Source organism: Deltaproteobacteria bacterium HGW-Deltaproteobacteria-2, assembly GCA_002840505.1.
Classification (GTDB): domain Bacteria; phylum Desulfobacterota; class Syntrophia; order Syntrophales; family Smithellaceae; genus Smithella.
On sequence record PHBC01000005.1, the window covers coordinates 230686 to 288356 of the forward strand.

General features: G+C 44.1%; 55 protein-coding genes and 1 pseudogene (2 of these 56 only partly in view). 33 read left to right on the top strand and 23 right to left on the bottom strand.

The window, feature by feature from the left end:
• From CVU62_11685 to CVU62_11755, 15 genes are all read right to left on the bottom strand, one after another.
• On the bottom strand, positions 1 to 127 hold the start of the coding sequence (locus tag CVU62_11685) for a 2-hydroxyacyl-CoA dehydratase (protein PKN37257.1). Its footprint begins 1394 nt before the window's first position; only the first 127 of its 1521 coding nucleotides appear in the window; the start codon lies at positions 125 to 127; its stop codon lies off the left edge, out of view.
• 21 nt (positions 128 to 148) lie between these two features.
• Positions 149 to 1285, bottom strand: a complete 1137-nt coding sequence (locus tag CVU62_11690; protein ID PKN37258.1) for a hypothetical protein — start codon at positions 1283 to 1285, stop codon at positions 149 to 151.
• A 34-nt stretch (positions 1286 to 1319) separates the two neighbouring features.
• Positions 1320 to 2153, bottom strand: coding sequence for a hypothetical protein (locus CVU62_11695; protein PKN37259.1), 834 nt, complete (start codon positions 2151 to 2153; stop codon positions 1320 to 1322).
• A 107-nt stretch (positions 2154 to 2260) separates the two neighbouring features.
• Positions 2261 to 3088 (bottom strand): cobyrinic acid a,c-diamide synthase, encoded by an 828-nt coding sequence (locus tag CVU62_11700; protein ID PKN37260.1) that lies wholly within the window; start codon positions 3086 to 3088, stop codon positions 2261 to 2263.
• On the bottom strand, positions 3075 to 3815 hold the full coding sequence (locus tag CVU62_11705; GenBank protein ID PKN37261.1) for a hypothetical protein: 741 nt from the start codon (positions 3813 to 3815) through the stop codon (positions 3075 to 3077). Before CVU62_11705 ends, CVU62_11700 begins: the two co-directional genes overlap by 14 nt.
• A 36-nt stretch (positions 3816 to 3851) precedes the next feature.
• Entirely contained in the window at positions 3852 to 4640 is a 789-nt protein-coding gene (locus tag CVU62_11710; GenBank protein ID PKN37262.1) for a 2-hydroxyglutaryl-CoA dehydratase, read from the bottom strand.
• Positions 4637 to 5428, bottom strand: a complete 792-nt coding sequence (locus CVU62_11715) for a 2-hydroxyglutaryl-CoA dehydratase (protein ID PKN37263.1) — start codon at positions 5426 to 5428, stop codon at positions 4637 to 4639. The genes CVU62_11710 and CVU62_11715 overlap by 4 nt, the downstream gene beginning before the upstream one ends.
• On the bottom strand, positions 5428 to 6834 hold the full coding sequence (locus CVU62_11720) for a 2-hydroxyacyl-CoA dehydratase (GenBank protein ID PKN37264.1): 1407 nt from the start codon (positions 6832 to 6834) through the stop codon (positions 5428 to 5430). The genes CVU62_11715 and CVU62_11720 overlap by 1 nt, the downstream gene beginning before the upstream one ends.
• Complete coding sequence (locus CVU62_11725; protein PKN37265.1) at positions 6831 to 7979, bottom strand: 2-hydroxyacyl-CoA dehydratase; 1149 nt, start codon at positions 7977 to 7979, stop codon at positions 6831 to 6833. The genes CVU62_11720 and CVU62_11725 overlap by 4 nt, the downstream gene beginning before the upstream one ends.
• Positions 7976 to 9208, bottom strand: a complete 1233-nt coding sequence (locus CVU62_11730) for a hypothetical protein (GenBank protein ID PKN37266.1) — start codon at positions 9206 to 9208, stop codon at positions 7976 to 7978. The genes CVU62_11725 and CVU62_11730 overlap by 4 nt, the downstream gene beginning before the upstream one ends.
• Positions 9209 to 9278: 70 nt before the next feature.
• The gene (locus tag CVU62_11735; protein ID PKN37267.1) at positions 9279 to 9920 is read right to left on the bottom strand and encodes a hypothetical protein; all 642 of its coding nucleotides are present in this window, start codon (positions 9918 to 9920) and stop codon (positions 9279 to 9281) included.
• A complete protein-coding gene (locus CVU62_11740; GenBank protein PKN37268.1) occupies positions 9910 to 10347 on the bottom strand; it encodes a hypothetical protein in 438 nt (145 codons plus the stop codon). Before CVU62_11740 ends, CVU62_11735 begins: the two co-directional genes overlap by 11 nt.
• Positions 10348 to 10357: 10 nt before the next feature.
• Positions 10358 to 11641 (bottom strand): hypothetical protein, encoded by a 1284-nt coding sequence (locus CVU62_11745; GenBank protein ID PKN37269.1) that lies wholly within the window; start codon positions 11639 to 11641, stop codon positions 10358 to 10360.
• Between the two features lie 11 nt (positions 11642 to 11652).
• Positions 11653 to 12894 (bottom strand): hypothetical protein, encoded by a 1242-nt coding sequence (locus tag CVU62_11750; GenBank protein ID PKN37270.1) that lies wholly within the window; start codon positions 12892 to 12894, stop codon positions 11653 to 11655.
• 32 nt (positions 12895 to 12926) lie between these two features.
• The gene (locus tag CVU62_11755) at positions 12927 to 13646 is read right to left on the bottom strand and encodes a hypothetical protein (GenBank protein PKN37271.1); all 720 of its coding nucleotides are present in this window, start codon (positions 13644 to 13646) and stop codon (positions 12927 to 12929) included.
• Between the two features lie 411 nt (positions 13647 to 14057).
• Here CVU62_11755 and mobB point away from each other — a divergent pair, with 411 nt between their 5' ends.
• The 6 genes from mobB to CVU62_11785 all read left to right on the top strand — a co-directional run bounded on the left by mobB (position 14058) and on the right by CVU62_11785 (position 19529).
• On the top strand, positions 14058 to 14552 hold the full coding sequence (gene mobB / locus CVU62_11760; GenBank protein ID PKN37272.1) for a molybdopterin-guanine dinucleotide biosynthesis protein B: 495 nt from the start codon (positions 14058 to 14060) through the stop codon (positions 14550 to 14552).
• A gap of 75 nt (positions 14553 to 14627) precedes the next feature.
• On the top strand, positions 14628 to 15524 hold the full coding sequence (locus CVU62_11765) for a Patatin (GenBank protein ID PKN37273.1): 897 nt from the start codon (positions 14628 to 14630) through the stop codon (positions 15522 to 15524).
• A gap of 68 nt (positions 15525 to 15592) precedes the next feature.
• Positions 15593 to 16339, top strand: a complete 747-nt coding sequence (locus CVU62_11770) for a hypothetical protein (protein ID PKN37274.1) — start codon at positions 15593 to 15595, stop codon at positions 16337 to 16339.
• Positions 16340 to 16455: 116 nt separating this feature from the next.
• Positions 16456 to 17931 carry a long-chain-fatty-acid--CoA ligase gene (locus CVU62_11775; GenBank protein ID PKN37275.1) on the top strand — a complete coding sequence of 492 codons (1476 nt, stop codon included), beginning with the start codon at positions 16456 to 16458 and terminating at the stop codon, positions 17929 to 17931.
• A 13-nt stretch (positions 17932 to 17944) separates the two neighbouring features.
• Positions 17945 to 18496 (top strand): hypothetical protein, encoded by a 552-nt coding sequence (locus CVU62_11780; GenBank protein PKN37276.1) that lies wholly within the window; start codon positions 17945 to 17947, stop codon positions 18494 to 18496.
• Positions 18497 to 18515: 19 nt separating this feature from the next.
• Positions 18516 to 19529: a fumarylacetoacetate hydrolase gene (locus CVU62_11785; protein ID PKN37277.1), complete on the top strand. Its 1014-nt coding sequence runs from the start codon at positions 18516 to 18518 to the stop codon at positions 19527 to 19529.
• A gap of 207 nt (positions 19530 to 19736) precedes the next feature.
• Here CVU62_11785 and CVU62_11790 read toward each other — a convergent pair whose 3' ends face one another.
• The gene (locus tag CVU62_11790) at positions 19737 to 21122 is read right to left on the bottom strand and encodes a threonine synthase (GenBank protein ID PKN37278.1); all 1386 of its coding nucleotides are present in this window, start codon (positions 21120 to 21122) and stop codon (positions 19737 to 19739) included.
• Positions 21123 to 21289: 167 nt separating this feature from the next.
• Here CVU62_11790 and CVU62_11795 point away from each other — a divergent pair, with 167 nt between their 5' ends.
• The 10 genes from CVU62_11795 (at position 21290) to CVU62_11840 (ending at position 32384) form a co-directional block, all read left to right on the top strand.
• The gene (locus CVU62_11795) at positions 21290 to 22333 is read left to right on the top strand and encodes a hypothetical protein (GenBank protein ID PKN37279.1); all 1044 of its coding nucleotides are present in this window, start codon (positions 21290 to 21292) and stop codon (positions 22331 to 22333) included.
• Between the two features lie 180 nt (positions 22334 to 22513).
• Positions 22514 to 23746 (top strand): MFS transporter, encoded by a 1233-nt coding sequence (locus CVU62_11800; GenBank protein ID PKN37280.1) that lies wholly within the window; start codon positions 22514 to 22516, stop codon positions 23744 to 23746.
• Between the two features lie 102 nt (positions 23747 to 23848).
• Positions 23849 to 24862 carry a hypothetical protein gene (locus CVU62_11805; GenBank protein ID PKN37281.1) on the top strand — a complete coding sequence of 338 codons (1014 nt, stop codon included), beginning with the start codon at positions 23849 to 23851 and terminating at the stop codon, positions 24860 to 24862.
• 272 nt (positions 24863 to 25134) lie between these two features.
• Complete coding sequence (locus CVU62_11810) at positions 25135 to 25344, top strand: transporter (GenBank protein PKN37282.1); 210 nt, start codon at positions 25135 to 25137, stop codon at positions 25342 to 25344.
• Between the two features lie 77 nt (positions 25345 to 25421).
• Positions 25422 to 26636, top strand: a complete 1215-nt coding sequence (locus CVU62_11815; protein ID PKN37283.1) for a 6-phosphofructokinase — start codon at positions 25422 to 25424, stop codon at positions 26634 to 26636.
• 285 nt (positions 26637 to 26921) lie between these two features.
• On the top strand, positions 26922 to 27569 hold the full coding sequence (locus tag CVU62_11820) for a hypothetical protein (protein ID PKN37284.1): 648 nt from the start codon (positions 26922 to 26924) through the stop codon (positions 27567 to 27569).
• Positions 27570 to 27942: 373 nt separating this feature from the next.
• Complete coding sequence (gene selD, locus CVU62_11825) at positions 27943 to 28995, top strand: selenide, water dikinase SelD (GenBank protein PKN37285.1); 1053 nt, start codon at positions 27943 to 27945, stop codon at positions 28993 to 28995.
• 36 nt (positions 28996 to 29031) lie between these two features.
• Positions 29032 to 30075: a hypothetical protein gene (locus tag CVU62_11830; GenBank protein PKN37286.1), complete on the top strand. Its 1044-nt coding sequence runs from the start codon at positions 29032 to 29034 to the stop codon at positions 30073 to 30075.
• Positions 30076 to 30114: 39 nt separating this feature from the next.
• Positions 30115 to 31155 (top strand): hypothetical protein, encoded by a 1041-nt coding sequence (locus CVU62_11835; GenBank protein ID PKN37287.1) that lies wholly within the window; start codon positions 30115 to 30117, stop codon positions 31153 to 31155.
• Positions 31156 to 31298: 143 nt separating this feature from the next.
• Positions 31299 to 32384 carry a GGDEF domain-containing protein gene (locus CVU62_11840; protein PKN37288.1) on the top strand — a complete coding sequence of 362 codons (1086 nt, stop codon included), beginning with the start codon at positions 31299 to 31301 and terminating at the stop codon, positions 32382 to 32384.
• A gap of 44 nt (positions 32385 to 32428) precedes the next feature.
• Here the strand turns inward: CVU62_11840 and CVU62_11845 are convergent, their stop codons facing one another.
• The 3 genes from CVU62_11845 to CVU62_11855 form a co-directional block, all read right to left on the bottom strand.
• A complete protein-coding gene (locus CVU62_11845; protein PKN37289.1) occupies positions 32429 to 32716 on the bottom strand; it encodes a hypothetical protein in 288 nt (95 codons plus the stop codon).
• 15 nt (positions 32717 to 32731) lie between these two features.
• Positions 32732 to 33268: a hypothetical protein gene (locus CVU62_11850; protein PKN37290.1), complete on the bottom strand. Its 537-nt coding sequence runs from the start codon at positions 33266 to 33268 to the stop codon at positions 32732 to 32734.
• Between the two features lie 90 nt (positions 33269 to 33358).
• Positions 33359 to 34129 (bottom strand): hypothetical protein, encoded by a 771-nt coding sequence (locus CVU62_11855; GenBank protein ID PKN37291.1) that lies wholly within the window; start codon positions 34127 to 34129, stop codon positions 33359 to 33361.
• A gap of 360 nt (positions 34130 to 34489) precedes the next feature.
• Here CVU62_11855 and CVU62_11860 point away from each other — a divergent pair, with 360 nt between their 5' ends.
• From CVU62_11860 to bioA, 9 genes are all read left to right on the top strand, one after another.
• Complete coding sequence (locus tag CVU62_11860; GenBank protein ID PKN37292.1) at positions 34490 to 35626, top strand: D-alanine--D-alanine ligase A; 1137 nt, start codon at positions 34490 to 34492, stop codon at positions 35624 to 35626.
• 264 nt (positions 35627 to 35890) lie between these two features.
• Positions 35891 to 36079, top strand: coding sequence for a hypothetical protein (locus CVU62_11865; GenBank protein ID PKN37293.1), 189 nt, complete (start codon positions 35891 to 35893; stop codon positions 36077 to 36079).
• Between the two features lie 608 nt (positions 36080 to 36687).
• Complete coding sequence (locus CVU62_11870) at positions 36688 to 39087, top strand: hypothetical protein (protein PKN37294.1); 2400 nt, start codon at positions 36688 to 36690, stop codon at positions 39085 to 39087.
• A 165-nt stretch (positions 39088 to 39252) separates the two neighbouring features.
• Positions 39253 to 40209 (top strand): glycyl-radical enzyme activating protein, encoded by a 957-nt coding sequence (locus CVU62_11875; GenBank protein PKN37295.1) that lies wholly within the window; start codon positions 39253 to 39255, stop codon positions 40207 to 40209.
• Between the two features lie 248 nt (positions 40210 to 40457).
• Positions 40458 to 42401 carry a sigma-54-dependent Fis family transcriptional regulator gene (locus CVU62_11880; GenBank protein PKN37296.1) on the top strand — a complete coding sequence of 648 codons (1944 nt, stop codon included), beginning with the start codon at positions 40458 to 40460 and terminating at the stop codon, positions 42399 to 42401.
• A 333-nt stretch (positions 42402 to 42734) separates the two neighbouring features.
• Entirely contained in the window at positions 42735 to 43652 is a 918-nt protein-coding gene (gene bioB, locus CVU62_11885; protein PKN37297.1) for a biotin synthase BioB, read from the top strand.
• The gene (gene bioF, locus CVU62_11890) at positions 43640 to 44836 is read left to right on the top strand and encodes an 8-amino-7-oxononanoate synthase (GenBank protein ID PKN37298.1); all 1197 of its coding nucleotides are present in this window, start codon (positions 43640 to 43642) and stop codon (positions 44834 to 44836) included. The genes bioB and bioF overlap by 13 nt, the downstream gene beginning before the upstream one ends.
• Positions 44793 to 45548: a dethiobiotin synthase gene (bioD, locus tag CVU62_11895; protein PKN37299.1), complete on the top strand. Its 756-nt coding sequence runs from the start codon at positions 44793 to 44795 to the stop codon at positions 45546 to 45548. Before bioF ends, bioD begins: the two co-directional genes overlap by 44 nt.
• The gene (bioA, locus tag CVU62_11900) at positions 45545 to 46876 is read left to right on the top strand and encodes an adenosylmethionine--8-amino-7-oxononanoate transaminase (protein ID PKN37300.1); all 1332 of its coding nucleotides are present in this window, start codon (positions 45545 to 45547) and stop codon (positions 46874 to 46876) included. The genes bioD and bioA overlap by 4 nt, the downstream gene beginning before the upstream one ends.
• 36 nt (positions 46877 to 46912) lie before the next feature.
• Here the strand turns inward: bioA and CVU62_11905 are convergent, their stop codons facing one another.
• Positions 46913 to 47359, bottom strand: coding sequence for a thioesterase (locus tag CVU62_11905; protein PKN37301.1), 447 nt, complete (start codon positions 47357 to 47359; stop codon positions 46913 to 46915).
• Positions 47360 to 47376: 17 nt separating this feature from the next.
• On the bottom strand, positions 47377 to 47832 hold the full coding sequence (locus CVU62_11910) for a YbhB/YbcL family Raf kinase inhibitor-like protein (GenBank protein PKN37318.1): 456 nt from the start codon (positions 47830 to 47832) through the stop codon (positions 47377 to 47379).
• A gap of 596 nt (positions 47833 to 48428) precedes the next feature.
• On the opposite strand from CVU62_11910, the pseudogene CVU62_11915 reads away from it, so the two are divergent.
• The 4 genes and pseudogenes from CVU62_11915 (at position 48429) to CVU62_11930 (ending at position 52434) form a co-directional block, all read left to right on the top strand.
• Positions 48429 to 49867 (top strand): annotated as a pseudogene (locus tag CVU62_11915) (fumarate hydratase).
• Positions 49868 to 49993: 126 nt separating this feature from the next.
• Positions 49994 to 50920, top strand: coding sequence for a hypothetical protein (locus tag CVU62_11920; GenBank protein ID PKN37302.1), 927 nt, complete (start codon positions 49994 to 49996; stop codon positions 50918 to 50920).
• 15 nt (positions 50921 to 50935) lie between these two features.
• Positions 50936 to 51856, top strand: coding sequence for a sugar dehydratase (locus CVU62_11925; GenBank protein ID PKN37303.1), 921 nt, complete (start codon positions 50936 to 50938; stop codon positions 51854 to 51856).
• Complete coding sequence (locus CVU62_11930; GenBank protein ID PKN37304.1) at positions 51853 to 52434, top strand: DUF4125 domain-containing protein; 582 nt, start codon at positions 51853 to 51855, stop codon at positions 52432 to 52434. The genes CVU62_11925 and CVU62_11930 overlap by 4 nt, the downstream gene beginning before the upstream one ends.
• Before the next feature lie 111 nt (positions 52435 to 52545).
• Here CVU62_11930 and CVU62_11935 read toward each other — a convergent pair whose 3' ends face one another.
• A complete protein-coding gene (locus tag CVU62_11935; protein PKN37305.1) occupies positions 52546 to 53223 on the bottom strand; it encodes a hypothetical protein in 678 nt (225 codons plus the stop codon).
• A 125-nt stretch (positions 53224 to 53348) separates the two neighbouring features.
• On the bottom strand, positions 53349 to 53555 hold the full coding sequence (locus CVU62_11940) for a hypothetical protein (GenBank protein ID PKN37306.1): 207 nt from the start codon (positions 53553 to 53555) through the stop codon (positions 53349 to 53351).
• 285 nt (positions 53556 to 53840) lie between these two features.
• Here CVU62_11940 and CVU62_11945 point away from each other — a divergent pair, with 285 nt between their 5' ends.
• From CVU62_11945 to CVU62_11960, 4 genes are all read left to right on the top strand, one after another.
• The gene (locus CVU62_11945; protein PKN37307.1) at positions 53841 to 54248 is read left to right on the top strand and encodes a methylmalonyl-CoA mutase; all 408 of its coding nucleotides are present in this window, start codon (positions 53841 to 53843) and stop codon (positions 54246 to 54248) included.
• Positions 54249 to 54267: 19 nt separating this feature from the next.
• Positions 54268 to 56019, top strand: a complete 1752-nt coding sequence (locus CVU62_11950) for a methylmalonyl-CoA mutase (protein ID PKN37308.1) — start codon at positions 54268 to 54270, stop codon at positions 56017 to 56019.
• Between the two features lie 122 nt (positions 56020 to 56141).
• Positions 56142 to 57125 (top strand): methylmalonyl Co-A mutase-associated GTPase MeaB, encoded by a 984-nt coding sequence (locus CVU62_11955; GenBank protein PKN37309.1) that lies wholly within the window; start codon positions 56142 to 56144, stop codon positions 57123 to 57125.
• Positions 57122 to 57671, top strand: partial view of a hypothetical protein gene (locus CVU62_11960; GenBank protein PKN37310.1) — the beginning only. The gene runs 794 nt beyond the window's last position; the window shows 550 of its 1344 coding nt (coding positions 1–550); the start codon lies at positions 57122 to 57124; its stop codon lies off the right edge, out of view. The genes CVU62_11955 and CVU62_11960 overlap by 4 nt, the downstream gene beginning before the upstream one ends.

The window sequence follows — 57671 nt, forward strand, 5'->3', positions numbered from 1 at the left end:
TAGCATCCCGGGGATGCGGCGCAGAGAAATAATATCCGATGAGAGATCTCTTTAGGAACCCTTTCGTTGCATCCGGCAGACGCATGATGGTATTTTTGGTATTGTCCAAGACAGTATTGAGTTTCACGTAAGCTTCCTTATGACACCGTTATTTACCCATGCTTTCGATGAAGGCCTGTACGCGTGTGCGCAGCTGACCTTCGCCGCTAAGGTGGTATTCCCGCTCCAGTTTGAGTACCGGTATTCCCTTATCACGCAACGCAGTTACGAGAGTCATGGAATCCACGCCCCAGAGATCACAGAATTTGATAATTTCGAGCACCACGCCATCTGCGTTGTATTCTTTCACGGTGTCGACAATTATATTCAGCCGGCGATCGAAATCTTCCATCATACGCGGACAGAGCGTCTTTTTAAAGGTGTATTCAGCCATTATTTTGTAGGGGCTATCATTATTGAGTTCTATGGTTTTGAATCCGGGAATTGTTCCGGTACAGAAACGGTCTGCTACAACCAGACATCCCTGCGATTCGATTATCTTTATAAATTCCGGGTTATGTAAATGACCGCCTACAACCACCAGGCGTGCCCGGGAATTCTTTATACCCTCACGTTGTTCAAGCTCTTTCTTGAAATCGAGGATATAAGGAAGGATCAAATCCTTGGGCGATGTCAGAGAAGCCATGACGATCTGGTGAAATTCGGTGCCGCTGATGGGTGGATTAGGTTTCTTGCGCAATTCACCGATAGATTGAATTGTACTGGCAAAATCGTTCCACTGGCGCATGGCCTTTCTGAGCGATTCATCGCTCATGTCCACGCCGAAATGACCGGCAAGTTTATCAGCGAGTGTCTTCAGTTCATCCGTCATCCAGACGAGCGTATCCTTGTTTACTTTACGCGGTACGTCCAGGATATGATTAAAGTCAGGCTTCTGGAGATATTCCAGGTTATCGTAGAGACGCTGCATATGGGCACACGAAGGAACAAATACCCACCCTTTCAGCAGATCAAAACGTCCATCCATGGCAAATTCTAACAGGCCGCGGACGTAGCTGCAGGTGAAACTCGAAAGATAATTATCCGCGATCTCGGTTCCGGCCAGGCCGGGCGCGTGCAGACGCACCGGGAAAAGTTTGTCTGCCATGAGCAAAGCCTCGGGCACGAACGAACAGGAATACGCAATAGGTATGCGCCCGCTTTGCTCCGCTTGTTCAACCAAACGATTTTGCGGACTCTCCAAAAGTTCTTCAAATACCTTCATGGTTTTGCTAGGTGGTGCCATACTAATATTCCTCCTTCATTCAACTTCTATTCCATCAGTAGATGCTTTCTCCCCGTTTTAGGTCTCCGAAGAGACGTGCAAAGATCGTATTATAGAGGGATGAAATCACCAAATTCCCGTACCACCAGGATTCGTTTAAGGCTTCTTTGGGACAAATGTTCTGACAGTGGTAACAGCGGATGCATCGGCCATCCAGGACCGGATATGGTGCAAGCTTAATACTCTGCACCGGACATTCCTTGGCGCAGAGCTCACACTGATTGCATCGGCTCTGTGTAAGTTTTGGCTTGGGCAGAATGATGCGCAGCAGAAAAGGCTTCGCTATGAGACCTACCAGTTGATAAAATCCCAAAGTTGGTTTAAGCGCGTCCGGACGGCTCTCCGGCATGGTGCCCGCATCGCAGGACTTAAGATGTTTTTCCACGGCCAAAGCAAAGGTACGAGCTTCGGCCAAATCTTTGGCGTTAGGACGGTTCGGCAGCCGGCCAATCAGACACGGTGCCGGGTGGTGTACCATACCCCGGCTCATGAAGCCGCCGATGACATTCGATCCTTTTTTGCGCAGCTCCCGGGTTAGCTCATAAAGAACACGACCGGGTGCTCCGCCCGCAGTGGCGAAAACAAAAGCCTGTTTATCTTGAATGGCTGGCCATGTACGCAACCAGGTTTTAACTGCTGAAGGGGCCTGGCTTTCGAAACATGGAGAGCCCACGCCCAGTAAATCACATTTTTTGATATCTTCCGGATCAACATCCTGTATAGTCGAGACGCGGACGGTGTGTTTTTTTTTGCGCAGGACGGTGGCCATGGCTTCCGCAACTTTGCGCGTCTGTCCTGTTTGCGAAAAATATACTATTGCAATATTCATAGAATACTCTCTTATAATCAATAAAAAAATCAGTGTAGCAGCTTCATCTTTTCCGGAATACCAGTGATGGTGATAGAAAACATCATGGAGAATATTCCTGAAAATTATTAATGACTATGACTATGCATAGAAGAACATGTGCAACCCGGATTAAAAATTTCCAGTGGAATAATTCGCATAGTCTCCAGACATTGGCGAACCGAATTGAGCGCGGTACAATCCGGGAGCATTAAAAAACTCTTCCCCTCGATGTCGCTGTTTCTTATGTTCTCGTCCTCGGGAATAAATCCCAGGAATTCTATATCTTCAGGTAACTGCATCTTGCCCAGTTCCTGTTTGTCGCGTATCCGGTTAATAATATATCCTACACGTTCGTAATGTACGGCATCAGCGGCCACCTTTTTAAGTGTAGAAATCACTCCGACACCTTTGGCCGATTGGTCGGACACAAGAATGAGGTGGGTAACGCTTTCCATGACGCGCCGGTTAATCTGTTCGACCCCGGCTTCGCCGTCAATCACCACGTAATCAAAATTACTGGAAAGCGATTTGATAATATCTTTCAGCATATCATTTACCTTGCAGTAGCATCCTTCCGTCTCCGGCCTGCCGATGGCCAGAAAAGCCAGGTTTCCCCGTTCCTCCAGGGCATTCGTAAGTTCATAATCGAGCAGCGAGATGATCTGTTTTTTATCGCCGCCCTCACGTTTCTCGATTTTATTTATCAGCAAATTGCGCACGTCATCTACGGTACAGCGCACGCTGATGTCCAGAGCGGACGCAAGGCCCACGGCAGGATCGGCGTCAATGGCCAGTACCCGTGCCCGGGGATCCTCTATGAGAATTTTCGTTACTGCCGCGGATATCGATGTTTTTCCCACTCCGCCCTTGCCGCAAATAGCTATAATTTTGGTCTTTCTCTTAGCGACGCACATTTGGTTCTTCCTTTTTTAAATTGTTCCTGATATTCCGGAGATCCTCCACCTCATCGCACACATCGACAAATTCGCAGGAATCGCATTCGAAGGACATTTCCGCGGCCATTTTGTTGAGGGCACCGATAAGTCGCGACGCTTTGTCACCTAACACACCCAACTCCCGAACATCCGCAGGCGACGATGTCACGAAAACGATTTCCACCGATTCCACGAAATCGACATTACGATACATCTGGGCAAGGGCGCTGCCAAGGGTTGCGAAATTCATCCCCTGGCTTATTGCTTTCTTACTTACCCGGCTCCACTCCCGCCCATACTGCGAGACGGATCTCATCATGTATCCGGAGAGGTTGAGATCGTACCGTGCCATTTCCAACTCCCGGTGTCGTTCGTAACAGTTGTCCTCCGTCATTCCCCGTACTCCCAGGAGTACCACTTTACCGAAGGGAAGATTCTTCTGTTTCGAGTCACCAATATCCGGACCAATAAGTGTTATCCGTCCATCGTTGATTTTTTTTGCATCGTTGGACCACAGCATGAAGGAAGCGGACTCATCCCGTGGATTGCCCAGCTCAATTGCAGTATCGGGCTCGAGCACTACATTTCCTTTACCGGCAATGGGCCAGCTCGACAATCGCGGAATTGCATATTCCCTGCTTCCTTCGGCATTTTTCTTTTGAAGGTAATCCCGCAAGTCGGCTATAACATTATCAAAGAGATTCATTTTCCTCTCATTTTGTAGCGGCGGTTCTCTCTGTTTTCACTTCTTTTTAGATGATTCCAGCGCGTCCATGGCAATGAGAGCTGCACCAAGGGCTCCATTAATCTGGGGATTTTCCACCCGATGCAATTTCACACCGAGGGCTCTCTCCAGAGCGGAAAACATTCCGGAGTTTTTTGCCACGCCACCGGTCATCACGGCATCCGGAACTACAAGAATGCTCTTGGCCAGTGAGGCTGCCCGGTTGGCAACGGCCTGGTGTAGCGCACTGATTATATCAGGAATCTCTTTCCCCTCATTTACGAGTGAAATAATTTCGGTTTCGGCAAAAATCACACACTGGTTGGACAGAGTAAGTTTTTCCTTGGCCTGCTCGGCTATAGCGCCCATATCATCCAATTTTATATCAAGGGAATCGGCGATAATTTCGAGAAATCGTCCTGTGCCTGAAGCGCACTTGTCGTTATATACATAACGTTCTACATTTCCTTTTTCATCAATCCTGATGGACTTCGCATCCTGCCCGCCGATATCAACTACCGTACGTGCTGACGGCACCTGCCAGACAGCTCCTCTGCCATGACAGACAATTTCAGATTCTGAAGAGTTCATAAAGGGGATATGCTTACGACCATAGCCGGTACCTACGCTGTACTCAATGTCCTCAATTTTTATGCCGGCCTTTTCAACGGTGCGTTTGATTACGTCAAGTGCCGACTTCTCCGGTTGCGCAGACGCTAGAATAACCTCCGAAGCCAGTATTTTCCCATCCTTTAAAATCACGGCCTTGGCCGTGAGAGATCCGATATCACAACCTGCAGTAATCATTTGGCACCTCCACTGACTTTTTCCATGGCGAAGAGCGCGGCTCCAATAGCTCCTGCAATCTGCGGGTCTTCGCGACGTATCCTTTTAATTCGTATTCCCAGATTCTTTTCCAGCGCGTTGACCACACCGTTGTTTTTGGCCACTCCACCCGTCATACACACATCACTTTCCAATCCAATGTTGTTGGCCAGAGTGGACATGCGGCTGGCCATGGCGTTATTGACTCCCGCGGCAATATCTTCAATAGGAACCTTGTCATTCAGATGCTGTATTACATCGGCCTGGGCCCAAACCGTGCATGCCGATGCAAAGGTGACGGGATGTCTGGAACGAAGCGACATCTCTCCCATCTCCTCGAGTTTCAGATTCATCACCTTGGCCATTACTTCGAGAAAACGGCCGGTTCCGGAAGCGCACTTGTCGTTGGTGATAAATTTCACCATGTCGCCTTTATCATCCAAACGGAGGGCCTTGCAATCCTGTCCGCCGATATCGATGACAGTTCTTACCGAAGGTACCAGCCAGCGGGCGCCTTTGCCGTGACAGGCAATCTCTGAAATGGCTTCATTAATAAAGGATATCTTGTCGCGGCCGTATCCGGTTCCCACGCATCTTTTTATATCTTTTATGGTCAGGCCTGCCTTAGACAAAGCCATACCCATTACTTCATCTGCCGATTCCCAGGGGCGAGCCTTTGATTTGATAATAACCGATTCAATAATTTTGCCGTTCTTCATGATGACGGCCTTGGACGTTAATGATCCTACATCGCATCCTGCTACAAACATTATACAAGCCTCCTTACCTTAAGAAATTCCATAAAACGCTCTTCCGTGGCTTCCCAGGACTGCACGCGCACGTCAAAGGCGTCGGCATACATGATATATGTCGGATATCCGGCTTTTTCTGTGTCTCGAGCCAGGAGCTTTACCATTCCCCAAGTATTGCGGCACCCCGGTGTTCCGTTGTAAACAATGAAGTCCGCGCTGTAAATCTTGGCCAGACCAAGAGTATCTTCCAACCACATATTGGGAGCATCATAAGGGCCGCGAATTGATTTGACCATGGGCATGCGCGAATTAATCATGCTTACGCTGTCAATCAAAGCATCCGGACTCTTCGTATCAATAATATAAGCTGCGTCTTCTTTGTGGTAGTGTGCCACGTGCGGTGCGTTGTGTGACCAGAAATGACTCAGAATATTGCCCTGATAACAGATGCCATTGCTGTCCAACATTTGCCAAAACTGCAAATTCTGAGCGTAATGATCGATATAACAGAAGAAAGCCCGCAGCTTTTCGACGCCTCCGCTTAATCCGGAAATATTTTTCGCGGCGTTTTCCCGTGCTATTTTCAGCATGGATTCGAGCACACCGGTACATTCCGGCATTCCCGCGAAAAGAAACCGTGAGGCATACACCATCAGATTGTAAGGGACAGGTAAAGGGCTGGGTATTAGCCGAGCCAGATCTTCCAATTCAGCAATGAGTTCATCCTGCTTCGCCACTTCCAGAAGATTCACTTTTAACCGATCATAATCGAGCTTTTTCCCCGTATGTTCTTCCAGAAATCGTATGAGCGCCTTGAAGTCATCCCGATGGTATTCATGGGAACGCTCACCGGTTAGATCCGGCGGGAAATCAAGCTGAAAGAAAGGTTTCTTAAGGTAGGCTGAGGCGAAGGAGAACGCATTGGCGTTAGTGTCGCAAACGCCCGGTGTATCCGTGACAAACATGTCAACATCCGCACCGATACCTGCCAGATATGCGCCTACGGCTCCTCGTTGAGAGGAACAGGATGTTTCGGTAAAGCCCACTTCGTTGCAGTAATCCAGAAACTCCGCAGTGCCTCTTTTATACGTGAAGGCCATCATAACGGAAAGAACTTCCAGACAGATAGGCATGATGTCCATGGCGTAAAAAATAGCCGGAGAAAAACAAAAAGTGGTGATGGCAGTCTTGTTGCCTTTTTCCTTGGCAAAAACCAGATTCTCCAGATATTTTGAACATATCCCGATAAACTTCTCCCCGGGCTCGCCAGTGCTCAATATTGCATTAACAACCCCTTTAAAATAAGGGATATATTTAAGTATTGTTTGGTATTCCTTTTCCGTTCCGCTTTTCAAGCGTGAAGCTGCCGAAAAGGCATTCCACATCATCCAATCAAAATTATATTCTCGCGTTTCTTTTCTCATGCGGCAGCCCTCCTCTGCTGTATTCTTTCGATAAAGGCGTCAACACGCATTTTCATTCTACCCGTTTCTACCAAGGGGCCGTACTCGCGCTCCAAACGCATGCAAGGTATGCCCTGTGCTTCCAAGTCCTTCTCGAACAGTCCGTTTTCGGCACCATGAAGATCGCAAAATCGGATGTTTTGCAGAATAACGCCTTCAATTTTCGCCTTTTCTACTTTTTGTGTGAGTATGTCTAATCTTCTACGATAATCTCCATACATGCGGGGACAATCATTGTGCCCCAGATATCGCTTGCAGAGTGCTGATACTGGATCACCATCTTCGTCCACTCTGTCGCTATAAAAGCGCGAACCGAAACAAAGATTGTCGGCAACTACTAAGGATTTTTCCCCTTCAATCACCTTGACCAGTTCCACATCATCATTGGCACTGCCCACGAGCATCAAACGCACGCGTCCTTTAATCCCCGGTGATTTTTCGGCATTAGAAATAAACTGCTCCAGTAATTTATTGTATTCTTCCCGGGGCATGGTGGTGCCGGAAAGTATAACCGCCAAAGCTTCTTCTCCTGTGAAGGGAGGAGCATCCAGAGTGCGCAGCGCTTCGAAACGATCAAGGAGAACTCTGCTTTGATTATACAGTTTGATAGACTTTTTCAGATCGGCTTCGGCAATCTTCACCTTAAAGTGTTCTTCTACTGCCGCAATTAGGCGTCGGGTTTCATCAGTCAGCCACTTAATAGTGTAGTCCGAGTATTTATGAGGGACGCCGTAATGAAAAAAGAAAGGGGGGATGACGCCCTCTACGTCGCTGCCGGCCTTGCGCCAGCACTCATCGAGCCTTCGCATCGAATCGCAACCCGGGGTGATAATTGCGCCGTCTAAAAAATTAAACTTACCCTCTCCGGCCAACTGCAGCATGCATTTGGGAAGGCTGCAAATAAAAGGTCCGAAATAGGTATCACCGATTGTAGTGTCGGTGGAGCCAAAGCCTCGTATTCTAAAGGGAAGTATTCCCGCAGCATGAAAGATTTCATCGGGCACATACGAACAAGTATAGCCGACCACTTTTTTCCCGCTTTCTTTCCACTGCTTTACATATTTATTGTTGAGTACGGTGGAAGTCTCAAAAAATTCTTTCATCATACGACGGCCTCCTTGCTGTTAATGGCGCTTTTCAAATATGCCAGCGCTTCCTCAATTTCCGCGGGAACACCCGCAACATCAGGTCTCAAAAGATCTGCTATTCCTCTGATAAGGGGCGGCAATACTTCGGACGCCACCGGTTTAAGAGATTCCACAACGTCATCTGTCAACCAGCGCACCGTTTCCCCAACCTCGTTCGCATCCACTGAATTTATTGTTTGCGATAAAGTATTTCGTATGATTCCGGGAGTGGTAGCACGTACGCGATTTAACATTCCGCACAATCTGCTGATCGTACTTGCTATCTCCTGGGCATCAATTTCACCCATTCCCTTGGCAAATTCACGCGCTATATCTTCGTCGGAAAACAAGCGCTCAAAGGCGTCGGCCTTGCGACTCCATTTTCGAATTGAAGCGATCATCGAAACAAAATGGCTTTGAAAGAACTCCCTGGATAGCTCCGGACTCTGCTCCAGCAAATCAATAAAGCTCTGCAACGCCATTTCTTTGATTTCAGCTAAAGAATTTTTGGTTTTAAGTAAAAGATTGATGTCGATCGCGCTCATAGTCTCACGCGTGATGCGCGATAAGGTATTGGCCGATTGAGGCTTGCCCGGCTCTCCCAGAAGAGCACTGCCGGTGTGTACCTTTCGAACCAACTCGCTAAGCTCATTAATAAGCAGTCCGATTTCTTTGCCGTCGATTTCATCAGCCAGAGACAATACAACGTCGGCGAGAAGGTCCGGCGCCAGATTATTTATTGGTGTTAAAGTTTCTTTCACTGCCGAAACAGCTGTATTTGCGACTGATGGAAGAAGAGAAAGCAGACAGACCACTTTAGCGGGATATCGCCACATCTCCTCATTGGCCATTTTAACTACTGCAGTAATATCGTCTTGGGAGCAATCCAATGCTTCCTTTAATTCTCCAAAATCTATATTTTCAATTATTTCCCGAAATCCGGGACGCAGAATTTCCGCATAATCCACATCGCCGGTTAACGTGTTTTCAGTTTTACCTTTTGCGGACAGAACTTCGTTAAAAATCTTTTCCACATTCGCGGACATCCGCATTTTTAGTTTGCTGTCACCAGACCAGTCTTGAAGCGCCGCGTGAACAATAGACATTATTAGTTTTCTTGCCGCGGGTGTTTTTACTATCCTCCACACAACCATGCCCGTCATATCGGCGACGCTCTCTGGTTGAATCGATTTTTCAACACATTTCATGGAATATGCCTCCATTCAAAATTTAAACTTCAATTTCCACTCAATAGTTTTTGTAAAACTATCCCTTTCGCTACTTCCGGCGTTTCATCCTTTTACGGAGAAGCTGCCATGCCCAGGAAACCAAATGCAGCTTCTGGTCGAGTACAGCATTGACGATAGTGTGGGTCGCATCACGGAGCTCATCACCGTCGACATTTGCCACTACGTCAGAAACGAATTTGTTCACTATGCGCGGGTCGCTTATGCTGATTTCGTTGACAAAACGGCACGCTGAATTGATTCCCTGACCGATTAGCGGCGGAACCTCTTGAGTTATTGCCTTGCTGACCGCTTCCCTCAGTTCGGGTGAAGCTTCCCAAAGATTTTTTATCATTGTGGAGTAGGCTTCAACCAGGGCTTTAAATTCATCAGTGTCAATATCCTTTATAATACTGCCAAGATAATCTCTGAGCAGTTCCGGTGAAAATTTTTCATTGAGTTGATTTCCAGTTGCCGCCAGAGCACCTACACAGGAGTTGACAATAGGCGGAATGGAGCCCAAAATGGACAAAATAACCTCCGGATCCTGCCAGATAAGAGCTATCACCAGCGGATGGGATTTGTCCGGTTTTATGTTTTGTAAAGAATTACGTATTATATCTTTCACAAAGGGTGTGCGTAATACCTCTTTGAGCACTCCTCCCTCGGCGGGCATCACGGCGCTATTTTCCATGTTCTTCTCCCTCCGTATTAGTATTGGAAGCCTCTTGCTCCTTGTATGCCTCTTCCGCTACGATCCACAATTCAGTTGCCAGCAATTTTCCGTTGCGGACGATACTTTCCAGTGATTTTTTATCAAGTGATAAAACCATCGATTTCATAAAATCGTGCAGCAGTAGAGGTGAAAACTTATCGTTAAGCTGAATGAGCAGTTCATCCAGGCCTTGAATTAAGGAATTGAAGATAGAAGGAACGGCGCCCAGCAATCCCAGAAAAAACTCCGGGTCCTGCCACATCATCGTTCTAACCAGTCTTCGGCTCGCTTCGGGATCGATATTCTGCAGTACTGTTCTTGTGCCTTCTTTGAAGCCCGGTTTTTTGAGCAGTTCCTTAAGAACTCGATCGGTTAAGTCAATTACTCCTTTATTGGCTTCTTCCATTTTTTTTCTCCTATAATGTCTTGCAGTTGAAGAAATACCGGGCTGCTTCCATCTGACAGAGCTGCTTGCCGCCCATCCATAACTGAATGATTTTGATATCGCGCCAATGCTTTTCAATATCGTATTCGCGGTCGGCACCATATGGGCCGAGAACGTCCATTGCCTTTCCGAAAATATCCACCGCTCTGTCTGAGACGAAGTCTTTGAGGTTACGCATCTTGCAGGCTACTTCATCCGTATAGATGGGATAGCCGTATGGTTTGTTGCGCCTGTCGCCCATTCTTGCCGCTTCATAGGTCAGAATTCTGCAAACATCTATATCGCCGGCGATCCGGCCGATAATGCTGGCAATGTGGTCGTCTTCTTTCAGGGGTTTGTTCTTGTAAGTTTTCGTCGATACGAAGTCATAGAGAATTTCGTAAAGGTTGAGCATCGCGCCGCACAGAAATCCCATACTGGCCGCTAATCCCCAGGGAATGATTTCGCGGAAGACCTGAGCGTCCATCCCTGGTCCGTGAGCGCGGTACCAGACGGGAACCCTAACATCTTCAAACCAGATATCGCCGTTTTTATCGGCGGCCATACCGGCTTTTTCATAAGGGCCTCCCTGGGTTACACCTTTGGCATCGGCGGGAACAAATATCATGGCGAAGTCGTTGGGGTCATTTGATCCCAGTTTCGTTGTGCACGGAACGCTAAACAGCTTAGCTACACCACCGGTATTGGTAGGCCAAAGCTTGTGACCGTTTATAACCCATTCATCGCCCTCTAAACGGGCAAGGGTGCGGATGGTTTTGCCTCCGAGAATGTCCATGTTTTCGATATCCGCTCCGCCTTGAGGTTCCGTCATGGCATTGGCCGCGAAGACCGCTTTGTCAGCATTGCAGAACATGGGGGCGAATTCTTTGGCCAGCCGCCAGTTGACATGAGGATCGACCAGAATAGTCGTGAGCGGCCAATAGGTAACCATAAAAGCCACAGCCATGGCCGTGTCTGCCCGTCCGACCTCTTCCGCCAACGCGCAGGAAACTGTGAAGGCGGAATCGGATTGTCCAATGCCCCAGCCTCCCAGCTCCGGCGGGAATAGCGCTTTTTGAAGGCCGACGCCTTTATTTCCCATAAGCTTGTCGAAGGCCGGCTCAATCATGTGATGGTTTTTCCAGTCTTCATCGTATTTGCGTCTGAAGGGCATTACCTCCTTGGCGGCCCAGTTTCTAATGACACTGCGGATGTGTTTGTCCATAGGTGATATATATTCTTCCGGTTTTGAGAATTCATCGAAGTTTTTCATCATTCGTCTCCTTTTTAAATCTCTTTGCAGTCAAAGAAAAACCGCGCCGTATCCATCTTTACCGGCGCCTCGGCACCGACTCCGCACAGGTATGACTGGATGGTCTTGACATCCCTCCAGTGTTTTTCCACATGCCACTCCTTGGAGTAGCCGGCGGACCCCATAAGTTCCAATCCTCTGTTTATTGCCCGCATTACATTCTGTTGTATTTTTGATCCGATAACCTGCGAAATTGTGTAAACTCTTTGGCTGCCGCTTTGTCCCCAGTCATTCGGCTTGGACATTGTTTGAGCAAGATCATAAACCAGTAATCTAGAGGTGAAGACCTCGTCCGCTACATCAGCCAGAACGGAGGCGCAGAGGGGATTTTCTTTCATCATGTAACCGCCCTTGATTGTTCTTGTCTCGGACCAGTCGCCGACCATTTCAAAAAAGTTCATGCCCGTTCCTACGCTTACACCGCCGAGCAGAAGATTTAACCAGGTGTAGATTTCCTCTACGACACCCTGACGGGAGATAACATATGCTTTGGGAATTCTTACATTATTGAAACTGACATCGGCATTAAAGGTGGAGTTTAAACCGGTTTCCAGAAGAGTCTTGCCGCGAACTATATTGGTGTCGTTACCGGGGACAAAAGCGATACAGGGCTTGCCTGCTTTGTCGGCGCAAACCACACAAAAAAGATCAGCTGTGGCGCCACTGTTAATCGGCCGGAGATCTTTGCCATTAACGACATAACCATCGCCTTCCGGCTCAATGGTAGCAAGAATCGATCGGCCCAGGAATAAGGGGGTATCCTGTCCAACATTTCCCATTCCGGGAAGGATAAGGGAAAAAGTTTTTAATTCTTCACCGCAGTAAACAGGCGCGAGCGCGTCACACAGGGCTTTGTCGAAATTTGGAGCCATAGTGATCGTGGCTAAGATCGTGTATTTGACGGCGGTTGCTACGCCTATAGCGGCGTCTGCTCGTCCGATTTCGGTGAGAATGGAAACCAAGCCCGGCGCGTTGGCAGGATTAGTCCAGCCAAATCCGCCGTGTTCTTCGGGCAGGATAAGTCTTTGCAGGCCGATAGTGAGATTGAGCGTTTTGCTCTTTTCAATAAAGAGCTTTTCGTAATTTTCCCTATACTCCTGACGCTTGGAAATAATCTCTTTGTCGGCCCATTGCCTTACCAGATTAATAATAGGTTTCGACTCCTCATCCACCAATTCCTTTGGGTAAACAAACAACTCATCCAGGGCTTTGTTCATAGCTCCTCCTTTTCCCGATTATTGTTTTTGTTTTATTTTTTTCGAGGTCCGGTTTTTCTTTTATTTTGAACTGTCTTTATTTTGCTTATGATTTTTTTCTTTTCAACGGTTGTCTTTTTAGGATCTATTGGATTCATCAAGACAGTGCGGATTACTTTCTTGAGTTTTTGCATAGCCTTTTCCAGATCATCAGGTGCATCCACGATAGGAGGCCTGAGGATTGTGTTAAGGAAATCTATCTGATTGTCGTATTCGTTGGGTTCATCAAAGGCCAGCGAATGGAAAGAAAGTCCCAGAAAATAAATGAATATTGCCCGGGCAAACTGTCTGGAGATGTTTAGTCGCTCCGACATACCGGCCGTATAGCGTTCAGCAAAAAACGAATATACCTCCCTCCACTGCTTGATATCTACATTCCGGTAAACATCAATTGCCAGAAGCATGATGTCTTCATAGAGCTCGCCATTTTCCTTCCAGTAATCTATAATCATGTCAAAACGTTCACGGATGCTTTCGATAGACTCCGTACGGCGGATATATTCATCTACGTTTTCATCGCCGAGCCAGGCAATCATCTGGGCGAGCATGTTTTCTTTGGAGGGGAAATAATGGTAGAGCGATCCCGTAGAGACGCCGTTCTCGGCGGCAATTTCTTTCATGTTGATGTTGTGATATCCCCTGCGGGTGAATAGACGTAAACTGTTTTTCAATAACTCTTGACGATATTCATCATGGTTGACGATTTTTGGCATGGTCAAGTCCCTCCTTGTTTTATATCGAATAGGCGTTATAAAAAAAACATATAGACAAATTTTTGTCAAGAAATATTTTATCTTTTTTAAAAGATTTTTTATGAACAGTAATAAAAAATATCGTTGCCCTCGTGTAAGGATACGATTTCCAACTTAGTTGTACGAAACTTTAAAATTTTATCCGGCTTGAAACCATAATCGTTTAAGCCGGTGACTGCCGGTCACATAATTATTTTCTTGATTTTGAGTTCAAAAAAAGAAAGAACAACGTATTCAATTTATTGTTACTATGTGCAATAAGACGTGCAACGGCTTAATTGGCAAAGAAAAAAATATATGTTATGAATCTTTTGAAGAATATGTTTCCCGGTGATTACGAAACATTTAATAATAGAGGTCTTTCGAGAAATAATGACTACACCAATCATATCTATTGTCGGTAAATCCAATTCCGGCAAAACAACATTAATAGAAAAACTGATTCCGGAACTGGTTAAAAGAGGATATCAGGTGGCTACAATCAAGCATAATGTTCACGGGTTTGACATAGATCATGAAGGAAAAGACAGCTGGCGTCATAAAAAAGCCGGTGCCCATACAACGGTGATTTCCTCCGCTCAACGGGCAGCTTTAATTGAAGACCTGGATCATGATCATTCGCTTGCCGAAATCAGAGATAAATATATCAAAGGCGCGGACATAATTCTTTCCGAAGGTTACAAAGGCAATCCTTTCCCCAAAATTGAAATATTCCGTTCTGAACTAAAACGTGATTTGTTATGTAAAAAAGAAGATAATTTATTGGCCATTGCTTCAGATATAATTATGGATACCGGTGTTCCTTGTTTCAATATCAATGACACCAAAGGCATTGTTGATTTAATTGAAAGTAAATTTTTAAAATAGTTATCCACTAAGGGGCCTATTGATAGTAGGTCGGATGGGTAGCATATATCGATTGCGATAGAATAAGGATAAAAAATGTTTTATTTATGGAATAGTAGAAAGTTTAGAATATTTCTATTTGTTTTTCTGGTTTTTACGCTGGCTGCTTGCGCTACTGTGCCGCCACCTGTCCCTCCCAAGCCGGCCCAAATTGCGGTTGTCCTGGGCGGTGGTGGGTCCAAGGGTTTCGCGCATATCGGCGTGCTGAAGGTGCTGGAAGCTCAGAAGATTCCTATACATATGATTGTAGGTACGAGCGCCGGCAGTCTGGTCGGCAGTTTATATGCCTCGGGCAAGACCGCCTTCGAACTGCAGGGAATTGCCATGAAGATGGAGGCGGACAACGTGATCGATTATGATTGGAAGATATGGAAGGGCGGACTCATTAAGGGAGAGAAAATCGAAAGTTTTATCAACGCAAACATTCATAATACTCCCATAGAAAAACTGAAAATCCGTTACTATGCAGTGGCTACTAATTCCGCTACCGGAGAAGAAGTGGTCTTTGCCAGGGGCAATACCGGTATGGCTGTGCATGCCAGCTGCTCTGTGCCGGGCGTGTTTCAACCTTCGAAGATCGGAAACAGCACCTATATAGATGGCGGTGTGGTTAGTCCTGTGGCCGTTGATGTAGCACGCCGTAACGGGGCGGATATTGTCATTGCCGTGGATATTTCCGGTGGTATCAATACCAATGTGCCCGATGGAATCATGGATACGATGAGAAAATCTATAGACATAATGTATGCCCGAATTGCTGAATATCAGATTAAAAATGCCGATATCGTGATCCGTCCGAACATGAAGAATATCGGCTCCACCGATATGGATAAATTTAACGAGGCGATTTTTGAGGGTGAAAAGGCGGCCAGCGCAAAATTGCCGGAGATTCAGAAAATTATTGAAAAGCTGAAACGGGAAGGAAGGCTTTAGAAAACCAACAGGGATTGATATAAATAACAGTCCTCATTTTCAAAAACAATACGGGAAAATAAATCAATATGATCACTATAGGCGCAAGGGCCCATACAATTGAAGAACTTCTCGAGGTAGGCAAGCTCGGCTACCCGTTTGTGGAAATTTCTCTTAATGATCCCGAGACCGTTACCGGCTGGATCCCTCAGCTTCTGGAAATAAAAGATAAATACGATGTTTCATTTCTGGCCCATTATCCCAACGAAGATAATCCTCTTGATGTGAATGTGCTTCAAAATAAATTCCTTCCGCGCATCAAAGCTCTGATGGATCTGTCACGACGGCTTGATATTACCAAAGCGACTATTCATTTCTGGATCGATCAAAGGTGGCTCCCGGCAGATCTACTTCCCGGTAAGCTGGAGCTGCTGTCCCGGATAGTGGACTATGGCAATGAATATGGAATTACCGTTTGCATAGAGAATTTAAGCGAACGTGCGGAGAGCTTCGGACCGGCATTCGAGGCCATCCCTGATCTCAGGATGACTTTGGATATCGGACATGCCCAGCTTCTGGCGAAAAAGAACACATCGTTTCGTTTTATAGAAGATCACTTTTCCAGAATTGCTCATCTTCATGTACATGACAACCGTGGCGGAACAAGCGTTAAAGATGATCTCCATCTGCCACTGGGAGAAGGGATTGTGGATTATATCGCCATTATAAAATCCCTCATTGAAAAGGGGTATGATTCAACCATCACCATGGAAGTAAAACCCGGGGACATGTCCAGGACAAAAAAGTCTTTGGAGGATTGTCTCCGAAAGACATAGCGTGTTGTGCCTGCATCAGAAATAATCTCTTATCAAAAAGTAAAATAAATTATTCTAACTCCTTTATTCTCTTGAAAAAAAACACATTCTCATGTTAACGTAATCAGCAATTTTTTATGGAGGTTATTAAGACCATTAATTTAATACAATTACTGAGAGATTCTGTTCAAAAATATGGTGATCGCACCGCATTGATCAGCGATAAGCAATATATTACCTATAGTCAGTTAAACAGGGCAATAAACAGTGTTGCCGGTATAATTAAGCAGTCCGGTATTGGAAAGGGAGATAACGTGGCTCTCATGCTCCCCAACATACCGGAATTTGCTTACAGTTATTTCGGTGCACTTAAAAACGGGGCGGCTATTGTTCCGCTGAACACATCTTCCACTTCATTCGAATTAACCTATTTGCTGAACAATTCGGATTCCAAAATTTTAATAACCCAGACGTCCCAGATTAAAAAGTATCAGGAAGCTAAAGATAAGCTTTTATCTTGTCATCAGGTAATTGCCGTGGATTCATTAAATCAGAACGGCGAGCTATTTGCCGGTGCGGATAGCGATGATTCTTCTTTCTGTTCGGATAAAATTACTCCGGAAGATCCGGCTGTAATTATATACACGGCGGGATTGACGGGGAAACCTCTGGGCGCGTTACTTACCCATCACAATCTATGTGAAGAGCTCAATATGATTCAACCCATTTTTCGAAGAGGACCGGACGATGTCGGGCTTTGCCTTATTCCGTTGTTTCATTCTTTCGGAGCTACCGTAAATATGCTGAACGTCATTCAGGCAGGCTGTTCCACTGTCATGATGGATAGATTAACCATGGATAGTCTTTTTGGTGCCATTGAAAGAGAAAGAATTACATATATAGCAGCGGTGCCTCGCCTTTATATAGGAATGATATTATATGAAAAAGCGTCCAAATATGATTTGAGCTCTTTGAAAGTATGTGTCACCGGTGGTTCGGCCATGCCGCCTGAGTTCATACCTGTTTTTGAACAGAAATTCAATGTGCGCATTCTGGAAGGCTATGGTCTGACAGAAGCATCACCCGCCTGTTCTTTCAACCGTATAGAGAACGTTGCCAAACCAGGATCTATCGGTATCCCTTTGACCGGTATTGACATTAAAATTGTTGATGAATCCGGTCGGGAACTGCCACGCAATGAAATCGGCGAGGTTGTTGTCCGGGGCGGCAACGTTATGAAGAACTACTATAAAGATGACGTGGCTACCGCTTCAGTAATCAAAGACGGCTGGCTTTACACCGGCGACCTGGGCAGAATGGATGAGGAGAATTACATTTTTTTGACCGGTCTCAAAAAAAGAATGATCATTACCAGCGGATTCAACGTGTATCCGCGCGAAGTGGAAACGGTGCTGAACATGCATCCTGCAGTGCAGGTATCGCGCATATTAGGCAAGCCGGATTTAATGCGCGGCGAACTGGTTAAAGCGGAAGTTGTTCTCAAAGAAGGATATTCTCCCGACGATAAAGAAATTATCCGGTATTGTAAAGTATATCTATCCAACTATAAGGTTCCACGGGAAATTGAATTCGTGAAAGCGTTGTCTAATTAGAGAGTGAACTGCTATGGATATACTTTTACGAGCGGAAAATTTCATAAGCCGAAAATCTGATTCTAATTTAATCATTGCGATATTCGGAATTATTTATTTTGCATCGCAGATAAAAATCGCCTCAATCGTTCATCCGCTGGGTATTGATATGTTGCGTATTCAGACAACGCTATCGGGCGATACCTTCAAAGAAATAGCATCCGGATGGATTGCGTCGGGCCAAATCGGACTTTATTATAAGCATTTTTATTTCGATAATTTTCATCCGATCTGGTACAGCATATTCTTAAGCCTGCTCATCGCCAGAGCGTTTAAAATCAACAATATTAATCCGAAATTCAACGTCTTTATCCTGACACCGTTTGTCGCCGGCATCTGTGATTTTTTTGAAAACATGATGCATCTGTACTTGCTGGCTGACCTGCAACGCGCAACACCAGCGCTGGTAGCGCTTTCCGGATTGGCGACGAATACCAAATGGTTTCTGGCTTTATCTGGAGTCGCTATCGTTTCTATTCTGATAGGCATCTCGATTGTGAAAAATTTCATAACGAAGAAAAAATAAGTTACAGGAGATAGTTTACATGAAGTTGCTTAATTTTCAGGCTGAATCAGGCGGTGCGCCGAAGTTTGGAATTGTCATCAAGGGTTACGCTGTGTCTTTTGAAACGCTGCAGCAGAAATCCGGGCAAACGCGTATCCAGCTTGCGGATATTTATTCATATCTGAGAAACTTGCCGACAAGCGAAGACGCGGCGAGAGAATTTTTGAAGTACGGAGAAGCTTACATTTCTTCTTTCAATGATAGAGAAAAAATACCACTGGAAAAGGCTAAAATACTTTCTCCTGTACCCGTTCCCCGGGCGCTGATCGATTTCGGTCTGTCACCGCGCCATCTGGGAAATTCGGCGGCGACTTTAATAAAGCATGCATTTGGTTTTTTCGGTTCGATTATCGCGCCGATTGTTAAAAACAGAATAAAAGCGGCAACCAGCGGGAAGATGATTTATTACAAAGGCAACCATAACGCGATTATAGGAGACAACGATACAATTCATTGGCCGGCGTATTCGTCTTATCTGGATATTGAACCAGAACTGGCGGTGATTACCGGAAACGAAACGAGACCTATAGCCGGATATACTATCTTCAACGATTCGTCGGCTCGCGATGTACAGTTTAGGGAGATGATGGGATTGGGAGGTCCGGCCAGAAGCAAGGATTTCGATTGCAGTAACGGATTGGGACCGTTTATCGTTACTCCCGATGAAGTTGGCGATCCTCTCGCCTTGAATGTTAGGGTAAAAATAGGAGAGCGCTACGAATGGAAAGGGAGCACTTCCGAATATAGTGCGCGTCCTGAGAAAGCTGTTGAATTTCTTAAATCCGTTTTTACGCTTTTGCCGGGAACGGTTATTGGATTGGGAACAATCCCGGATTGCACGGGGCTGGACAATGATTTATGGATAAACCCCGGCGAGAAAATAGAAATCATTTTTGATAAGCTGGGAATTCTGAGACAGAACATTCCTGAAAATTTAGGTAAGATGGAACCATCACCTTGGGGAAATAGAGAAGAATTACGAAAATTCTACTAACTAATTTTTTAGTTAAATTATTATTCCGGCAATAAATCGGTATGTGTTTTTGCGTGTTCCCCGCTAGCGAGGGTAGAGGGTGGATGTTTTAATTTAACCGTAATTTTATCCACCTCCGTCACTGCGTGACACCTCCGCCGGCGGAGGATATGCAATGACATTCTTTGCTATTGCGAAAATGTATCGTTGGTGGAAATCCAGTAATAACTATTCTTTGCTTTTTAAATTTTTCTGCAGAAATTTTTTAAAATCGTTGTAATCGTTGGTGATGGAAACTGCATCGCCTTCTCTTTTGTCAATGTTTTTCATGCTCTCTGGAAGCGGCATGGTTAGTCCCAGCAATTTTTGAATCTCTTCCGGGAATTTTGCCGGATGCGCGGTTTCCAGACAAATGGCCAATTTTTGTTCTGGCGCTGTTTTGAAGTATTCAACGAGTCCCGCCCAGCCCACGGCTCCGTGCTGTTCCAGAACCACATTGTGGTTTTTGTAAACGCTTTTGATTGTTTCTCTGGTTTGCTCATCAGTGACGCTTACCGAGAAAATTTGTCGTTTCATTTCTTCCCAATCAGGGTATTTGTGAACTTGTCCTACGCGGTCAACTGTGCCGCCGTATAAGTCAAAAAAACGCGCCAGATTACTGGGATGTCCGACGTTCATCGCGTTGGAGATGCACGCACGCGAAGGAGAAACTTTATTGTATTTCCCTGTTGCCATGAAAATCGGGAATTCATCGTTTTCATTGGTGGGCATGACAAGCTTCGCCACCGGTAATCCCATACGGCGGGCGTATTCGCAACCAAGCGCGTCACCGAAATTTCCCGAAGGAACGGAAAAAATTGCCTGTTCATCTTGTTCAGCAAGTTGAGTGTATGCGTAGATATAATAAATTATCTGCGGAAGAATCCGGCCGAAGTTAATGGAATTAGCCGAAGTCAGATTGAATTTTTCCAAGTCCGCATCAGAAAATGCTTGTTTGACTAAATTCTGGCAGTCGTCGAACTTGCCGTCAACGCTTAATGCCTGAACGTTGCTGCCGATTGTGTCGAGCTGTTTTTTCTGCATATTGCTGACTTCAGTTGTCGGATACAGGATAGTGACATCAATTCCTCCAACACCCTTGAATGCTTCACCCACGGCGCTTCCCGTGTCGCCGGATGTGGCAACAAGAATGTTGAGCCTTTCGCCTTTCGGCCGGCAGTTGCTCATCAGTCTGGCCATCATACGCGCGGCAAAATCTTTGAATGATGCGGTAGGCCCCTGATCCAGACGCATTACATAGGTTTTAGATTTTACTTCTTCCAAAGGTACAGGATAGTTGTAAGAATCTTTGACAACTTTTTTAAGAGTCTCCAGCGGAAACTCATCGGCAAGAAAAGCTTTAGCAACAAGTAGTGCTGTATCGCTGTATGGCTTGCCTTTCAATTTCTGAATGTCTTTTAAGGAAAGCTGCGGAATAGTATCCGGCATAAACAAACCTTCATCCGAAGCCTGCCCTTTGAGCAGAGCTTCTTTAAAAGATACCTTGCCGGTGAAGGGAGTAATTCCCGCGACATTTTTCAAATTACGATTTGTGCTATAATAACAAATTGGCATTTCTTCTTTAAACTTATTTGTCTCAAAAAATCAATTTAAAAAAGATTACGATAATTCACGCTAAAGCAAGCTGCGGGGCATCATATTCGTCATTGACAGATAAAGCCGTTACTCTTATAAGCTCTGCTAGCAATAAAAATTTTGCCAAGTCAGGATGATAATGTTGCATGAGTAAATTCGCGTTTGTACTTAATCCTTTCAATATCCAGAATGTTCATGATTATAATTTCCTTTCTAAGCTAGCTCCTCCGGCAATCCTGAAAATAATTTTACGGCTGTTGCCGCCGTTTAAAATTCATTATGAAAAAAATTTGCGCTCCGCTCAAGGAACTGTAATCGATGGATGCTTCATCGTTTGTCCTTTGCTTTCCAAACAGGTGCTGGCGATGAAAGAGGAGACAGTTTTGCATAAAATATTAAAAGCGGTGCGGTTGGGAGAGAAGATCGGAGCGAGAGTTGTGGGGCTGGGTGCTTTGATGGGAATTGCCGGCAAGGGCGGGCAGATGATTGCTGCAAAAACATCCGCGTCTGTAACTACCGGATCCAGTCTTGCCGCGGCGGCAATTCTGGAAACATTGGAACACGCTGCAAATTTACGCAAAATTGATCTCATGAAAGCAAAAATTGCGATTGTTGGCGCGACAAACGCCATTGGCCAGAACTGTGCCCTGGGATTTTTGAACAAGGCTGATACTATTTTTCTGCTAGCGAAAAATACCGAAAGACTTACCGAACTCAAACAATTTCTTGTCACTCAAAAGTCCCAAACGCATGTCGTTGATAAGGGGCTTGCTTTGGACGCTGTGATTAGGGAAGCGGATATTATTATTTTTACAACGTCCGCCATAGAAGTGCCGTTTGTTGCAACAGTCAGTAACCTCAAAGAAAATGCCATTATCTGCGACATCCCCTCTCCGCGCAATATTCCGGAAGAAATCTGCAGAATGCGTAAAGATATTATTGTTATAGATGGAGCCGTGATCGAGCCTCCGGAATCGGCAAAAATCGGATTAAGGTTGCCGTTGAAAGAAGGGTTTATTTATGCCTGCATGGCGGAAACCATGATTCTGGCGTTTGAAGGCCAGACACAGGAAAATTTTTCCACCGGTTTTAAACCGGATTTGAATAAGATGGCCCAGATCAAAGCCCTGGCTGCCAAGCACGGCTTTAAAATTAAATTCACTAGTTTTGGCGTTCCTATTCTGCGATGAGCAAAACAACGCTCCGCATACACATTTTGTAACAATTTTTTTGCCGGTGTTAGTTCCTAAGTGAATTGTCATCACGATCAATATTCCCTTGACATACAAGGCTTTTCTCCATATAAGCCTTTCCCCAGCGCTCTAAATTTAAGAATTCAAATTTTTGTTAATTTCCTGAGGAGGTGTTTAATGACTGGTGAAACAAAAGTGTTCGGCATGCCGCCGGAAAGCGGCAGATGGTTGTATGTTGTGCTAGGATTGGTTATGAACGTTTGTCTTGGTGCGGTGTATGCTTACAGTATCTTTCTGGGACCTGTAAAAAATGCTTTCAATTCCTCCGCGTCCTTATCCATTCTACCCTTTATGGTTTTTCTGGCCTTCTTTGCTATTTTGATGTTTTTTGGTGGCCGTTTAATGGAAAAAATGGGGCCGCGCAATGTTGCAATCATCGGCGGTCTTATTGTGGGACTGGGATGGCTCCTTTCCAGCTTTGCTACCAATATTTGGTTTCTGATCTTAACATACGGTGTTATTGCCGGATCAGGTGTCGGTTTAGTTTATGGTTGTCCTATTGCTGTGGGTGCGAAATGGTTTCCGGATAAAAAAGGCCTTGCTGTCGGTTTGATAGTTGCCGGTTTCGGCGGATCAGCCCTGATTACAGGGAAAATCGCTAATGCCCTAATCCCATCTGTTGGATTATCAACAACCTTCCTGTATTTTGGAATAGCCTTCGGAATTATCCTTTTTATCCTGAGTTTGCCTTTAAAGTTTCCTGCTGCCGGCTGGACTCCCAAAGGCTGGAAACCGGCTGCCGGCGCAGTAGCCGCTGCAAATTTTACACCGGGCGAAATGATTAAAACAGGAACATACTGGGGATTGTTTTTATGTTTCCTTATCGGCGCGATTGCCGGGTTGATGGCTATCGGAATATCCAAGCCGGTCGGCAATGAAATTATCAAAATATCCGGCGAAACAGCAGCCACACTGGTTGGCGTTTTCGCTTGTTTTAACGCTCTGGGACGCCCGATTTTTGGCTTGCTTACTGATAAGATTACTCCCCGCTATGCGGCCATGTTGAATCTGGCCATAATTCTTATTGTTTCTATTATCATGATTATTGCCAAGGAAGGTGATACCAATCTTTATGTGATCAGCTTTGTCGGTTTCTGGATGTGTCTGGGCGGATGGCTGGCCATAGCTCCCACGGCGACGGCCACATTCTTCGGCATGCAAAATTACGCGCGTAATTATGGCGTCGTGTTCTTTGCCTATGGATTGGGTGCAATTGTCGGTGGCATCATTTCCGGTCAGGCCAAGGATGTTTTCGGAACATATACATTTGCCTTTTATCCGACAGCTGTTCTGGCGGCTGCCGGGATGGTTCTGGCGGCGATGTTGTTGAAACCTCCGAAGAAGGTATAGACACTGGTTCACTTGAAAATGAAAAAGCGGGCTTTTGCCCGCTTTTTTTTGCTGTCATTACAAATGGAAATCAGTTATCCTTAACATTTAGGAGACATTGTAATGAATACAAACAATGGCAAAAATGTTCTGGTTACCGGTGCAGGTGGATTTATCGGTACAGTCCTCTGCAAGAGACTCGTGGAGGATAAATTTAATGTTACCGGTCTGGCCATGTCCGGCGAAAAAACCGAAAATCTTGAGCAGATGGGAGTTGCCATTGTGAGAGGCAATCTTACCATGCCTGAAACGATCCGCGGCATTTGCGACGGAATCGATACCGTGTATCATCTGGCCGCGCGTGTCACCTACTGGGGTACCAGAAAAGAATTCTACGATACTATATACGACGCGACAAAAAATATTTTAGAAGAAGCTGCCGGCAAAGTACATCGTTTTGTGTATATCAGCTCAGTGGTGGCTACCGGCCTGGGTCCGAAGCACCGGAAGGGGCATAGGGAAAGTGATCCGGTTTATAAGACAGGCATCTTCTATGGCGATGCCAAACTCGATGCCGAAGGGCTGGTATGGAATTACCACCGCAACGGAAAAATTTCCGGCACGGTAATCAGGCCCACTAATGTCATAGGTCCCGCAAGCGTATGGGTCCGTGACGCCGTCGATAACCTGAACAAGCCGTTTCTTCCTCTCATCGATGGCGGCCGCTGGAGCGCTAGTCTCCTTTACGTGGATAATTTGGTAGATGCCTTCGTGCTTACCGGGACAAAAGAAATTGCGGCGGGGCAGACTTATCATATCAGAGACGATTATGCAGTTACATGGCGCCAATATTTTACAGACATTGCCGGCCTTATGGGAAAGAAGATCAAGGCAACGACATTCTTTTCGATACCTTTTGCCCTGGCCTGGCCCAGCGCCGGTTTTGTGGGGACGATCTGCGCTGCACTTCACATAAAGACAACCATGACCAGGCACAACGTTGCCATGATGGGTCGCGATAACGATATCGATAATTCGAAAGCGAAGCGCGAATTAGGATGGAATACGCGCGTGACATACGAAGATGCCCTGCGACGCATAAGTGCTTGGATGAAAAAAGAAGGGCTCGCGCCATAATCATGACGCTGACAATGCATATCAGTGCAATCGCCGGGCTTTACAACAAGGATTGCATTAGTGAAACTCCAATTTCCATAACGAAGTGTGTGGAAATTGGTAAGTTGAATCCCGACGCTGTCGGGACAAAGCGGAGAACATGATACCTCATCTCTTACTCTGAAGCTCATGTTCGTGATTGACATACAATTATGTTTTCATTATAATTTTGCCGCTAGGTGATAATCTTAGGTAATATCTTATTGAAACGATCTAACCAAAAGGAGGACACCATGAAGATTAGTGCGCGAAATATACTAAAGGGAAAAGTAGTCAAAATTTCAGAAGGTGCTGTGAATACTGAAATACTTTTAGAGCTTGCAGGCGGCGCTAAGGTTGTTTCGATCATTTCCAAAGAATCCGCGAAAAAGCTGGGCTTGAAACCAGGCAAAAAAGCTTATGCTATTATAAAAGCTTCCAATGTAATGATGGCTGTTGATTAATCCTTTTATTTTCGGACGCAACTTTGATGTTAAGTAAAGCGGGAAGACCTTCCCCCTTTATTTAATTAGGATACGGTATGAGCGATGAAAAATTGTACATTGTTCTGATGGGGCTACCTGCCCGTGGTAAATCCACACTGGCCGGCCGTCTGCATGATGCTTTCCGAAAAGACGTAATACCTACTCGAATATTCAATAACGGAAAACTGCGCAGGACATATCTGCCGCTTCATGAGACGGCGAGTTCCGAATTTTATTCCCCTCAAAATTTGGCCGCCGTGGAATTGAGGAAAAAAATCGCCCTCATGAATATGGAAAGGGCCAAGGCTTATCTGCGTAACAGCGGACAGATCGCGATTCTCGATGCGACAAATGCGGGAAGGGAGCGACGCGCAACAATAGAAAAAAACCTCAATGACCATCCGCTTTTATTTATCGAATGCATCAATGACGATGAAGATATTCTGAATCTAAGCATACAAGAGAAAATAAAACTGCCGGAATTTGCCCACCTTAAAGATAAAGCGGCAACAGAATTTTTGAAACGAATTGATTACTACCGCATGATTTATAAACCGTTGAAGGTTGAAAGAAATTACATTCGTATAGATTCTTTACAAAACATGATTATTGAGGAAAAGCACAGCGATGCGATTCCCTTTTATGACCGGCTGCGGGACTATCTTGTTACAGATGAAGTAAAGAATCTTTTTCTGATCCGGCACACGGAAACGGAATATAATATTGTGAATAGAATCGGCGGGGATCCACTACTCACAGAAAAGGGCAAAGCACAAGCAACTGCCTTAGGTCAGTTTTTTAAGAGCAAGAAAATTTCTTACATTTTTACCAGCAAAAAGCGAAGGACAATCGATACGGCCAGAATTATTTGTGAAATGCAAAATGATTGCAGGATAATTTCACTTAAGGAGTTCGATGAAATAAAAGCGGGAATCTGCGAAAGAATGACGTACGATGAAATCGAGGGAAATATGCCGCACGTCTTCAAAAAAAGAGGAGCAAACAAATACCATTATGTTTATCCCGAGGGTGAAAGTTACGAAACAATGAAGCCCCGAATCACACAAGGAATCAAAAAGGCGTTTTTTCTCAATAGGTATGGGATCAACATTATGATTATCGGGCATCAGGCCGTCAATAGGATGATCCTTTCTCATTTTCTTTACCGTAGGGAAGATGATGTTCCCTATATCTACATTCCTCAGGATCGTTTTTATCACATTGTTTCCACGCAGGACAAAAAACTTTTTGAGCTCAAACAATACAATTAATTATTGCTTGCACTGCTGGAGTAAAACAATAATATAAAACGCGGACTGTATTGAACAATACGAAAGCAGACTGATATTAAAAGTCTAATGATAATTATCTACGGTTTCCTGACGAAAGGCTGTAACCGGGTTTTTTTACATAAGTAACGATTAATATGTCATTTGACATAAAAAATCTATTTTAGTATAGCAACATCAGCATATGATGTTATCAGATGTACGGAATTTGTATTTTTTACCAAAAAAGCTATTTATTATAAAAATCCATGGCAAAAGGAGAAGATTATGAAAAAAAATTTAATTTTAACAATTGTCTTAATGGTAATTTTTTGTGTTACTGCAGTACAGGCAGAAACAACGGAAGGAACTAGTGGTGCCGCTAAGCAATGGTGGCAAGAAGGCTACGTCCCTCCTCCTAAGGCTGAAGAACCAGCCGCTCAGGTGGAAGAAACAGTGGCCCCCCAAGTTGAGGAACCTGCTGCCCCGGTGGAAGTAGTGGCCCCCAAGGCCGAAGAACCAGCCGCTCCGGCGGAAGTAGCTGCGCCTAAGGATGAAAAACAGCTGCCGGAGAAGGTCTCCATGCCGCTTAATGTGAATTTCGATACGGCCAAGTCCGATATTAAGAAAAAATATGATAACGACATCAAAAAAGTAGCCGATTTCATGAAAGCGAATTCAGGGGCTACAACTGTCATCGAAGGCCATACCGACAATGTCGATAAATTCAATAATCCAGATAATAATATGAAGCTGTCTCGGGCCCGTGCCGACAGCGTCAGGCAATATTTGATCGACAAATTCGGAATCGATGCGTCCCGCATTACCGCTGTCGGTTATGGATCGAGCAAGCCGATTGCCAGCAATGACACGAAGGAAGGAAGAATGAAAAACCGAAGAATTCAGGCGGTCATCGAAATGGTGAAGACAAAATAATTATTTACAGATTCATATTTCCGAAAATACTTAAGGCCTCATAACCACTACAAGGTTATGAGGCCTTGGTGCTTTAGCGTCCCGATAATGAAAAGGGTAAGAGATATCTTTTTGATTGTGTCCGAACCATTTATTTTGCAATCAAGAATTCATTAGCGAAACTCCAATTCCGAAAGCGACGCGTATTAAAGTTTGTTCGCCGAATTATCCAATATCCTTTGGCTATTGGGAACAATCCCGCAAATCGGAAAATATGAAACCCGCAGCTTAATTTGAGATTCATATTCGTGATTGACTTGCAGAGCTGTTCTTCTTATACTTTAAACGATTAACTTCCTCAATTTTAGAGGGAGTTTTTAATAAAGAGGAAACGATGAAAGAAAAAAAGATTGTTCGTTTAACTCAGACAGTTCAAAGCGCGGGTTGAGCCTGTAAAATAGGTCCGGGAGACCTGTCCGAGATCATGCATGATTTGCCGCTCATTCAAGATCCGAATTTAATAAGCGGATTTGAACACGCGGAAGACGCGGGAGTGTATAAAATTTCCGCTGATCTCGCTTTGGTTCAAACAGTTGATTTTTTTACTCCCACTGTTGACGATCCTTTTACCTTCGGACAGATTGCGGCCGTTAATGCGCTAAATGATATTTACGCCATGGGTGCCAGGCCGCTGACAGCGATGAATATTGTCTGCTTTCCAATCAAGACAATGGATAAATCCGTGCTAAAAGAAGTGCTGCGCGGGGGATTGGATAAAATGCGCGAAGCCGGCGTTTTGCTTATCGGCGGGCATAGCGTTGAAGACAACGAAATTAAATATGGCCTTTCTGTAACCGGAGTGGTTCATCCTGATAAAGTATTATTTAATCGCGGTGCCAGAATTGGTGATAAATTAATTTTGACAAAGCCTCTGGGGACGGGAATTATCAGCACCGCCGTTAAAGCCGAAGAAGCATCTGATGAACAAATGAAACAAGTGATTAATTCCATGACCATGCTTAATAAAAAAGCGTCGGAAATGATAATTGCTACGGATAACGTTCACTCCTGCACAGACATCACCGGCTTCGGTTTTTTAGGACACGCCAGTGAAATGATTGAGGGTGGCGATGTTGGCCTGCGCATCAATTCCTCCACCATCCCGGTTTTTCAGGGTGTACGGGAATTAATGGAAACAGGTTTTATTCCCGGCGGTCTTTATCGCAATAAAAATTTCCGCATCAATCAAGTCGAAAAAGAACAGACCTGTCCAGAATGGATTTTTGATGTCCTCTTTGATCCGCAGACAGCGGGAGGGCTATTTTTCAGTCTGCCCGGCGATAAAGCACAAAACCTTGTGGGGACAATGCATAACGCCGGAATTGTTGATGCTGCTGTTGTCGGCGAAGTTGTTGCCGATCATCCCGGTAAAATTTTTGTTTATTAGGAGGATTTAGCCGGCGGTTCCATTCATGCCCGAACCATGAAATTTGAATCCATCACAATCAAAAAAGAGACGGAGATGAATTTAAAAAAGATCATGGATATAGTCCGGCCAGATGATTCATTGGTCTTTCTGATGCAGGGCAGCCCTGATCCCGATGTCATAGCTTCGGCTATGGCATTGCGCGAAATTATCCAGCGGAAAAAAGGCCTGGCCAAAAGCGTTTTCGTGTCCACAGAGCCATTGGTCAGACAGCAAAATAAAGAATTTGTTTCTTTCATGCGTCTCTATATTCACTTAATTAATCATGTGAATTTGAATTCCTACCGTTTAATCGCCCTTTTGGATGCCCAACCATCTTTTCTTAATGATGCGTTAAACTTTATAAAGCCGCATATTGTTTTCGATCATCATCCCCGTGAAGGAAAATGGCAAGCCGAAATTGAAGATATCCGGCCTGAATATGGCGCTTTATCCACTCTTTTAACAGAATATTTGCTTTGCGCCCGCGTGAAAATTCCCCGTAACTTGCACACCGCTCTTCTTTATGGAATCAAATCGGATACGGACAATTTTGATCGTGCCACCATTATCGAAGATATCAGAGCTTATACCTTTCATACAAAACACGCCAATATGCGGCTGATTCGCCGCATCGAACTTAATCAAACGCCGGGCAGTTTCTTGAAGTATTACGATCACGCCTATCATCACATGAACAATTTTCACGGCCGTCGGGTTTGTTATCTGGGAAGTGTTGAAAGCGCTGATGTCTGTGTTCAGATCGCTGATTTTTATTTGCATTTGATAGGCACTTACTACGCAGTTGTGGCCGGCACTGTCGGCGATAAGTTTATCATTATTTTTCGTGGAGATGGTTATGGGCAGGATTGCGGCGCAATTGCGCAACGGGCTTTCGGATTAATCGGTAAAGGCGGTGGACATCGAAGCGCCGCACGAATGGAAGTTCCTCTGGAAGTATTAAAAGACAAGTTAAATGATGATTTATCTCAACGAAACATTGACAGGTTTCTTTTCCAAAGTCTAAAAAGGGACCAAAAATCTGATACCGCCGGACTTTGAGAAGTATTGAAAAAACATTTGTTTTAGGAAGGAAAACTTATGAAAGACATTGGATTTAAAAAAGAAATAACAACAGGCAGTTACCTTGATCATTTTAACGGTTTTCAGGAAAAGAAACTTACAATTGAAGTGCGTTATGATGAAATTACCGGTGTTTCGACCCGCATTTTACCTTACCGCGTGCGTCCAATCAAAAAGCCTGATTTAGATTTTTATTTGGAAAAATCACCAGAATCATTATGTCCTTTTTGCTCTGATCTTTTTGAAAAGACAACTCCTAATTTCATGCCTAATATTATCAAGGAAGGAAAATTTCGGCGGGGAGAAGCGTGCCTGTTTCCTAACGCTTTCCCTTATGATCAAAATAATAACGTGGCAATTTTATCTTCACGACATTTCATCGGAATGGATCAATTAACAGCGGATACGATGCGTGATGGTTTTGCCGTCTGCCGTGATTATTTTCACCGCGTTGCCGAATTGAATTTGGGTTATAAATATTGTTCAATTAACTGGAACTATATGCCTCCTGCCGGTGGGGGGTTGATTCATCCGCATTTGCAGACAATTGCCGGACATAAACCCACTAATTTTATGCAACGACTTTTGACTAGCGCCCAAAATTATTCTTCTAATACAAATGGAGAAAACTTGTGGCGTAATTTAATTGCTTTGGAAAAAAACGCTAAAGAGAGGTTCATTGCCAGCACAGGCACTATCAGTTGGCTGACAAGTTTCGCGCCGAAAGGCATGGCCGGAGAAATCGATTTTATTTTTAAGGACAAAACATCATTTTTTGATTTAACAGAAGCTAATTTCAGCGAACTGCTGACTGGACTATCCAGGGTATTTAGCTATTTACACGCAAATGATTTTATAAGTTTCAATATGACATTCTATGCTACAATGACAAACAATCGTAATTTTTGCGTGCAGGGAAAGATTGTGCCGCGATTTGTTGTTAATCCGTTAGGAACGAGCGATTTGAATTATTTTGAAAAACTGCATAATGAAATTATTTGCCCGACTGTTCCGGAAGAATTATGCCGCGAACTGCAACCTTATTTTATGGGGTCATAAAAAAATTATCATGCAAAAATATATAGTTGAATGCTTGACAACGGGGTCATTTGAGGATTATACAATGATACCAATTCGCTTTTTTGGCTAACATTTATCGGGATCGCCAATTTCCTCAGCATATAACCTGAAGGAGATGGTATATGTTCTCTCTTTTTCCTAAAGACGATCACAACCAGAGTCTTAGAATCAAACGGTTTCTCATGGCCTTCGGATCGTATGTCATGTGGAGCACCCTGGCTGTATTCCTTCATTTCCAGAATCAGACCCGAGTGACATTAAATGTTCTGGTTATTAGTCTTACAGGGATTCTTGTCGTCAACATTCTTATATATGCGACAATTAGAACCGGATTAAACAAACGGTTCAAGGATCCGAGCCTGACGCTTCTCCAAATGGTTATAGCCACTTTTTGGGCCATGGTGGTTGTATATTACGCCGACTCGATTAGAAGCGTGGTGCTTTTGCTCTATCTAGTCGTATTTGTTTTCGGGCTTTTCAAATTGAATGTCTGGCAATTTCTTTTTCTTTCGGCATTTGCCGTGGTCAATTATACTTCGGTGATATTTCTGCTTTATAAAATCCATCCCGAAGCTATCAACGCGAGAATTGAAATTTTGAACATTGTCGTTCTGGCAACCGTTCTGCCCTGGTTTTCGTTGGTTGGCGGTTACATTACCAGACTCAGGAATAAAATATCCCATGCCCTTTCTACCATCGAGAAGATTGCCATTATAGATGACCTGACTCAGGTGTTTAACCGTCGTCAGATGTACAAAATTCTGGAGCATGAGAAAGCTCTTGTGGACAGGGGAGTTAATTCTTTTTCCGTCTGTATATTCGACCTGGATCACTTCAAAAGAGTGAATGATACTTTCGGCCATTCAGCGGGAGATGTAGTACTTAGAACTGTAGCTCAGGAAGCTCAGAAAAATCTTCGCAATATTGATCACATTGCGCGGTATGGCGGTGAAGAATTTATTCTCATTTTGACCCATTCGGAAAAACGTGAAGCAATGGACTGTGCTGAAAGAATTCGGGAACTAACTAAGCAAATTGTATTTGATAATATGCCCTCTGATTTCAGGATTACTATTTCCGTTGGCGTAACGGAGTATCAGCCCAGTGAATTAATTCAGAAAGCGATAGACAGGGCGGATGTAGCGCTTTACAGGGCAAAGGCTAATGGTCGGGATAGAGTGGAATACGAACCGATGTCCAAGGCATAGCTTTCGCGAATAAAGCCTTTTGGGGAGTGGACACCAATTTCTATTTAATCAACATTATTGCTCGTTTTTGCAGTTTCAGTCTTAGGTGTTTCTGTTGCTGCTGAGCTTTCAGTGGTTTCCTTTTTTTCTTTCTTAGCTGCTGCGGATGGTTTCTTTCCCTTGTAATCTGTCGCGTACCATCCTGTTCCTTTTAAACTGAAAGAAGATAGTGACATTAATTTTTGCACTTTGCCTTTGCAGAATTTGCAGCTTTTTAATTCCGGATCAGAAATCCCCTGAAAAGCTTCAAATTGTTTTCCGCATTTATTGCATTTATATTCATAGATAGGCATAAAAACATCCTCTCCTCAATTAAATATGTCAAAGTTTTTAAAATTGCTGCTGAAGCAATCCAATACTATTTCCAAATCGTAACCTTTTACAGGTTGCAGAGCCGCTCTGGTCAGGTTGTGTACAATAACTTCCTCTTTTTCCTTTTCATCGTTATCAGCGTAAAAATCAATTTCACCATTGCTGAAACGTAAAACGTGAATCAGTTCGTGTACGGCTATGTAAAGCATTAAAGGACTCAGTTTGATGAACGGATTGGCCCTTTCCACAGCGTCCAGAATGTTGTTGTCCTGCAAACATATTCTATAAAAATCGAATCCATCTTTGCGGCTTTCGTCAAAACCATCTGCCTTTTCATAAGTATATTTGCAAAGATGAGCGAATGTCCCGTCTTTTATCTCCTGCTCGTTCAAATAAGCAAGCGTTTTTACGTCATATTTATTTTTTTTGAATTGTCCCTCACTCAATCTGAACTGACGCGATACCAGGTTCTCGGCATCGTTAAAAGCTTTTTTTGTCATGGGCATTTGTGCCGCGTTAAAATAAAGAGGCATAAAGTCACCGCAAAAAGTTTTCTTCAGTTCGCCGGTAATATATTTACTCGAATAATTATTGTCAAGATATCAGATTATAACCTTTTAAAATTAAAAGCTTATGGCCAACCCCGCATAAGGTCCGTAAAAATCCATCGTAGCGTATATATCGCTGACATCTTCAATTTTTAAGGACATTGCCCGGTAACCACCGTGAATATTTAGAAAAGGCAAAGGAGTTACATTGATATCCGCCATGGCGTCATAAAAAAAGCTTCCTGAATAGCCCATGCCTACGAATTTTGCCCGCGCTTCCAGAATGTCAGCGAGAAGACCGATTTTAGCGCCGAGGCCGATCATAGGAATGGGAACGTGAATATCTTTTTTATTATCGTATACGGATGAATTCATTCTTGCTTCGCCATCGAGGTATTTAATCTTGCCGATAATTCCAATGGAAAATCCAGCAAGAATGTTTTCGAGGTTTAAAAATTTGTATTGATATTCGAAATCAATCATACTCGTTTTTAAGTCTGATTCGACGTATGTACCCACAGTATATGTATCGCCGTTAAATCTTATGTCTCTGTTTATATTTCTGGCGCCGGAAAGACTGATAAATGAATACGACAAGGTGAATTCGTGGTTGCCTATTCCAAAGTAGGCTTCCACGCCAGGGAAATTTTCGTTACTTATTCCAAGATCATTATCCAGATTGATTTCCGTTCCTTCAATTCCTTTGCCGTCTACGCGCAAATCGCCTTTAAACGTGGGAATCCAATACGCGGCGTGCGCGCCGAATCCCAAAGCATAAACTGAGGGGGCAAAAAATATAGTCATTAAAACAAGTGTTCCCAGTACAGCAAATAAGTTCTTTTTCATATAATGATCTCCTTATCGGATTTGGCGTTTTATTGTTTTACGGGTGCCGGAAAATGTATAAATTTGTTTTGAAGTTTTGTAAAGGTATTTGCCTTTGTCAGATTTTCTGTTCACGGATTGTAAACACATCTGAGAACCAAAATTAAATTGACAACTTCGGCGGTCAAGGCGTATATCCATTTAAAATAATGAGATAAGATCTTTGCAGAGTTCCTCTTTCCGTCATTCCGGCGCAGGCCGGAATCCAGGAATATTTCAAAATAATGGATACCGGCTTTCGCCGGTATGACAGCGATGTAGATTTTGTGTTATTATGCAAAGCATTAAAGTAGAAATTCCTCGATTTATAAAAAGGTGAATATGGCAAATAAAACTGTTTTGAGAAAAGCAAAAATCAGAATAGGCGTTTTATACGGTGGCCGGTCGGGTGAGCACGATGTTTCGCTTTGTTCCGCCGCTTCGGTTTTTTCCGCCCTTGATCGAAACAAATATCACGTAACGGCCGTAGGCATTGCAAGAGATGGCCGCTGGTATGTGCAGGACGAGCCGCAAATTATTCCCGATAAGGATTTCGGCAGAAAGCTGGCTTTGAAAAAAAACGGCACGTGGCTGGTCAATCATTTTGAACAGAAAAACAAACTGCATCTTTACAACCTCAACAACAAGAATAAAGAAGTGGTTGTGGATGTTGTGATTCCTGTGCTTCATGGGACATTCGGCGAAGACGGCACCCTGCAGGGTCTGCTGGAACTGGCGATGGTTCCTTACGTGGGCGCAGATGTTATCGGCTCTGCTGTAGGTATGGATAAGGACGTTGCCAAGAGATTGCTCAACGAAGCGGGAATCCCGGTTGTTCCTTCTGTAACTGTGAGTAAACAGCAATGGCAGGATAACGCGAAAATTATTAGTAAGATCGTGCTAGCTAAACTAGGGCTGCCGCTATTTGTCAAACCGGTTTGCGCCGGTTCTTCCGTCGGTGTGAAAAAGGTAAAGAAAAAAGAATTACTCGCTAAGGCGATGAATTTTGCTTTTCAGTTCGACACGCGCGTTATGATCGAGAAGGCCGTTGATTGCCGCGAGATCGAATGCGCGGTGTTGGGCAATGAAACTCCCGCCGCATCGGTATTGGGCGAGATAATTCCTCATCATGAATTTTATTCCTATGAAGCAAAGTATCTTGATCCCGAAGGAGCAGCGCTCAAAATTCCGGCACAAGTTAAAGCATCTCTTGCCGATAAAATCAGAGAGACTGCCCTTGAAGGATATATGGCTTTGGGCTGTTCTTCCATGGCGAGGGTTGATTTCTTTCTCGATAAGAAAACCAATAAATTCTACCTCAACGAAATAAACACGCTTCCGGGCTTCACCAGCATCAGCATGTATCCCAAACTGTGGGAAGCCACCGGCCTCAAATACACTGAACTCCTGGATAAACTGATTGCGTTGGCGCTGGACCGACATAAGAAGAGGCTGGAAATAAAAACGGAGGGCATTTAGGGCTGTTGACCGGGAGCGCACTCCCGTAGGGAGGTGCAATTAGAAACAGTCATCTTCCTTGCCGGAAAAAGCCGAAGGCTTTACAATGCGCCGATCTGTCCCGATGAAATCGGGATTGCGCTGCGAACCGCACCGCTCAACGTATGTAAATATACGCCTCGCGATGCGATTCTTGCGCGCCTAGCATCTCGGCACTTTTGAACAGCCCCGAACTAGGGATTTCCAGCAGTTCTAGGATAGATAATTTTTTAAGGAGGTAAAATTATGAAACGTCCGGCGTCGTTAATCATAGGTATTTTACTTCTTTTTCTGGCTTGCGCTCAGCTATGTCGCTTTTTTCTAAAAATTGATGTTGTTGCAGCGGGTCTAGAAATTCCTCTCTGGCCTAGCGCCGTAGCCGCGGTGGTTCTAGTTGTCCTGGGTGTCTGGCTTCTCAAAGAAAGAAATACCTAAAAATATTTGTGGTTATTTTTAGCGAAGATTTTATTTTTGTGTACAATGGTTACGTTTGTAATCATTGGTAATCTTTAATGAATTTTCCAGTCAACTGCTCAGTATAAAAACATAGCTAATAAATTGAAATCATTAGAATAAACTGGTGGTCAAGTTTTTCTTGACATGCAAGAATAGTTAATCTATACTTATATAATGGAAGGAAGTTTTTATCGGACAATTTCTGCGTCATTTAAAGAAGTGATCCAATGTTTTGTTGTGAAAACATCTTTATCGCAAAAAATAACAGTTTCCAAATGGACACTAATTAGCCAAATGTGTCCCATAAGAAGGACTCTATTTCCGGGCGTTATTTAAATGATCTTAAAAGAGGTTAAACATCAGCTAATTGGGAGTTCATGCCGTTGGCATTTTTCTTGCAGAACTATTTATAGTTAGAACGACGGTCACAAATTAGTAACCTAATGTTGGATAAAGTTTTTGAAGTCATCAAATGATAAGAACCTGTAAAAAGTAAATTGATGAATTCTGACTTTTAGCAAGTGTATAAAAGGTAAATATTTAAATTAAAATAATAATTTGTAAGAAATAAAGGAGGTTTTATCAGTATGGCACCTACGGCAAGAAATAAAGTATTAAGAGACGAAACACATATCAAGGCACTTGGCCGTGTATCGGACATGAGAGCCGTTAAGACTGGAATGAAGATTTGCTTGGAGCGTTCCAGGGTTATGACCAAGGTCTACAAGGAAACAGAAGGTGAATTTATTGCATTAAGAAGAGCTAAAGGTTTAGCGGAATATCTGGATACCATGACACTTTTCACGAGACCGAACGAACTTCTCGTGGGATGTTTTGCCAGTGATGAAGCAAGCGTACCGGTTTATCTTGAGCTTTATTGGAGATGGCTATCCAAAACTTTCGGGAAATTGCCTGATTATTCCGCAATGCTTGATGAAGCGGGGATGAAGGAAATTACTGAACAGTTCAAATATTGGGAGAATTGCAGCATTCAGGGCCGCGAAAGAGATTATGTTCCCAGCTGGATTCCGTGGAAGGTTGGAGAGTTACCATCAGCAGGGTTTACATGGCAGTGGGAAATGTGCACGCCTGATTTCGAGAAGGTCATGAAAGTAGGCATGAATGGAATAATCGCGGAAATCGACAAGAGAATAAATGAAGTAATCAATGATATTTCCATTCAGATCGAGAAACGCATGGATATGCTCGATGAACTGCGCGCAATGAAAATATCCTGCGAGGCAATGGCCAGATGGGGCAAGCGATATGCTCAGCTTCTCGAAGGTGAAAAGAAGAAGATTAAAGATCCCAAGAGATTAAAAGAACTCGATAGGATGATTGAAGTATGTAATCGCGTACCGGCAGAGCCGGCAAGGAATCTGTACGAGGCAATTCAGTGTTTTATTTTTATAAACTATTTTGTGAATTACATTGATGTTCCTCAGGTAGGTAACGGTATTCGTTTTGATAAGGTATTATATCCGTTTTATGAGAATGACGTAAAGAACGGCACTATTACCAGAGAAAGCGCTAAGGAATTAGTCGAGGCTGTATGGGTCAAGATGCAGGAAGGCGGATATGTTCAGCCTCCAGCGTGGGTAAACAACGGCGGTGGCGGATTGGGCTGGCAGACAATGACGTTGAGTGGCGTTGATGAATTTGGCGATGATATTACAAATGAGATTACGTATATAGCTTTGGAAGTTACCGGCGAATTGCAAACAGTTGCTCCGCAGATAGCAGTGCGCATGCACGACAAAACACCTGATGAACTTTTTAACGCTGTCTTCAAGTGTGTCCGCACCGGTTGTTCTCAGCCGGCTATGTTTAATGATAAGGTTAACATTCCGAGACTTATGGGCATTGGCGCTTCTGTAGAGGATGCCAGAGCATATGGTATAAATAATTGTATGCAGCCGATTATTCCGGGCAAAAATATCCATTATCGTGCCGGCCATTCCGGAGCTTTAATTCTTCCTATGTGTTTGAACATGGCTATGGATGGAGGGAAAATAATGGGTATGCAGATGGGTATCCAAACAACTCCATTATCTGAAATGAAATCCTTTGATGATATATGGGATGCTTTCTGCAAGCAGGTGGATTACGCTGTAATGGTGTTAACTCAGTTGTCCAGTCTGGGGGATGCTCTACAGAAGAAATATGTCCCGCGTCCGCTCCTGTCGGCGATTCTGGAAGGCAACATTGAAAAAGGATGCGACATGAGGGATTGGGAATACCTGGGACTGCGTCATCACCTTGTTTTTGGATGCAACAATACCGCCGATGCCCTTGCCGCTATCAAAATGCTGGTATTTGAGAAGAAGAAGATAACATTGGAGACTTTCCTCAATGCGGTAAACAATAACTATGCGGGTGAATACGAGAAGGTCTATCAAATGATTGAACAGGAAGTTCCGAAGTTCGGTAATGATAAAGACTATGTCGATATGTTTGCCAGAGATATCATGGTATATGTGAAAGGACAATGCGATAAGTCTCTTGATATTTACGGTAAACCGTATCTTATCGATGGTACGACAGCTTCCGGACCTATCAACGCGGGTATGTTATGTCCGGCAACATTTGATGGAAGAAGGTCAAATGAACCTTTCCATGATGGAACAATTTCTCCTGTTCAGGGCAGAGACATTAGCGGCCCGACTGCTACAATAAGATCAGTCGCTAAAGTTGATCCTCTTAAGACCGGCAATATGCTACTGAATCAGAAGTTTATGCCGATATTCTTTGATCCGGAGAACTATGAGCTTATGAGAGGTTACTTGAAGACCGTACGTGATCTGGGACTGCACCATGTTCAGTTTAATTGCGTAAGCAAAGCGACGTTATTGGATGCGAAAAAGAAACCTGAAAAATATGAGAGCTTGATCGTCAGGGTTGCCGGCTACTCGGCATACTTTATTGACCTTGACAACAAGATTCAGGATGAAATTATTAAGAGAACAGAACAGTCTTTTAGTTGCTAGAAAAAAGGTTGAACCAAAAAAGGGGGATATTTATATCCCCTTTTTTTATGCTTGTAAAATTATGAACATGTCTGTAAAGAAATTAATTTAAAATTAAGAAATCATCAAATCCGGAATATTATATAGGATAGTTTAATTTAAGAAAAAATGGATGGCTAAACTTTTATGAAAGTCGATATAAAATTAAAAGATAAGACGCTGAAGGAAAGCGGCGAAACTACGGGTATAGTGTTTAATTTCCAGCAATTCAGTATTCAGGATGGACCTGGTCTTCGTACGACTATGTTTGTAAAAGGGTGTCCTCTGCACTGTCCGTGGTGTTCCAATCCTGAATCAATTTATTCATCTTATCAAATTAAGGCGGTTCAAGATAAGTGCCGCGGTTGCGGAGAGTGCCTTAAGGTCTGCAAAAGCGGGGCTCTGTCGCATGACGAAAATCATCAAATCGTTCTTGATTATTCTAAATGTAACCATTGCTTGGATTGCGCAGATGCCTGCAATTATAAGGCGATAACCGGAGTGGGTATACGGGTAACCGTAAAAGAGGCTGTTGCTGAGCTCCTCAAGGACAAGCCTTTTTACGATAATACCGGCGGCGGGGTAACTATTTCCGGAGGAGAACCGCTATTGCAGCATGAGTTCGTTGCTGATGTTTTTAAAGAGTTGAAGAAAAAAGGTGTGCATACAGCGCTTGATACTACCGGATATGCCCAATGGAATATTGTAAAAAAAGTGACGAAGGATGTTGATCTGGTGCTCTATGATATTAAGCATCTGGATTCGCAAAGGCATCAGGAAATTTTAGGTGTCAAGAATGAAATAATTCTGGAGAATTTAAATAAATTGGCGGGTAAGACGGTTATTTGGCTCAGAGTACCGCTGATTCCCGGATTTAATGATGATCTTGATATGGCCGATAAGATAGTTGAGTTAGGCAGGAAAGTTCAAGCTATAAAAGTTTATTTTTTACCTCTGCATAGATGGGGTGAGCATAAATATTGTAGTCTGGGATATGATGGCAGCGCTTATGCGAAAATAAAAGATTTTACTGATGAAGAATTAGAAAAATGGAAAGATCATTTTAAATCATTTTCAGACTACGTGATTTTTGGTAAAGCATAGCTGATAATAAAAAGTGTGAAAAAGAATTTTTCCTTTAGAATGTTTGTCCCCGAAATTTTAAGCTAAAGGGAAAAGCGCCATGAAACTGGAAGTAAAGATATGAGGATTTTGGGGAATCCATATTCTTTAAATTGCCTGGCTTATGTGTTAATTGCACACCTTTTGGGTTGATATTCTTACCCAGTTCTGGTTTCATAAACAGATGACATTGTTTTATATAGTAAGGATATTGGCAGTATGAAATATTTTTGCTAAGAAAAAATCAAAATTATTTTATGGTTTCAAGAATGAAGAAAAAGCTTCCTGATAGCCGTAGGAAAGTACAGACTATCGGCCAAACCGGAAATATTTCACAAAACGATGATGCCGGGAAGAGTTATGTTTATGTAAGCAAGTTTTTAGAGCTACTCATCAGGAGCTTGCCTGGAATATTTTATGCCCTCGATGATAAATTTCAACTGCTTATCTGGAATGAAAACGCAGAAAGAATCAGCGGATATAGCGCTGAGGAGGCCGGAGAGGTAAATCTAAGCGATTTTTTTAATGGAGATGATCGCATTGTAATCGAAAATGCCATAAGAGGTGCATATAAAACCGGTGAGGGTGTTGCCGAAGCAACATTCATAACAAAAAAAGGTAAGCGTATACCTTATTTTTTTTCTGGTGCCAGTGCCGTCATAGAGGGAAAATCTTACCTGTTGGGTATAGGCATTGACATCAGCCGTTTCAAAGAAGCTCAAGAGTCTCTGATCGAGAGTGAGGCCCTTTATCGCACCTTTGCCGAGCGTATGACCGAAGGTGTCGCCCTCATTTCTAATGGTAAAATTGTTTTTGCAAACAATAATTTTGCTTCCATACTTGGATTTTCCAATGCCGCGGAAATCATTAGCCAGAATATAATGGACTTTGTGAGCAAAGACTTCGAGATGTATTTCAGGGAGGTTTTCGATTTTATTGAAAAAGGTATGTCTAAAGAACGTTTTTTCCAGGCCCGTTGGCTAAAGAATAAGAATCAGCAAATCTGGGTGGAAGGCAAAGGAAATCTTTTTCAATGGAAAGGCAACCCCACAGTACTGCTCACTGCACGAGACATTACTGAAGCCAAACTCAAGGAAATATCGATGCAGGAAGAAACGGCGTATCTGCGCAGGGAAAATGTCACGCTGCGTTCCTCTATCAAAGATCGCTACCGCTTCGGTGATATCATCGGCAAGAGTGTGGCCATACAGGAAATATACGAACGCAGCCTCAACGCGGCGGCAACAAATGCCAACGTCATAATTTATGGAGAGTCCGGAACCGGCAAGGAACTCGTGGCTAAAGCCATACATCGGCTTTCCAATCGTTCCCAGAATAATTTTGTTCCGGTTAACTGTGCGGCAATACCGGAAAACCTTATTGAAAGTGAGTTCTTCGGATATAAAAAGGGCGCATTCACCGGCGCCAATAGTGATAAACAGGGATATCTCGACAAGGCGAATGGCGGGACGTTGTTCCTCGACGAAGTCGGAGAACTGGGACTGAACATACAGGCAAAGCTGTTGCGCGCCATAGAAGGTGGAGGCTATTCGCCCGTGGGCAGCAACATTGTGAAGCATTCTGATTTCAGGATTATTGCAGCAACAAACAAAAACCTCATGGAATATACGAACAAGGGTCTCATGCGGGAGGACTTCTTCTACAGGATTCACATCATCCCCATACAGCTTCCGCCTTTGAGGCAGCGTAAGGAGGACATACCGTTGCTCGTGGAACATTTTATCAGGCTAAGCTCTCCGAGCAAAAAGGTTGTATCGGTGCCGGGTAAAGTTTTGGAAGCGCTTCAGAAATATGATTGGCCGGGTAACGTTCGCGAGCTGCATAATGTTATTCAGCGTTATCTTATGGTGAATAAAATTGAAATTCTCACACCATTAAGACATCAGCCTTCAGAAATGAAGTCAGAAATGAAGAGTGATGAACAAGCATCTTTTAGCGAAACGAGGAATGACCACGCGTTCCAGGAAGAAACGGAGAAAACAGACAAATCTCCAATCATGGGAAATCTAAGTGACTATACGGAGAAATCGGAAAAGGCCGCAATCATAAAGGCGCTTAACCAGAATCGATGGAACAAGGGCAAGACAGCCGAGATATTAAATATCTCCCGTAAGACTCTCCACAGAAAGATGCAACGCTTTGGACTTCTCTAACACGGGAACTCATGATGTGTGTCAATTGTTTAATCGGATTTCCAATAATGGTATAAAGAATAAGTTCACGCTGACTGATTTTCCATACCACAAAATTTTTTAAATGCCCTCATGGTATGGTCCTCAAGATTAGAGGCCTTTGCACAACTGAATAAGACCGACAATATTGTCATTCCCGTCCCGCATGCGCGGGATTTTACTCCGGCGGGAATCCAGTATTATCAATGGTTTCATGGATACCGGCCTTCGCCGGTATGACAAATAGAGGAGTTGTGCAAAGCTCTCGATTAGTACCATGAGGCAGCTGATTAATTTTTGCAGGAAAATATTTTTATGAAATTAGAAGAGATTATAGAATTGTTTAATATACCATTATCCGAATTGGCCGCTAAAGCTGATAAGGTAAGACGTGAAAGAACAAACAATAAACTGGATATCTGTACTATTTGTAATGCCAGGTCCGGCCTTTGCAGCGAGGACTGTAAATTCTGCGCACAGTCGGTTCACTATGATACAGGGACACCTGTATACCCGATGATGAAAATTGATGAGATAATGGAAAGTGCCTTGCAAGCCAAAGCCAACGGCAGCAAACGTTTCGGGATCGTAACCAGCGGACAAGGCCTTAACATGGAAGAGGTCGGCTATATAGCAAATGTAGTTAAAGAAATCAGGAATAAAATCAACATAGAAGTATGTGCGTCTCTGGGATGTTTGGATTACGATCAACTGGTCCTTCTTAAAAAATCTGGACTCAGCCGCTATCATCATAATATTGAGACATCGCGGGAATATTTTCCAAAAATAGTCTCTACGCATACATTCGATGAACGAATTGTTACCATACGTAATGCTGTTAAAGTAGGGCTCTTCACGTGCAGCGGAGGGATTATCGGAATGGGTGAATCACGGAGAGATAGGGCAGATATGGCGCTTACCTTGAAGGAACTGAATGTGGACTCGGTTCCTATTAACATCCTTATGCCGCTTGCCGGAACTCCGCTTGTCGGAATTATACCTATTACCATGTCCGAGGTATTAAAAACCGTTGCTGTGTTCAGGATTTTGATGCCTGATAAGACGATCAAAATTGCCGCCGGCCGGGAAAGTTTTTTAAAGGACTTTCAAGGTATGGCATTCATGTCCGGGGCAAACGGAATGCTCATCGGTGGATACCTTACACAGCGTGGCCGGTCTGTTGAAGAAGACAAGAATTTGATCGATGAGATACATCATATATGGAATTTATAAAAAATTATTTAGCAAAAAGAAAAGATGAAGACACTCTCCGGTCACTCCTGGAGCTTGATACCAGAGGTCCGGGTATGATCGTTCGACATGGACTAAAATATGTCGACTTCTCTTCCAATGATTATCTGGGCCTCTCCAGACATCCACAATTAATCGATGCGGCCAGACAGGCACTGGAAAAATATGGAGTCGGCACCGGTGCATCAAGACTTTTGAGCGGTGATCTGAAGATGCACCACTTACTGGAAGAAGAGACAGCATCGTTCAAACATAAAGAGAGCGCGCTTGTTTTCAATTCCGGTTATCATGCTAATTTGGGTATCATACCTGCCTTTTCAGGCAAGAACGACGTTATTTTCTCGGACAGCCTCTGCCATGCCAGCCAGATTGACGGTGCCATTCTCTCGAGGGCTGCACGATTTCTTTTTCGGCATAACAACATGGAACATCTGGACGATTTGCTCAAAAGCGAGAGATCTAAGTTCGACAAGGCGCTGATACTTACTGAATCAGTCTTCAGCATGGATGGGGACAAGGCTCCTCTGCGAACATTGGTTGAACTGAAACAACGCTACAATTGTGTGTTAATGGTAGATGAGGCGCATGCGACGGGTATATTCGGTAATCAGGGAAGAGGATTGGTGGAGTCGGAAGGCTTAAGCGAGGATGTCGACTTGATTATGGGAACGTTCAGCAAGGCGCTGGGAGGCTTTGGTGCATATCTTGCTGCCTCGCGTTTGGTTACCGATTATCTGATCAATTCGGCCCGAAGCTTTATCTACTCCACGGCCCTGCCGTGCTCGATCATAGCCGCAAACTTTGCAGCGCTGGAAGTCTGCAAGAATGAACCATGGCGTGGCCCGGCCCTGCTCGATCGCGCGCAAAGATTCCGTACGGCACTGGGCGATGCAGGCTGGAGTGTCTCCGGTGACAGCCAGATCATTCCTGTTATGATCGGCGAGAGCAAAACGGCACTCAACTATGCCAAGATTCTTCTGGAGAAAGGTTTCCAGGTTCTGCCCATCAGACCACCCACAGTTCCCGAAGGTACTTCCCGATTCCGTTTTTCTCTCTGCTATGAGCATACGGAAGAAGAAGTGAATGGAGTCGTGGAGGCCATGAGAGAACTTAAGCGCTACCATGAAAAGTGTGGTGACGTTAAATTTCAAGACCGGAAAAGATGAGGGTCTAATCTTGAAAAGTGTTTTAATAACAGGAACAGATACAGGTGTAGGCAAGACGATTGTATGCAGGCACCTTGCCGCCTATATGCAAAGTAAAGGTGTGAATGTCATTACCCAGAAGTGGGTGCAAACGGGATGTGATTGTGCCGATGATATTAAGGACCATATGCTTAAACCCTTGCCTGCGTGGGGTGAAGTGCAGGACATTGATGATCTTCGCACACCATATAGATTGAAGCTTCCGGCTTCTCCCCATTTTGCCGCTTCTTTAGAAGAGGTGGAAATCGACATCAAAATTATAGAAGAGTCTCATGCCCTGCTTTGTAAGCATTTTGATCTGGTGCTAGTTGAGGGTTCCGGTGGTGTACTTGTTCCTTTGACCGAAAAGATACTCCTGGCCGATCTTGCTGTCCGATTGAAGATGACTGTTGTCCTCGTAGTCTCAAATAAGCTCGGCTGCATCAACCATGCGTTGCTTTCTATTGAAGCTCTTCGCCTTAGGGGGATACCTATCCTGGGATTGATCTTCAACCGGATGGACGAGAACGGCGATGAAAAAATCCTGCGTGAGAATGTAAGGATTATATCATTGATTGCCGGTGTGCCTGTAATCGGTGAAATGCCTTTTCTAAAAAGCGATGCTGACGGATTCGATCGTGCCCAAGATATAGGCGAAGCATTCTATAAGCGCTGGAGGAAAAATAAAAAATGACGGACTTGCTACAAAAAGACCTGACGTATAACTGGCATCCCTATACGCAGATGAGCATACAACAGGTTAATCCACCTCTGCTTATCGAAAAAGCACGCGGCATAAAGCTCTATGATGCATCCGGTCAATGGTACTATGACACCATATCCAGCTGGTGGTGCAATATTCACGGGCATTTGCACCCCAGGATAGTAAATGCCATAAAGCAGCAGCTTAATACTCTCGATCACACTCTTTTTGCGGGCATTACCCATAAAACGGCAATCGATTTGTCTGAACGTTTAGTTCAACTCACTCCGGAGGGATTGCAGAGAGTGTTTTACTCGGATAATGGATCGACAGCGGTCGAAGTTGCCCTCAAGATGTCCCTTCAGTACTGGCGCAATTCCGGCCGGCCGGAAAAATCTAAATTCGTTTCTTTTGACCGGGCCTATCACGGCGACACCGCAGGGTGTATGAGTGTCAGCGGGGAAAGTGTTTTCACCAGTGCATTCACCCCCCTTATGTTTACCGGATATAAAGTGCCCAGCCCTTATTGCTATCGCTGTCCCATGGGTCAGAAAAAAGATGAGTGCGCTACAGAGTGCGTCAGCCTTCTCGAAGATGTCCTCCGTGAGCATGCAGATGTAATTGCTGCCGTAATCCTCGAACCGCTCATTTTGTGTGCGGGCGGGATGCTTATTTATCCGGCTGCATATCTTGCTGAAGCAGCGCGCTTGTCAAGGCAATACAATGTACACCTGATCCTCGATGAGGTCGCTGTGGGTTTCGGCCGCACAGGAACAATGTTTGCCTGCGAGCAGGCAGATGTATGCCCTGACTTTCTTTGCCTGTCCAAGGGTTTGACGAGCGGCATGCTTCCTCTTGCCGCGACACTGACAACACAGGATGTATTCAATGCATTTCTGGGACCGTTAGGAAGCGATAAAACATTTTATCATGGTCACACCTATACGGCGAATCCGATAGGTTGCAGTGCCGCTCTTGCAAGTTTGGATATCTTTGCAGAGGAAGGGACACTATCTCATGTTCAGGAGATTTCTCAAGAGCTCCGCAAAGGCATAGAGATGTTTAAGGAACATCCAATGGTTGGCGACATCCGCACCATCGGTACTGTGGCAGCCTTTGAGTTGGTAAAGAATAAGAAAACAAAGGAACCGCTGGCCGGCAATGACGAAAAGATAAGGAATATCTATTCAAAAGGACTGGAAAATAACGTCATGCTGAGGCCAATTGGTAATGTGATATATCTTTTTCTCCCTCTAAGCACTACTTTAGAAGAGCTCAAAGATATTATTTCAAAGACACATGCTTCAATGATTGAATGAACATGAATCAGTGGTGCTTCCTCAAAGTTTTCAGGCCTATGCTTTGCGCAACTGCCAAATGCCCTGCAAGAGACAGCATACTTCGCCGGCTTCATCCTTGATTTCCAGATCCATTTCCCAGTCGGCCTTTCCTTTTGCATCGGCTTCCCGATGAATGGCATCAATTTCTTCCGCGCTCAAGTTTGCTTCCACAGTTACATTTGTTATTGCCGGACGGCGGAACTGGATGTTGATGGCTTTAACTATGGGATAGAACCGATCGTAATCGAAAGAGGCCATATACATGGCTCCGCCCATAAACTCACCGGCCGTAAAGAGAGAACCGGCATACATCGTTCCTATGTGGTTGACGTTTGGTTCAAGAGGTAAAAGGACTTTGACATGACGATCCCACATCTCTATGATGCGAATTCCCATGGCATCAATAATCTTGATAATGGTTTCCAGCATTTTGGCATGTTCTTGATACTTTTTCTCAATCACCTGATTTTACCTCTTGTTTATTTCTTCTTATATTTTCCCATGAGCTCAGTCTTGCCCAAAACATGTTTATCCATGGCTTTCAGAACATCATTCTTTTTTGCCCCGGAGGGGAGGATAAGCATCGTGTCCAATGCATACAGCTTGAAAAAGTAGCGATGGGTACCCCAGGGCGGGCAGGGGCCGCCATAACCGAAATCGCCGAAGCTGCTCTTACCGTGGATGCCGCCCTGTGCCGGTTTTTCACTTTTCGCTAAAGCTTCAGGAATCGAAGTCACTGAAGCCGGAATGTTGTAATATACCCAGTGTACCCAAGTGCCAATGGGTGCATCCGGATCATCGCAAATCAGAGCAAAACTTTTTGTGCCGGCAGGTGCACCTGACCACATAAGAGGCGGGGAAATATTTTTATCCTGGCAGGTATAGAGTGAAGGAATCATTGAACCTGAAACAAAGGCTGAACTTTTTAGTTCCAAGCTTTGAGCTGACGAATAAAGACCGGTGAAGACAAGTAGGCTAAGGCAGATAAAAATTATCAGGACTGCAAGATTTATACGATGAGAGTTCATGATATACCTCCTCATTTTTGGAATTTGCTTGACAGTAATAATCTATTCATATTAATTAGTCAACGCATATCTAAGGCTGTATTCTTGGATAAGGTGTGCATAATTTAAAAGTATGAATCATTCCTTTTCCAGCAAAAAGTGCTAGTGTAGTGTATCAATGAAACCTTGTCATATCGACCAGCGGGAGATATCTTGTAGATTTTTACGATCATTAAGATTTCTCGCTTCGCTTCGAAATGACATATTGTATAGATATTTATGAGAAACTACACTGACTGTGTAGAGTGTTTTTAATTTAATGGATGCTTCGAAATATACATAGGTCATTTAAGGGACATTTCTGGTCACTATCTCCCTGCGTGTTTTTTCCGTAATACCGGATGTATTCATTTAGAGTACCCATGATATTAGTATGTTAATAAAATTATATATCTATTGGCACCATCCTTGCTTTTCTGTTGCCATGGACTAACCACTAAACTAATGCATATTGGAGATTTTATATGTATGATCTCATTCGTAAGACGAGTACGGTATTGCCTGATGATGTTAACAAAGCCATTAAAAAGGCACTGGCACGAGAAGAAAATGGTTCTATCGCAAAAACGACACTTGATATCATTTTAAAAAGCATAGTTCTTTCATCTGAGAAAAGCCTTCCCATTTGCCAGGACACTGGGACAATTCTGGTTATGATCGAAGGAAAGCCGGACAAATCAATATTCCATCTCGAAAAATCGATAAAAGATGCGATAAGAAAACTCACTAAAGAAGGCATCCTCAGACAGAATTGTGTTTGTCCCCTGACGGAGAAAAACACACTAGATAATACAGGCCTGTATGTACCGCAGATCCATTTTGAACCGGTTAACGGACCGACGAAGATAAGCATCATGCTCAAGGGCGGCGGGTCTGAAAATATGAGTACACAATACAGTCTGCCTAATGCGAAAATTAAAGCAGGCAGGGATATGGAAGGAGTAAGACGCTGCATTCTGGATGCGGTATTTCAGGCACAGGGGAAAGGTTGTGCGCCTGGAATCATCGGGGTATGCATCGGCGGAGACAGAGCATCGGGCTACCTCATAGCGAAAAAACAGCTCTTCCGGAAGCTGGACGATAAAAATCCCGCGCCGGTACTGGCGTCCCTGGAGAAGACTGTCCTGAAACAAGCAAATGAGTTAGGGGTTGGTCCTATGGGGCTTGGAGGCAAGACTACTCTGCTGGGAGTTAAGATCGGTAATGCCGGTAGGCATCCGGCAAGCTATTTTGTAACGGTGAGTTACTCCTGCTGGGCTACCAGACGCTATGTCGTTGAACTCACTCAAAAGGGAGAAATAAAAAAATGGATATGAAACGCATCACATCCCCACTTCAACATGATGTAATAAAGGGACTTGCCGTAGGCGACATGGTAAGCATCTCCGGCCGAATTGTAACCGGACGTGACCAAATTCACAAGTACCTTGCTTCAGGAAATGAAGCACCAATAGACCTCTCCGGTCTTGTGATTTACCACTGCGGTCCGGTCGTGATCAAGGAAAATGGTCAATGGAAAATTACAGCGGCCGGTCCCACCACCTCCATGAGGGAGGAACCATATCAGGCTGAAATAATATCCAAACTCCGCCCGGGAGCCATCATGGGTAAGGGTGGTATGGGGGAAAAAACCAAAAAAGCCATGTCCGAGTGCGGCTGCGTATATCTTCATGCCGCCGGAGGTGCCGCCCAGTATCTTGCTGAATGTATCGTTAAAGTCGAAGGAGTATACCTCGAGGAATTCGGACAACCCGAGTCCATGTGGGTGCTTACCATTAAAGATCTGCCGGCACTGGTGACAATGGATTCTCACGGCAATTCGCTCCACGATACTATTCTGAATGATTCGTCAAAAAGGCTTGAAGAATTATTTTCGCAACCATTCAAAAAAGGTGGTAAATAAGTTAAACGGCATGCACTAAATCATAGAGGTATTTGAAAAAACAATCTTTCAAATCGATTTGTGCCGTGTTCAATATTTGGACTCATTGAATTGCTAAAAATGAGGATTCTTACCGGTGCCTAAAAAATGAATGGCCTGACACTTGCCGAGCAATATTTTCATGAACATGGTCTTCCCATGATCCTTAAGAGTTTCCCTCTGCATGCCCGGCGAATGGCCTGCGGGTTAGTGGGCGACGGTTCCGAATGCTTTGGTTTCGATGATGAAATTTCCCGTGATCATGACTGGGGCCCCGGTTTTTGCATCTGGTTAACTCGCGAGGATTATGATGACATCGCCAAAGACCTGATCGGGAAGTACGAACAACTTCCCGGAACATTTTTAGGTTACGACTCCAGAATACAGAGCGAGTGGGGTAATGAAAGGATTGGTGTATTCGAGATTGGCGATTTTATTTCTCGATACATAGGTTATAGGAGTGTTCCTCAAAACAATGAAGAATGGATGATAGTTCCCGAATCGGCACTCGCCGCGGCAACCAATGGTAAGGTTTTCTATGATCCACTCGGAGAATTCAGCTCAATCCGCAACCGGCTTCTGCAGTTCTATCCGGACGACGTCCGGCTCAAGAAGATGGCTGCACGATGCATGACGGTTGCTCAGTCCGGCCAGTATAACCTTGGACGCTGCCTTAAAAGAGGTGATCAATTTTCTGCACGATACTCCGAGACTAAATTTTGTGTTGACGTCATCTCACTTATTTTTCTTATGAACAGACGGTACACACCCTTTTACAAGTGGATGAATAAAGCCCTTATTGCATTGCCGCTGTTAGGTAAAGATATCCATGAAAAAATAAATTTATTGATACACACTTTGGACTCTTCGTTAAAATTGGAAATAGTAGAAGAGGTCTGCTCGATGATAATTGCTGAGCTCAAGGCAGAAGGCCTTACAGATTCTTCCAGTACTTTTCTGTTGGATCATGGTCCGATAATTCAGAATAAAATAAAAGACAAGGAACTTCGCGAGCGAAATGTATGGATCGGATGAGGAGATAAAACGCATATGAAAAATGTGCTGGTCATCGGTGGAAGCTATTTTGTCGGGAAAGTTTTCGTGGAGGAGCTCTCCAGGATTCCAGACTATGCGATTTATGTCATGAACAGAGGAAATGTTCCACTTAATATTGAAGGCGTAACCGAAATCAAATGTGACCGGCACGATACGGAGGCCATGTCTGAGGCCATACCCTCTATAGAGTGGAACGCTGTGGTTGATTTCTGCGCCTACACACCTGAAGACATTAGCACGATGATTTCCACTCTTCCGTCTCATGCCATCGGCCAATATATCTTAATCAGTACGTCGTCCATTTACGAAAAAACCAATGAACTGCCGATAGACGAAGAAGCTCTTCACGTGGCCGGACCGCAACCAGGGCCTCATGGCGATTATGCCTACAACAAACATCTGGCCGAAGAAGAATTAAAAATTCAATGCTCAGAAAATAACATTCCCTGGACCATCTTCAGGCCTACATTCATATACGGAAAATACAACTACGCACCACGGGAGGGCTACTTCTTCGATCTGGTTGAGGCAGACAAAACTATCATCCTTCCGGACAATGAGCTTGCACTCTTTACGTTTGTCTCCGTATGGGATGTGGCTCGTGCGATTATCGTTTGTATCGGAAACAAGAATGCCTATACGAAGGCGTTCAATCTATCAGGCAAAGAACTGATTTCATATACAAGGTTCGTGGATGTGCTCCGGATTATTACGCGCAAGCACATTAGCATAGAGTCCATGAGCATTAACCAAATTGATGCTCTGGGTATTCCTTTGCCGTTTCCCCTTGATGAACATCTTATTTATTCCGGAATGCTTATCACGAAAGACATGGACTTTTCATATACTCCGTTCGTTGAAGGGATGAGTGCAACGTATGCATGGTACAAACAGAAAAGGAGTGGAAAGCTATGAGTCTGGTAAATGAAGATGTAATAGAGAAAATTCTTGCCAGGGAGCTGAAGATGTTTTTGAGCGTGCCTTCGATCAGGAAAAGCTCATGTCAGGATTATCCGGAAAGCTTCAAACTTCACCGTAGAGCGCAGTTTTCATGCTGGTCGAGAGAAACGTTGGAAAGCTATCTGCATGATCTGGAAAGGGCAGAGGAGAAGGGGATTAATCTCATGACACATAAGTATGCGCGCATGGATAATCTGATTCCACAGTTAAACAGTAATCCCCTTATTGATACGATTGTTGGCTATTATTGTGTATGGCAGCGGTCGATGATGAAAAAGTATCCCGGAATAATGAGTGGAGGCCGTCCTTTATCCAGCGCCGATGATTCTGCCTTTTTCACTTCCTTCGAAACATATTTAAGAGGTGAACTGGAAACCTATTCCGACGCCACACTTGAACTGCTGAGCAAAGACATCCAGGCTAAGCATGTTCAAGGCATTAATATGGCGGAAGAGCTTTACTTATGTCTGGTAAAAGACATGGGGTATGATTCACTTGATGAGGCGGAAAAGGCAAAGTTAGAAGAAAGATGATAAGCTGGCAGAACCGGACAACTAAGCCGAAAGCACTGCTGCCTGGTAATAAACTCAATTTCTTCTTTGAAAAAAGAAAAATCACAGAAACGTAATACAAAATTATTCAGTTTATATTACGCCACTTTTTTCAAGGTTTTCTATGTTCTTCTTTGTCAGACTCGCTTTCTCTTCCTCGCCAGCTTCTTCATAAAAAAGCGCGGCGCTTTTGTAAAAATCAAGTGCAGTAGCCAAATTACCCTTCATTACGTATAAATAAGCTATATTGCTGTATTGGTCGCCGATTCCTGTTTTATTGTTTATCTCCTTATAAACCTTCATCGCGTCCTCGCAGATAACCAGGGCATTGTCGTATTGTCTGGTGTCGCGGTAAACAGAGCTTATGTTACCAAGCTGATCCGCTACTCCGAGTTTATTGTCAATATCCGTAAAAAGATATAATGCTTTATGGAAACTCTCTAACGCATCTTCATATTTCCCACTCCTTGCGCTTATCAGTCCAATGTTATTCAGAACCTTTCCCTGTGCGATCACATCATGTAAATTTTCAAATATTTTCAAGAGTGATTTATATGTTTCTACCGCTTTTTCCGGTTTATTTGCCAAACGATAAGTAGCCGCAATGTAACCCAAAGCGGTTATCTCGCCATCCGTATCTCCATTTTGTTTATAAACATCAAGAGCTTGATTAAATAGATCCAAAGCCTCCTCACACTTTTCTTCTTCATACTTCTTCTTGCCGTTTCCAACAAGCATATCAGCTTTTGATTTCCATTCCTCTGAAGCCATGCACACCCTCCCTTTTGGTTTTAAAAATGTATTACAAAAAAGTTTCAGCTTTTTTAGTTAGATAATGATGTAAAGTAAACAATAAAAATAAGCAATAAAAAGTTATTGATTATGAGACTCAAATTTTAATGAGACCCAAGTTTCAGAAACAGCGTGTACTGAAGATTGAAAGTCGAATTATCCTGCATAAGCATGGGCATTATGCCCGGCAGCTTTCTTTGGGGTTCATACCCGTGATCTGAAATATCGGATAACATATTCTTGCATATTATAAGGCTATACTGGCTAAGTTTTTCTTGACATTCAAATATGGTGGCCTTATACTTAAACATGAAAAAAGCATCATATATAATGTTCTCAAATTCATTCTTCTTACAAAAATAACTTGTTCCTAATGGACACTAATTAGTCAAATATGTCCCATAAAAAGGACTCCATTTTCAGGCTTTTTAAAAAGAATTAAAAATAGAGTTAAAAATCGGCTTATTCGGACGCATAATGCTTTTGGCATTTTTCTTGCAAAAAACCTCTTGTTTAGGACATACAGCCACAAATCACATGCAACTGCTGAAAGAGATGTAGCTGTTAAATAATTCGGAGAAAAAGGAGGAGTTCACATGGGCCAGGATTCAAAGATCAGAGTTCTCGTAGCCAAGCCCGGGTTGGACGGTCATGAGCGTGGAGCACATGTTGTAGCCTATGGACTCAGGGATGAAGGTTTTGAGGTCATCTACACGGGCCTACGCCAGAGCCCGGAGCAGATTGTTTCCGCAGCCGTACAGGAAGATGTTGATGTAATTGGTCTTTCTATCCTTTCGGGAGCTCATCTCACATTGACAAAAAAAGTCATGGCAGGTCTCAAAGCCAAAGGTGCAAACGACATTTTGGTAACTGTCGGGGGTATCATTCCTGAAGAAGACAAAAAAGTTCTTGAAAAAATGGGTGTTGGTGGCGTTTTCACTTCAGGTTCTAAGATCAAGGATATTGCGGCATTCATCCGTACAAAGCTCGGAAAAGATGCCTAACCACTACTAAGGACGAGACATGAAGAAGAATAGTAAAAAAGAAATTAAAGAGGCTTTAAAGAAATGGGAAGATGAGGTCAAAAATCCACGAGTAAAGAAGTTTAAGTTAGATAAGAGCCCAACGAGTTTCTATACACCTCTTTCTTCGGATAGTTCGCATTTTCTGGAAAAAGTCGGATTTCCCGGTCAGTTTCCCTACACTGCAGGAAACACTCCCTTCGAATTCTGGAGAGCATATGCAGAATTTGGTGCAAAGCTCAATTATCGATCGGACTGGGGCGGAACGGGGCGATCAGGTAAATACGGTGGATTTGGAACTCCTGCCGATTATCGAGATTATCTTTTAAAGATGCAGTCCATGGGACGTATAGGTGGTCCCAATATCGCCTTCGATTTGGTAACCCAGTGCGGGTATGATTCGGACAGCACTTTTGCCGAGGGAGAAGTTGGCCGGGTGGGAGTTGCCATAGATTCTATGCGGGACTTTGCCGTCATCTACGAGGCATATACCGGAGCTCTTGATATTGATAAAGTGCCGTCTAACTTCACCATCAATGCGCCGGCGGCGGTTTTTATAGCCATGTATGCCTGTCTGGCCAAGAAACGTGGTATACCGCTGGCTAAATTGACAGGGACACCCCAGAATGACATTCTCAAAGAATTCATAGCCCGTGGAACATATATTTATCCGCCGGCGGAATCACTGAGGTTGTTCCGCGATACGTGCGTATTCTGCTGTAAGCATATGCCTGAGCTCAATATAAATTCAATAGGCGGCTACCATATCAGGGAAGCCGGGGCCACACGCGTTCAGGATCTGGCATTTTCGATGGCCAACGGCATTGCTTATATTAAGGCCGGAATTGAAGGCGGTCTGGACGTTGATGCGTTTGCTCCTGCCTTTACCTTCAATGCCTTCGGCGGCAGCATGGAAGTCTACAATGAAATTGCTTTTCAGAGGGCAGCCCGCAGAGTTTGGGCCCATATATTAAGGGATCGTTTCAATGCCAAGGATCCCAAGAGCATGCAGATCCGCCAGCCCATCACGGCGCATATAGGATGTTCCAGCACCACGCTCCAGCGGCCGCTCAACAATCTGGCCCGTGCCGTTGTCGGTGGAATGGCAGCCGGAATGTCGGGGGCTATTCCCGGTGCATTTCCACCCTTTGACGAACCACTTGGCCTTGGCCATTCTCAGGAGGCGGTCCAATTACAGCAAGATGCTTCCAGAATCATGATCTTCGAAGCAAAAGTAACTGACGTATGCGATCCATGGGCCGGATCGTACTTCATGGAATCACTTACGGATGAGATCGAGAAAGATGCCCTGGCCGAATTGGAGAAGATTGAGAAAATGGGTGGTGCGGTTGCCGCTATTGAAAATGGGTATATGCAAAAAGCGGTAGCCAGGAGCGCATATGAGCGCCAGAAAAAGATAGAGAAACAGGAAGAACTGGTTGTCGGCGTGAACTGCTTTACTAGCGAGCATGAGATTGATGTTTCCATCAACCGTCAAGTGGAAGCGACCTATGATCCACAACTTATGAAGACGGCAGAAGAACGTCAGAAGGCAAATCTTGCCCAATTAAAGCGCGAACGCAACGGCAAGGCTGTCGTAACCACTCTTAGAAATTTGAAAGTTCAGGCTGAAGATAAAGATAAGAATCTCATGCCTGCAATATGCGAGTGCGTTGAAAGCGATGCAACGCTCCAGGAGATCTGCGATGTGTTGCGTGAAGTTTTCGGTGAAGCACAGCCTATGAAAATTTAGTAAGCCAGAAATTATATTCTGCGCTTTTCTAACCCGCGAGGGGGTACAGAAAAGAGTGGCTGAAAATAATTTCATTAACGCACTTATCCCGTTTATCGGGATTAGAGGAAAAGGTCTTTACAGTGGAAGAAAAACTCGCATTGATGATTGAAGCCGCCGGAGAAAATAGTGAAAGAGCTTTGGCAAAGCTTATTTCGCATGTTGAAGATCGGAAGACAGGTTGGAAAGATATAATGAAGACCATCTACGCGAAAACGGGGCGGACCTGCGTGATAGGAGTCACAGGTTCTCCGGGGGCGGGCAAAAGTTCTTTGGTCGGTGAGTTTGCCAAGCGATTGGGTGATATGGGGTATACTATCGGCATTATTGCGGTAGATCCATCAAGTCCCTTCTCCGGTGGAGCAGTGCTGGGAGACCGTATCCGGATGCGCGATATAAGCACCTATCAGAATATCTTTATCAGGTCTATGGCCACCCGTGGCATGTTGGGAGGTCTCTGCCAGGCGGCCCGTGATGTTGTAAGAATCATGGATTATGCCGGAAAAGATATTGTTATCATTGAGACTGTCGGCGTAGGTCAGGATGAAATCGAGGTTGTAAGTGCAGCCGATTATGTAATGCTCGTGACATACCCGGGAGGAGGCGACAGTGTCCAGGCCATCAAAGCCGGAGTTATGGAAATTGGTGACCTGTTCGTGGTGAATAAATGCGATAGGGAGGGTGCTGATATTATAGTATCCGAGATTTCCGCCATGCTTGATCTTTCAACGGAGACGGCTGTAAAAATGCCCCAGGTCATTAAGACCTCTGCCTTTACCAAGGAAGGCATTGATAAACTAATGGACATACTTTCTGAATTTATTCAGAAGAAAAAGAAAGGTCCGCACTATCAAAAAGATCATGTTCGTCAAGAGGTCATAAGTATACTGGAGACGGAGATGGTCAGTATCATCAAGGAGCGGATCACGGGCAATGGAAATATGGAGAAAGAGCTTGAACTCATACTTTCCGGCAAGAGCGATCCTTATAGTATCGCAGACAAGTTAATGAAACGGTTCGCTGTCATTAAGAACCTTGAAGAAAAACGAAAAGGAGGCTTTCAATGAGTGGAAATGGTGCAGGCTTTACCGCAAAACTTGCCTCGTTCATAGTTAATACTAATGAACAGAATATCCCCGAGTGGGCATATGAGCATGCCAAGGTGGCTTTCATGGATTGGCTCGCTGTTACATTCGCGGGCAAAGATGATCCATTGGTAAAAATACTTATCGATTATGTAGAGATGATGGGAGGCAAAAAACAGGCAACCATCATCGGTTATAATATGAAAAAGGACGTGAGCAGTGCTGCCCTTATCAATGGTGCGGCATCTCATACGCTTGATTATGACGATACCCTGGTTTCGTTCTTTGGGCACCCTTCGGTGACCATCTTCCCGTCGCTGCTGGCACTTTCCGAGTGGAGGGGCAAATCGGGAAAAGAATTTCTAACCGCGTATATTATCGGTCTACAGGTCGGAGGAACCATTGGCGCTTGCGCAAGTCTTGACCATTATATGGCGGGTTGGCATGCTACTTCAACTTTAGGGCATATTGCTTCTGCAGCAGCATGTGCACGCTTGCTGGGCTTGTCCGAGAAGCAGGCCACATACG

What these genes read in the sequence shown, in the direction of transcription:
- CVU62_11840 (PKN37288.1), top strand. Translation starts at nt 31,299, where the DNA reads ATGTTCTCTCTTTTTCCTAAAGACGATCACAACCAGAGTCTTAGAATC.
- CVU62_11870 (PKN37294.1), top strand. Translation starts at nt 36,688, where the DNA reads ATGGCACCTACGGCAAGAAATAAAGTATTAAGAGACGAAACACATATC.
- CVU62_11735 (PKN37267.1), bottom strand. Translation starts at nt 9,920, where the DNA reads ATGGAAAATAGCGCCGTGATGCCCGCCGAGGGAGGAGTGCTCAAAGAG.
- CVU62_11830 (PKN37286.1), top strand. Translation starts at nt 29,032, where the DNA reads ATGAAATTTGAATCCATCACAATCAAAAAAGAGACGGAGATGAATTTA.
- CVU62_11755 (PKN37271.1), bottom strand. Translation starts at nt 13,646, where the DNA reads ATGCCAAAAATCGTCAACCATGATGAATATCGTCAAGAGTTATTGAAA.
- CVU62_11770 (PKN37274.1), top strand. Translation starts at nt 15,593, where the DNA reads ATGATCACTATAGGCGCAAGGGCCCATACAATTGAAGAACTTCTCGAG.
- CVU62_11730 (PKN37266.1), bottom strand. Translation starts at nt 9,208, where the DNA reads ATGAAATGTGTTGAAAAATCGATTCAACCAGAGAGCGTCGCCGATATG.
- CVU62_11800 (PKN37280.1), top strand. Translation starts at nt 22,514, where the DNA reads ATGACTGGTGAAACAAAAGTGTTCGGCATGCCGCCGGAAAGCGGCAGA.
- bioF (PKN37298.1), top strand. Translation starts at nt 43,640, where the DNA reads ATGGAATTTATAAAAAATTATTTAGCAAAAAGAAAAGATGAAGACACT.
- CVU62_11950 (PKN37308.1), top strand. Translation starts at nt 54,268, where the DNA reads ATGAAGAAGAATAGTAAAAAAGAAATTAAAGAGGCTTTAAAGAAATGG.
- bioA (PKN37300.1), top strand. Translation starts at nt 45,545, where the DNA reads ATGACGGACTTGCTACAAAAAGACCTGACGTATAACTGGCATCCCTAT.
- CVU62_11710 (PKN37262.1), bottom strand. Translation starts at nt 4,640, where the DNA reads ATGATTACTGCAGGTTGTGATATCGGATCTCTCACGGCCAAGGCCGTG.
- CVU62_11705 (PKN37261.1), bottom strand. Translation starts at nt 3,815, where the DNA reads ATGAATCTCTTTGATAATGTTATAGCCGACTTGCGGGATTACCTTCAA.
- CVU62_11795 (PKN37279.1), top strand. Translation starts at nt 21,290, where the DNA reads ATGAGTAAATTCGCGTTTGTACTTAATCCTTTCAATATCCAGAATGTT.
- CVU62_11720 (PKN37264.1), bottom strand. Translation starts at nt 6,834, where the DNA reads ATGAGAAAAGAAACGCGAGAATATAATTTTGATTGGATGATGTGGAAT.
- CVU62_11875 (PKN37295.1), top strand. Translation starts at nt 39,253, where the DNA reads ATGAAAGTCGATATAAAATTAAAAGATAAGACGCTGAAGGAAAGCGGC.
- CVU62_11925 (PKN37303.1), top strand. Translation starts at nt 50,936, where the DNA reads ATGAAAAATGTGCTGGTCATCGGTGGAAGCTATTTTGTCGGGAAAGTT.
- CVU62_11855 (PKN37291.1), bottom strand. Translation starts at nt 34,129, where the DNA reads ATGAAAAAGAACTTATTTGCTGTACTGGGAACACTTGTTTTAATGACT.
- CVU62_11715 (PKN37263.1), bottom strand. Translation starts at nt 5,428, where the DNA reads ATGTTTGTAGCAGGATGCGATGTAGGATCATTAACGTCCAAGGCCGTC.
- CVU62_11860 (PKN37292.1), top strand. Translation starts at nt 34,490, where the DNA reads ATGGCAAATAAAACTGTTTTGAGAAAAGCAAAAATCAGAATAGGCGTT.
- CVU62_11700 (PKN37260.1), bottom strand. Translation starts at nt 3,088, where the DNA reads ATGTGCGTCGCTAAGAGAAAGACCAAAATTATAGCTATTTGCGGCAAG.
- CVU62_11835 (PKN37287.1), top strand. Translation starts at nt 30,115, where the DNA reads ATGAAAGACATTGGATTTAAAAAAGAAATAACAACAGGCAGTTACCTT.
- CVU62_11945 (PKN37307.1), top strand. Translation starts at nt 53,841, where the DNA reads ATGGGCCAGGATTCAAAGATCAGAGTTCTCGTAGCCAAGCCCGGGTTG.
- bioD (PKN37299.1), top strand. Translation starts at nt 44,793, where the DNA reads ATGAAAAGTGTGGTGACGTTAAATTTCAAGACCGGAAAAGATGAGGGT.
- CVU62_11930 (PKN37304.1), top strand. Translation starts at nt 51,853, where the DNA reads ATGAGTCTGGTAAATGAAGATGTAATAGAGAAAATTCTTGCCAGGGAG.
- CVU62_11750 (PKN37270.1), bottom strand. Translation starts at nt 12,894, where the DNA reads ATGAACAAAGCCCTGGATGAGTTGTTTGTTTACCCAAAGGAATTGGTG.
- CVU62_11690 (PKN37258.1), bottom strand. Translation starts at nt 1,285, where the DNA reads ATGGCACCACCTAGCAAAACCATGAAGGTATTTGAAGAACTTTTGGAG.
- bioB (PKN37297.1), top strand. Translation starts at nt 42,735, where the DNA reads ATGAAATTAGAAGAGATTATAGAATTGTTTAATATACCATTATCCGAA.
- CVU62_11765 (PKN37273.1), top strand. Translation starts at nt 14,628, where the DNA reads ATGTTTTATTTATGGAATAGTAGAAAGTTTAGAATATTTCTATTTGTT.
- CVU62_11790 (PKN37278.1), bottom strand. Translation starts at nt 21,122, where the DNA reads ATGCCAATTTGTTATTATAGCACAAATCGTAATTTGAAAAATGTCGCG.
- CVU62_11820 (PKN37284.1), top strand. Translation starts at nt 26,922, where the DNA reads ATGAAAAAAAATTTAATTTTAACAATTGTCTTAATGGTAATTTTTTGT.
- CVU62_11725 (PKN37265.1), bottom strand. Translation starts at nt 7,979, where the DNA reads ATGATGAAAGAATTTTTTGAGACTTCCACCGTACTCAACAATAAATAT.
- CVU62_11745 (PKN37269.1), bottom strand. Translation starts at nt 11,641, where the DNA reads ATGATGAAAAACTTCGATGAATTCTCAAAACCGGAAGAATATATATCA.
- CVU62_11935 (PKN37305.1), bottom strand. Translation starts at nt 53,223, where the DNA reads ATGGCTTCAGAGGAATGGAAATCAAAAGCTGATATGCTTGTTGGAAAC.
- CVU62_11805 (PKN37281.1), top strand. Translation starts at nt 23,849, where the DNA reads ATGAATACAAACAATGGCAAAAATGTTCTGGTTACCGGTGCAGGTGGA.
- mobB (PKN37272.1), top strand. Translation starts at nt 14,058, where the DNA reads ATGACTACACCAATCATATCTATTGTCGGTAAATCCAATTCCGGCAAA.
- CVU62_11845 (PKN37289.1), bottom strand. Translation starts at nt 32,716, where the DNA reads ATGCCTATCTATGAATATAAATGCAATAAATGCGGAAAACAATTTGAA.
- CVU62_11810 (PKN37282.1), top strand. Translation starts at nt 25,135, where the DNA reads ATGAAGATTAGTGCGCGAAATATACTAAAGGGAAAAGTAGTCAAAATT.
- CVU62_11920 (PKN37302.1), top strand. Translation starts at nt 49,994, where the DNA reads ATGAATGGCCTGACACTTGCCGAGCAATATTTTCATGAACATGGTCTT.
- CVU62_11815 (PKN37283.1), top strand. Translation starts at nt 25,422, where the DNA reads ATGAGCGATGAAAAATTGTACATTGTTCTGATGGGGCTACCTGCCCGT.
- CVU62_11785 (PKN37277.1), top strand. Translation starts at nt 18,516, where the DNA reads ATGAAGTTGCTTAATTTTCAGGCTGAATCAGGCGGTGCGCCGAAGTTT.
- CVU62_11940 (PKN37306.1), bottom strand. Translation starts at nt 53,555, where the DNA reads ATGTTTAAGTATAAGGCCACCATATTTGAATGTCAAGAAAAACTTAGC.
- CVU62_11775 (PKN37275.1), top strand. Translation starts at nt 16,456, where the DNA reads ATGGAGGTTATTAAGACCATTAATTTAATACAATTACTGAGAGATTCT.
- CVU62_11780 (PKN37276.1), top strand. Translation starts at nt 17,945, where the DNA reads ATGGATATACTTTTACGAGCGGAAAATTTCATAAGCCGAAAATCTGAT.
- CVU62_11695 (PKN37259.1), bottom strand. Translation starts at nt 2,153, where the DNA reads ATGAATATTGCAATAGTATATTTTTCGCAAACAGGACAGACGCGCAAA.
- CVU62_11850 (PKN37290.1), bottom strand. Translation starts at nt 33,268, where the DNA reads ATGCCTCTTTATTTTAACGCGGCACAAATGCCCATGACAAAAAAAGCT.
- CVU62_11740 (PKN37268.1), bottom strand. Translation starts at nt 10,347, where the DNA reads ATGGAAGAAGCCAATAAAGGAGTAATTGACTTAACCGATCGAGTTCTT.
- CVU62_11865 (PKN37293.1), top strand. Translation starts at nt 35,891, where the DNA reads ATGAAACGTCCGGCGTCGTTAATCATAGGTATTTTACTTCTTTTTCTG.